The sequence below is a fragment of the Streptomyces marincola genome, from assembly GCF_020410765.1.
GTDB lineage: Bacteria > Actinomycetota > Actinomycetes > Streptomycetales > Streptomycetaceae > Streptomyces > Streptomyces marincola.
The window spans coordinates 5406216-5463447 of sequence record NZ_CP084541.1 but is presented as its reverse complement, the minus strand read 5'-3'; the positions used below and the strand labels follow the sequence as shown (position 1 = coordinate 5463447).

The following is a 57232-nucleotide window of genomic DNA, read 5'->3' as shown; positions in this document are numbered from 1 at the left end:
CGCGCGCGTGGCCAGCAGGGGCTGGCGCGGGCGCAGCTCCCTCGCCGGGCCCCAGTGGGGTTCGAGGCGGGTCCACAGCCGCGCGGTCGCGCCGGCGGGGCCGACGAGCGAGGAGCAGCGGCGGCCCTGGCGCAGGGCGCGTTCCGCGAACGCGTCGACGGCCGCGGCGTCGGCGCGGACGGGCACGAGGTTGGCCCCGGCGTAGCACAGCGAGGCCAGCCGCCCGCCGCGGTAGTAGCCCCACATGTCGCCGCCGAGGTACGGGTGTTCGAGACCGGATTCGAGTACGCGCGCGGTCACGAAGGCGTTGGCCACCGGGTCCTCGTTGAGTACGGCGAGGGCGTCGCCGAGCGCGGAGGGGCGCAGGACGCGAACGGTTGGCGTGGTGAGCACGGGCAGGCGGCCTTGTGATCGGGGGACGTGGCTCGGCGGACGTGGCGGTGGACCGCACCCTACCCCGGGCACGGCCCACGCGGCGCGGTGGACCGTACCCGGGCAGCGGGCATCGCCCGGATCAGGACACCGTGACCTCGGGGGCGCCGGAGTGGACGCCGTCCTTCTCCATCTGCTCGGCGATCTTCATGGCCTCGTCGATGAGCGTCTCGACGATCTTGGACTCGGGAACGGTGCGGACGACCTCGCCCTTGACGAAGATCTGTCCCTTGCCGTTGCCCGAGGCGACGCCGAGGTCGGCCTCGCGGGCCTCGCCGGGACCGTTGACGACGCAGCCCATGACGGCGACGCGCAGCGGCACGTCCATGCCGGTGAGGCCCTCGGTGACCTCTTCCGCGAGCTTGTAGACGTCGACCTGGGCCCGGCCGCAGGAGGGGCAGGAGACGATTTCGAGGCCGCGCTGCCGCAGTCCGAGGGATTCGAGGATCTGCGTGCCGACCTTGACCTCCTCGACGGGCGGGGCCGACAGCGAGACGCGGATCGTGTCCCCGATGCCCTCGCTGAGGAGGGCGCCGAAGGCGACGGCGGACTTGATGGTGCCCTGGAACGCGGGCCCCGCCTCGGTGACGCCGAGGTGCAGCGGGTAGTCGCAGCGGGCGGCGAGCTGCCGGTAGGCGTTCACCATGATCACCGGGTCGTTGTGCTTGACGGAGATCTTGATGTCGCGGAAGCCGTGCTCCTCGAACAGCGAGCACTCCCACAGCGCGGACTCCACCAGCGCCTCGGGGGTGGCCCGGCCGTACTTGGCCAGCAGGCGGGGGTCGAGCGAGCCCGCGTTGACGCCGATCCGGATCGGGGTCCCGGCCTCACCGGCGACCCTGGCGATCTCGGCGACCTTGTCGTCGAACTTCTTGATGTTCCCCGGGTTGACGCGCACGGCGGCGCAGCCGGCGTCGATCGCGGCGAAGACGTACTTGGGCTGGAAGTGGATGTCCGCGATGACCGGAATGCCGGACTTCCGCGCGATGACGGGCAGGGCGTCCGCGTCGTCCTGCGTCGGCACGGCGACCCGGACGATCTGGCAGCCGGAGGCGGTCAGCTCGGCGATCTGCTGAAGGGTGGCGCCGATGTCGGAGGTGCGCGTCGTCGTCATGGACTGCACGGAGACCGGGGCGTCACCGCCTACGGCAACGGAACCGACCTGGATCTTGCGGCTCACGCGGCGGTCGGCCAGCTTGGCCGGCACGGACGGGATTCCCAGCGAAATGGCTGTCATTGGATCAGTGCAACCCTACGGTGTGGACGGGCGGGCTCCAGGAGTCGAGCTTAGGGCACATCAGCCGGTGAGCCGGACCGGACTGACGATGTCGGCGGCCAGCACCAGCAGGGTGAAGCAGATGAACACGCCGGCCACGACGTAGGCGACGGGCATCAGCTGCGCCACGTCGAACGGGCCCGGGTCGGGCCGTTTCCTGAGGCGGGCGAGCCTGCGGCGCAGGGACTCCCACAGGGCCCCGGCGATGTGCCCGCCGTCGAGCGGGAGCAGGGGCAGCATGTTGAACAGGAACAGCGAAAGGTTGAAACCCGCGACCAGGAAGAGGGCCGTGGCGACCTGCTGGCTCGCCGGGATGTCGAGGGTGAAGATCTCCCCGCCGACGCGGGCCGCGCCGACCACGCCCATCGGGGAGTCCTGCTCGCGCTCCGCGTTGCCGAGGGCGGCGTTCCACAGCCCCGGCACCTCCGACGGGATGTCGATGAGAGCCTCGACGCCGGTGGTCATGATGTCGCCCATGCGGTCCACGGCCTGCGGGAAGTCCTGCTTGACGATGCCGCTGGCCGGGGAGAAGCCGAGGAAGCCGGCCGTGACGTACTCGCCCTCGACGTAGCCGCCGTCGCCGTCGGTCCTGGCGACCTGGTTCTGGATGAGGTCGGCCCTCAGGTCCAGCGTGGCGCCGTCGCGTTCGACGGTGATCGTGGCCTCGCCCGTGGTGTCGCGGATGCGCTGCTGGAGAGTGCTCCACTCCTCGATGGGCTCGCCCTCGAACGCGACGATGACGTCCCCGGGCAGCAGCCCGGCCTCGGCCGCGGGGGCGGGCCGGTCGGTGTCCCGGCAGTCCCTCGGCTCCTCGCTCTGCGAGATCACGCACTCGGAGACGGTGGCGACCGTGGTGGTCTGGGTGTTGATGCCGAAGCCCATGAGCACGCCGAGGAAGATCACCACGGCGAGGATGAGGTTTTGCGCGGGCCCGGCGAACATCACGATGACGCGCTGCCAGGGCTTGCGGGTGTAGAACAGTCGCTTCTCGTCGCCCGGCTGCAACTCCTCGAAGGCGGCGGCGCGCGCGTCCTCGATCATGCCCCGGAACGGCGAGGTGGAGCGTTTCCTGAGCTTGCCGTCGTCGCCGGGCGGGAACATCCCGATCATGCGGATGTAGCCGCCGAGCGGGATGGCCTTGATGCCGAACTCGGTCTCCTTGCGCTTTCTGGACCAGATGGTCGGCCCGAATCCCACCATGAACTGCGGCACCCGGACGCCGAACATGCGCGCGGTCGAGAAGTGGCCCAGTTCGTGCCAGGCGATGGAGAACAGCAGGCCGATGACGAAGACGAGTATCCCGAGGATGAACATCAGGGCCGTCATGGTGTCGCCTCCGTCGTCGTCCGGCGGGCCGTCCCCGCCAGCTCCCGGGCGCGGCTTCGCGCCCTCGCCTCCGCTTCGAGGACGTCCCCGAGGGTCAGGGAGGTTCCGGAACCGTCACCGCCCTGTTCGTCGACCACCTGCGCGACGGTGTCCACGATGCCGGTGAACGGCAGCGTGCCGGCGAGGAACGCCTCGACGCACTCCTCGTTGGCCGCGTTGAACACGGCGGGCGCGATACCCCCGAGGCTACCGACCTTCCTGGCGAGCGGCACCGAGGGAAAGGCATCGGTGTCCAGCGGGAAGAACTCCCACGTGTGCGCCCGGGTCCAGTCGCAGGGCGGCGCGGCGCCCGCCACGCGGTCCGGCCAGCCGATGCCGAGCGAGATCGGCATGCGCATGTCCGGCGGCCCGGTCTGCGCCAGGGTCGAACCGTCCGTGAACTCGACCATCGAATGCACGTACGACTGCGGGTGGACGACCACCTCGATCCGCCCGAACGGGATGCCGAACAGCAGGTGCGCCTCGATCACTTCGAGCCCCTTGTTGACCAGGGTCGCGGAGTTGATCGTGACCATCGGGCCCATGTCCCACGTGGGATGCGCGAGCGCCTCGCGCGGGGTGACCGAGGCCAGCTCGGCCCGGCCCCGCCCGCGGAACGGCCCGCCGCTCGCGGTGACGATCAGGCGGGCGATCTCGCGCGGGGTGCCGCCGAGCAGCGCCTGGTAGAGCGCGGAGTGCTCGGAGTCCACGGGAATGATCTGCCCCGGTTCGGCCAGGCCGGTGACCAGCGGGCCGCCGACGATCAGCGACTCCTTGTTGGCCAGGGCGAGCACCCGGCCCGCCGAGAGCGCCGCGAGGGTGGGGGCGAGTCCGATCGAGCCGGTGATGCCGTTGAGCACGGTGTGGCACTCGCTCGCGGCGAGCTGCGAGGCCGCGTCGGGCCCGGCCAGGATCTCGGGCAGCGGCTGACCGACGCCGTACTGCGCCCGCAGCGCCTCGCGCAGGGCGATGGCCCGGTCCTCCCTGGCGATGGCCACGGTCCGCACCTGGAGGCGGTGCGCCTGGCCGGCCAGCCGGTCGAGCCGTTCCCCGGCGGCGGACAGGCCCGTCACCCGGAAGAGGTGCGGATTGCGGAGCACGATGTCGATGGCCTGCGTGCCGATCGACCCGGTGGACCCGAGGACGACGATCTCCCGCGGCCCCTCGGGCGGCGGCTCGGCGGGGAAACGCGCGTGCGGATCGGCGAGACAGGCGGGACTCACGGTCATCTCCCCATTGTCGCCCGCCCCGACCCCGCCCCCCGACCGGCCCCGCCCCTGGGGAACACGGCCGGGCCGGGCCGCGTTCCGCACCGGAACACGCCGCCTGTGAGCGGGCGTACGCGGTGCGCTATCGTAGCCGCGCGGCGGATGCCTCCCGCCGCGCCAGCGGATGGCATGGGGGGACCATGACCGACGGCACCGGGCCCGAGCCCGGCGAGGCCGATCTCCAGGTGCGCCCGGAGGAACTGACCCGTATCGGCGAAGCGGCACGCGGCCTGGGCGGCGACCTGGTCGGCAAGGGCCTGGGCGCATCGGACAGCAGTTACACGGCCGCGAGCACGCTTCTCGGTTCCGGGCTGGACAGCGGGGCCGGTCTTCGGCACACGATGGCGCGGTTCTTCCGCAAGACCATGGACTTGAAGGAAGACTGCGACCGCATCGACGAACACCTCACCGGCACGGTCAGATCGCACTCCGCCCTGGAACACGACCTGCTGGGCCAGCTGCGGACCGCGCGAGCGCCCGCCCTGCCCGCCGCCGGGGGCAACCCGGCGATCGACGCCCTGCTGAGGGAGTGAGCGGACGGCATGCCGACGTTCGAGGAGCTGGCCGAACTGAGCCTGGAGACCCTGGACCGGGCGGTCGAGGACTGGCGGCAGGCGAAGACCGACTTCGACACCATGGCCGACGAGGCCAGAACGGCCTTGCGGGGCAAGGCCGAGTCCGCCGACTGGCGGGGCGTCAACGCCGGAGTGACCAAGCGGTTCATCACGACCGTCGCGGACCGCTTCGGCTTCGCCCACGAGCAGGCCGCCGGTATCCACCGGGTCCTCGAAGACCTCGGCAACGACCTGCGCGCGCACCGCACCCGGCTCCTTGAGGTCCGGCAGGAGGCGGAGAGCCAGGGCCTGTTCGTGACGCGGAACGGCAGGGTCCTGGTCAACGGCGAGAGCCCGGTCGGCGGCACGGTGGAACCCCTCGCGCAGCAGGAGCTGAACGAGACCAGGGCCGAGTTGCAGCCGTTCATCGACGAGTACGCGGCCCGCATCGAGCGCATCCTCGCCGAGGCTGCCGAAACCGACGCCCTGGCGGACCGGGCCCTGCGGGAACTGGCCGGGGCGGAGGACAGCGCCTTCCGGGCGACCGATTACGACACGCAGACGATCGAGGAAGTGCAGGGCCGGGCCGACGCCGAGCGCGTGCAGGAACTCATGGCCATGGAACCGGCCGTGCTCAGCGACGACGAACTGGCGGAACTGGACCGGACGCTGCGCGACCAGGCCGAGAACGAGCACTTCGGTGTCGCGCTGGCGACGGGACTCGGGCCCGAGGGCGCGTTGCGCTTCTGGACGGGACTCACCGCCCACCCGTACCCGCCGGGCGACCAGGAGCGCACCGACCTGCTCACCTCCCTCGGGAACGGCTTCGGCGCCGCCCTCGGTACGGCGACGCGCAGCGACGACCCGGCCATGAGGGCCTGGGAGGCGGACATGATCGCGCTGGGGCCCCAGCGGATCGACCTGGGCATGAGCAACGGCCCGTTGGGGTTCCAGGTGATGAGCGACCTGATGGCCGGCGGGACGTACGGCGAGGAATTCCTCACCGACTACGGCGGCGCGCTGATCTCCTACGAACGGGCTATGGACGCGCCCGGGTCGGCGTGGAACAACTCGTCGATCAACCACCTCCCGCCCGAGGTCTTCGCCCGGGACCCGATGATCGGCTACATGGACGCCCTCAGCCGGACGCCCGCCGCCGCGACCGACGTCTTCCTGCGTCGCGACACCATGGAGTACCTGCTCGACCGCCCCGTCGACCACCTGCCCGTCGAGGCCGGCGACGGGGGCGGCTACGCGTTCCGGCTTGCGATCGGCGACGCCCTGTTCGCCGCGACCACGGGCCTGGAACCCGGCACGGCCGCGACGTCGGCTCCCGAGCACAGCCGGGAGAGCCGCATCGTCCTGAACAACGCGGTCAACGTCCTGGCGGCGGTCGGTGGCGACGGATTCCCGGTGGAATACCGCGAACCGCTGGCCGGCATCCTGGTCAACCGGGGCGACCTCGTCATCGACTCCGTCGCCGGCCTGCACAGCGAGCGCCCCATCGACCGGAACGAACTCTTCGACGTGGTCACCCAGATCTCGGCGGACCCGGCCTCCTACGCGCTCCTCAACGAGGGCATGAACTTCGCCCTGGTCCAGGAACTGGGCAGCATGCCCGACAATCCGGACCTGCCGCTGCTCAGGGCAGGAGAGACCGTCGGCTTCCTTGAGGGGGCGTATCGGGAGGCCCTGCGGGCCGAAGCGGCGGGCGAGATCGCGGGGGCGAGTTCCCGGGTCGACTGGGCCACCTACACCCTCGGCACCGCAGCCGACTTCGTCCCCTTCGTCGGCGGGGCGATAAGCGGTGCCGTCGACATGGTCGCCCAGTCCTGGCTGGAAGGCGAGGCGGCTGCCCGTGAAGATGAGCAGACACGGCAGAAGCAGGACATCAGCGATAGTCGCGACAGGCACCTGGAAGCGCTCGCGAATCACTGGATCACGTTGAACGAAGACTGGGCCGGGCAGTCCGATAGCCACAACTCGTCCGCCGAGGTGTATGCCGAGTTGCGCACGGCCGCGAATCTGGGGCTCAGTACCGGAGAAGGAGACTCGAACAGCGGATGATCACCTATTACTCCTTCTTCCGGAACGGTTCACCGATACTTCTGGCACTCACCGCTCTTCTGACCGCATGCGGCACCGACGAGACCAACTACGCCGTGCCCGACGAAATCTGCGACACACCGATCGCCCCAGATACACTGCAAGCGCTTCTACCTTCAGGCGAGCAACTGGAAGCCGCTCCCTCCTCGGTGTCGATCGTCATGACATGCGAGGTCAAAGTCGACGCAAAGCTACACATCGACATCACGGGATTCGCTGTCCTGGGAGCGAGGGACCCGTCCGAACACGCGCGTTCGCTCCGGCTGGAAAATCCGGTCGAGGAGAATTGGGGCCCGGACATCCCCGCCGTGCTGGCAGACGACGGCGCAGTGGTCTCCCTCCCCTGTGGAGCCGGAGACGGAACCGACGCCATGCTGGCGGAGATACACGTCTACGGCGACCACATGCCGGAAGACGAACGACGGGGCCGGGTCACCGACTTCACCCGCAGCTACGTGACCGGACTGGCCGAACAACTGAACTGCGACGCCCGACCAGCCACCACGGGTTCGCCATAACGGCTACCGAACGCCGTCCAGCGTCCACAGTGCCTCGCGCGGGGACCGCCACAGAGGATGAGCCGACCAGTCCGTAAAACATGCCTCGCCTCACGAGGCATGTTCCGCGAACGACACGTCCGCAGACCTGGGACGCAACACCTGAGAGGGAGAGTCGAACAACGAATGACCGCCTACCGGCCCTTCTCCCGAAACGGGGCACCAATACTTCTGGGACTCGCCGCTCTTCTCACCGCATGCAGCGGCGACGAATACAACTACACCGCCCCCAATGAGATCTGCGACACACCCATCGACCCCCAAGCACTGCAAGCAGTCCTTCCTCCGGGCGACGAAGTGGAAGCCACATCTCTTCCGTTGTCGATTACCGTGGCTTGCGAAATCAAAGTCGATTCGAGGCTTCAGATCGACATCAGGGGATTGGCCCTTTCGGGAGCGAGGGACCCGTCCGAGCGCGCGGCCACGTTTCGGATGGAAAATTCAGTCGAGGAAAACTGGGGCCCGGACTTCCCCGCCGTACTCGCAGACGATGGCGCAGTGGTCTCCCTCCCCTGCGGGACCGGAGGCAGAACCGACGCCCTACTGACGGAAATACACCTCTACAGCGACCACATGCCGGAGGACGAACGACGGGACCGGGCCACCGACTTCACCCGCAGCTACGTGACCGGACTGGCCGAACAACTGAACTGCGACGCCCGACCAGCCACCACGGGTTCGCCATAACGGCTACCGAACGCCGTCCAGCGTCCACAGTGCCTCGCGCGGGGACCGCCACAGAGGATGAGCCGACCAGTCCGTAAAACATGCCTCGCCTCACGAGGCATGTTCCGCGAACGACACGTCCGCAGACCTGGGACGCAACATCTGAGAGGGAGAGCCGAACAACGAATGACCGCCTACCGACCCTTCTCCCGAAACGGGGCACCAATACTTCTGGGACTCGCCGCTCTTCTCACCGCATGCAGCGACGAGGAGACCAACTACGCCGTCCCCGACCGCATCTGCGACACATCCATCGCTCCCCAAACCCTACAAGCCCTACTACCTCCGGGAAACGAGTTCGAAGCTGCTCCCGTCTCGAAGTCGGCCACCGTGACCTGCGAAGTCAGGATCGACTCAACGCTCCACATCGACATTATTGGATACGCCGTCGTCGGTGCGCTCGATCCTTCCGAGCACGCCCGTGGACTCCGGCTGGAAGATCCGGTCGAGGAGATTTGGGGCCCGGACATCCCCGCCGTGCTGGCAGACGACGGCGCAGTGTTCTCCCTCCCCTGCGGAGCCGGAGACGGAACCGACGCCATGCTGGCGGAGATACACGTCTACGGCGACCACATGCCGGAGGACGAACGACGCGAGCGGGTCACCGACTTCACCCGCAGCTACGTGACCGGACTGGCCGAACAACTGGACTGCGACGCCCGACCGGCCGCCCCGGCCTCGCAATAGGGGCTGCCCAGTGCCATGCAGGCGCCCGCGACGCCTCGCGCGGGGACCACGGCCTGGAATGGGCAGACCAGTCGAAGGTCACGCCTCGTTTGACGAAGCGCACCCCGCGAATGATACGGCCCTGGCCCTTGGGCGCAGCACCGCAGAGGGAGACCCGAACAACGAATGACCACCCACCGATCCTTCTCCCGAAACAGTGCACTGATACTTCTGGCACTCAGCGCCTTTCTTACCGCATGCGCTGACGACAAACCCAACTACACCGCACCCGATCACATCTGTGACACGCCCATCGACCCCGCAGCGCTGCGCGCGCTTCTCCCCTCAGGTGAAAAACTGGAGGCCGCCCCAGTCCCGGGCGTGGCAACAACCTGCGAGGTCAGGGTCGACTCGAGATTCTACATCGACATCACGGGCTACGCCGTCGTCGGAGCACTGGACCCCGTCGAGCACGCGCGTACGCTCCAGCTGGAGAACACGATTGAGGAGAATTGGGGCCCGGGCATCCCCGCCGTGCTGGCAGACGACGGCGCAGTGTTCTCCCTCCCCTGCGGAGCCGGAGACGGAACCGACGCCGTGCTGGTGCAGATACATCTCTACGGCGACCACGTACCGGAGGACGAACGGCGCGAACGGATCACCGACTTCACCCGCAGCTACGTGACCGGACTAGCCGAACAGCTCGACTGCGACGCCCGACCGACCTCGCCGAGCCCCACAAGGTAGCCCCGCGCGCCGCACAGCACCCGCAGCATCACGCCCGGACCACCACACGTCGCGCCGTGCACTGACGGATTCCGATCGTCTCCAGATCATGAAGCGCTCCAACAGCCGCACTCCGGGAAAGGTCAACTGCCCCGAGGGCTCACTTGCTGGAACGTGCGCCGCCACCTATACGGCCGCGAATCTGGGGCAGAGCACCGAAGGGAGACCCGAACAACGGATGGCCGCCTACCGACCCACTTACCGGAAAGGGATACCGATACTCCTTGCATGCGCCGCCCTTCTCATCGCATGCGGTGGTGCGGAATACCGGTACACCGTTCCCGAGGAGATGTGCGGGGCTTCTGTACATGCTGAGGCGCTGCGCGGGCTGCTGCCGCCGGGTGACGTGATCGACGCGGCTCCGCGGGACATCCGCAGCGCGAAGACGTGCGACGTGACCGTCGACGACGAGGTGCAGATCAGTGTCACAGGCTACAGCTCCGATGAGACGGAAGACGCCCTGACATACGCACGGTCGAATGAATTTCCCGAGCCGGAGGAAGTCGAGCTGATCGATGGCGGCTCGGGCGCCGTGTGGGTGGACGGCGCGGTGGCCGCCTGGTCATGTCGCGATCCCTCGACGTATGACAGCTACACGCACGTGCTCGCGGTCATCCACGTGCCCGGCGACCATGCCGAAGGAGATGAACGGCGGGAGCGGGTCGCCGACTTTGCCCGGAGTTACGTGGCCGGGCTGGCCGCGAAGCTGGACTGCGACGTCTGACCGGCGCCCCGTGGGCGCGTGCGGCACCTGCCGTTCACCGGAGTTTCCTTCAAGGACACTTTCTCCTTCTTGTGCGACATGGCAGATTTCGGTCGCGTCAAGCGGTATGTGCGACTGAACAGCCGATGCACGAAGGGGAGTTCATGTCCCTCGACTTTCACTTCCGGTCACGCCGCGGCGTGCTGCTCGGGGCCGCAGCGGCGGGTGCCGGGATCGCGTTCGGGGCCGCGGGGCAGGCCACCGCGAGGCCCCGGGGCATACCCCCGGTGCTGGTCACCGAGCAGGCCGGCCGGCGACTGCTGCTGCTCGATCCGCGCGTGAGCGTGTGGGACCCGGCCGCCGAGCCGTCCGTCGTGCGGTGGGCGTTCTCCCCGCTGGGGGACGCCCGTTACCGCGACCTGGTGCCCGAGACCAGCTGGGTGTACCCGGATGAGGCCAAGGTGCGGCGGTACCGGGGCCGGACCTTCGTGCTGACCACGGCATCGTTCGGTTTCGCCGCCGTCGTCGAGTACCCGTCGGGCCGGCGGTACTGGGCCGGCGGCCTCGGCGCCGGCGACGACCTGTTCAACCCGCACTCCGCCGAGATCCTGCCGGACGGGAACGTCGCGGTCGCGTGCAGCACCGGTGCGCTGGTGCGGCTGTTCGCCGCGTCGCTGGGGCCGCACGCCGGGCGTTACGTGGACGCCGAGCTGAAGGGCGCGCACGGACTGCACTGGGACGACGCGCGTGAGGTGCTGTGGGCCGTGGGCGACGACGAGTTGGTCGCCTACGAGGTGGCGGGGCGGCGGGTGCGTCCCACGCTGCGGCAGCGGTTCGCGGTGCCGCTGCCCGTGGCCACCCCCGGGCGGACGGCCGGCGGGCACGACCTCTTCCCCGTGCTGGGCCGGCCGGGGCGGCTGTGGGTGACGACGAACGCCGCGGTCTTCCAGTACGACATCGCGCGTCGCGTCTTCGTGCGGGACTTCCCCGGCGCCGAGGAGATCTCGCGCAGTTCCGTGAAGGCCGTGGGGGACGATCCGCGCACGGGGCGGGTCCTTTCCAACGCGCCCGAGCCGGGGCTTGAGAAGACGTGGTGGACCACGACCGTGGACCTGCACCGGCCCACCGACAGCCGGAAGCTGGTCGACGGCGGTATCTACAAGGCGCGTTGGTGGCTCCCGCGCTAGAAGCCGCTCAGGGCGGGGGCCTTCGGGGCGGTGCGACCGGATGCCCCCGCGCGGCCCGGCGCGCACGCGCGCATCACGGGCGGGAGGAGCGGTAGCGGGCGGCCTTGGCCTGGTTGCCGCAGGTCTTCATGCTGCACCAGCGACGCCGACGGCCGCGGGAGGAGTCGATGAAGAACCAGCCGCACCGGTCGCAGGCGCGCACGCCCTGCGGGGGCGGGTCGAGCGCGAGCGCGACGCCGTTCAGCGCCACGACCGCGAGAGCCCCCCGCGGGCCGCGGGGTCTTGCGGACCCGTCGGCATGAACGGTCAGGTCGGTGACGGAACGCCGGGCGGTGTCGAGCAGGCCCGCGAAGGCATCGGCGGGGATCGTCCGCCCCTCCCTGTGCGCGTCGAAGACCGTCCACAGCAGCGCCCGTAGCGTGCGGGCCTCGGCCAGGGCGGCCTCGGTCGCACTGCCGCGGGGGCTTTCCGGCAGGAGGCCCGCCCGGGCGAGCCAGGCGGCGAATGTGTCGGGGCCGGTGAACAGGTCGGCGCCTGGTTCGGGCCAGCGGCGGTAGACGGTGTTGGCGAAATCGAGCGCCAGGTTCCCGGCGACGAAGTGGTCCTCGCCCCACGCGGTGGCGGTCGTCATGGCCGTCGGCGCCTCGTGGCGGGCCGGGCGCGCCTGCCCTCGCCCGCGTTCTCCGTCCATCGGTCGCTGCCCGTCGCCGGTGCGGCCGTCGGGGCCGGCCCGGTCATACGGCGGACCTCGCGCGTTCGCGTGCGTCGCGGGCGAAGGCGACGAGCAGGTCGGCGACCTCGGCGGCGTGGGTCTCCAGCAGGAAGTGCCCGCCGTCGAAGATGTGCGCCTGGAGCGTGGTCAGCGCCCGGTGGTACGCGAGGACTTCGGCGATGTCGAAGGCAGGGTCGTGGCGCCCCCACAGCACCATGCACGGCGGTTGCCACGTGGCGTGGTAGTCGGCGATCTCCCCGAAGCGGGCGACGTGGTTGCGGTAGTCCTGGAAGAACCGGAAGTACACCTCGGTGCGGCCCGGCCGCGCCAGGTGCTCCCAGTCCAGATGCCACGACTCCGGCGCATGCAGCTCCGCGACCTCCTCGGGCAGCCCTCCGAGGTAGGTGTCCCTGGTGCCCTCGAACGTCAGCCACTCCGGCAGCGCGGCCCTGTTCTCCTCGGTCGGATCGGCCCAGAAGCGCCGGGCCGAGTCCCACGCCCGGCCCAGGCCGGCGTCGTGCGCGTTGCCGTTCTGCACCACAAGACCCAGCACCCGCTCCGGGTGGCGGGTGGCCATGGAGTAGCCCACCGGCGTGCTGTAGTCCGTCACGAACAGCACGTACCTGCGCACACCGAGGTCGTCGAGCAGAGCCTCGATCACATGGGAGAGCCCTTGGTAGACGCACGCGTACTCCTCCGGCGGGTCATCGGAGAACCCGAACCCGGGAAGGTCCGGCGCGACCGCGTAGGCGTGCTCGCCCAGGACCGGGAGCACCTCGCGGAAGGAGTACGACGAGCTGGGGGCTCCGTGCAGCAGGACGACCGCGGTCGACGACGGCGTCCCCGCTTCGCGGTAGTGCACCCGCAGCCCCTCCACTCGGCGGTCGCGGTGCCTCGTCCTGGCTGAGTGCTTCACGGCGGACTCCTCCTCGCTCACTGCCGACGGCCTCGGCGGACCTCGATAGTAACCGCTCTAGACGCTTATAACAGTTATCAACGGAGGCTGGGAGTCCGTGCCGGCAGGACGGGGTGGTGGAGTCGACGCACGCGCGCCCGCCGGGGCCGTGACGAGCGCGGCCCCGGTCATCGGGCTCGGGGCATGACCGCCAGGACGGCACCTCGGGGCCGACCTGGCCTCACCCGATGCCGCGGCGCAGATCCGGGTGGGAGGAAGGGCCCTCGACCGGTGGCGCGATCCACGGGCCGGGCGTCGAGGGGTCGTGGATGCCCTCCTCAAGCCAGGCGTAGTCGCCCGCCAGGACGCCGCCCGCCAGCGCGGCGTCGGCGGCGTCCGCGTTGTGCCACAGGTTGTGGAAGAGGTCGTCGACGCGCAGCCGCGCCTGCCGGCAGAACGTGTCGGCCAGGTGGTACGCCTCCTTCCCGTGGTCCTCGTGGGAGCGGAGGCGTTCGGCGTGGACGCAGGCGGCCGACATCGCGAAGAGCTCAGCTCCGATGTCGACGACGCGCCCGAGGAAGATCTGCTTGCTCTCCAACCGCCCCTGCCACCGCGACATCCCCATGAAGGTGGCGCGGGCGAGGCGGCGCGAGGAGCGTTCGGCGAACCGCAGGTGGGCGGCCAGGTTGGGGTGCCTGGACACGTGGAAGTCGCCGTAGGCCAGCGGCAGATGGCCGCGCCCGGTGGCCAGGGTGGGCAGCCAGCGGGCGTAGAAGGCGCCGGCGGCCGTGGCGGATTTGCGTTTCTGGGTGAACGAGGAGTGGGGGTCGATGAGGCCGCCGGCGACCTTCAGGTGGGCGTCGACCGCCTCGCGGGCGATCAGCAGGCGCATCATCTCGGTCGAGCCCTCGAAGATCCTGTTGCCGCGCAGGTCGCGCAGCATCTGCTCGGCCGGGACCCCGCGCTCGCCGCGCGCCGCGAGCGACGCCGCCGTTTCGTAGCCGCGCCCGCCGCGGATCTGGACGAGTTCGTCGGCGACGCGCCACGTCATCTCGCTGCCGAACAGCTTGGCGAGCGCCGCCTCGATGCGGATGTCGTGGCGGCCCTCGTCCGCGAGTTCGCCGGACAGTTCGACGATGGCTTCGAGCGCGAAGACCGTGGCGGCGATGAACGACAGCTTGGCGCCGACCGCCTCGTGCCTGCCGACCGGCCGGCCCCACTGCTCGCGTTCCGCCGACCACTCGCGGGCCGTCTTCAGGCACCACTTGCCGGCGCCGAGGCACAGCGCGGGCAGGGCGAGCCGGCCGGTGTTCAGCGTGGTCAGGGCGATCTTGAGGCCGGCCCCCTCGTCGCCGACGCGGTGGGCGACGGGCACGCGCACCCGGTGCAGGCGGGTGACGCCGTTCTCGATGCCGCGCAGCCCCATGAAGGCGTTGCGCCGCTCCACCGTGACGCCAGGCGCGCCCGCCTCGACGACGAACGCGGTGATGCCGCGGCCGGGGACGGCCGCGAGCACGAGGAGGAGTTCGGCGACGACGCCGTTGGTGGTCCACAGTTTCACGCCGTCGAGCACGTAGTGGTCGCCCTCGCGCACCGCGGTCGTGGCGACGCGGGCCGGGTCGGAGCCGACGTCCGGCTCGGTCAGCAGGAACGCGGAGATCGCGCCGCGCGCGCAGCGCGGCAGGAAGGTCCTGCGCTGCTCCTCGGTGCCGAACAGCTTCAGCGGCTGCGGGACCCCGATGGACTGGTGGGCGGACAGCAGCGCGCCGACGGCGGGGCTCGCGGTGCCGGCCAGCGCCAGGGCGCGGTGGTAGTGCACGTGGTCGAGGCCGAGGCCGCCGTACTCCTCGGGGATGTTCATGCCGAACGCGCCGAGTTCCCGCAGGCCGGTGACCACCGCGTCGGGGATGCGCGCCTCGCGCTCGATCGCGGCGCCGTCGATCCGTTCGCAGAACGCGCGGAGCCGGCCGAGAAAGCGTTCGCCGCGGTGGGTGGGCGGCCCGGCCGGCTCGGGTCGCGGGTGAATGAGATCGACGCGCAGCCGGCCGAGGAAAAGTTCCTTGGCGAAGCTCGGCTTGCGCCATTCCTGTTGCCGGGCGGCCTCGGCGACCCGGCGGGCTTCCCTTTCGGAGACGGTCATGTTCACACACCTCGTCCCGATGAGCACTACTGGTGCGTACGTACCCGTTTCCGACCGTCTGAAAGCGTCTGCGCGCCCGGAGTTGAAGCGCTTCGACACATGTATGGACACGCGCCGTCATGAGGTCTAAGGTCAACGCGATTACATAGACAGCCGCTGTCGAAGCGCTTCACTACATTCCTCTTGGGAGAGCAGATGGTCACTCTCGCCGAGGTCGCCCGGCATGCCGGGGTCTCCGCCAGTACGGTGAGTTACGTCCTCAGCGGCAAACGGACCATCTCCATGAGGACCAGGGAACGCGTCGAGAAATCCATCAGGGAACTCGGCTACCACCCCAACGCGGGCGCCCGGGCGCTCGCGAGCAGCAAGTCGAACATCATCGCCCTCATGATGCCGCTGCGTATCGACACCTATGTGCCGGTCATGGTGGAGATCGCCATCGCCGTGGCCACCACGGCCCGCGAACGCGGCCTCGACGTCCTGCTGCTGACGGGCCAGGAAGGGCCGGAGGCGATGCGGCGGGTGGTCGGCAGCGGCCTGGCCGACGCGATGATCCTGATGGACGTCGAGCTTGAGGACGCCAGGCTGCCCCTGGTCCGCGAGGCCGGGCGGCCCGCAGCGCTCATCGGCCTGCCCGCCGACCCCAGCGGCCTGACTTGCGTGGACCTGGACTTCGCCGCGACCGGCCGGCTGTGCGCCGAGCACCTGGCCGGGCTCGGGCACCGGGACATCGCGGTGGTCGGCGAGGCCGCGGCCGTGTACGAACGGCGCACCGGGTTCGCCGAACGCACGCTCCAGGGCGTGCGCGAACGCGCCGCCGAGCTGGGCGTGCGCGTGCTGCACCGGCCGTGCGACGGCAGCTACGAGTCGACGGCGGGCACGCTGGCCCGCATCTTCGACGAACGGCCCGCCACCACCGCGATGATCGTGCAGAACGAGGCGGCCATCGGCCCGCTGCTCAGCCTGCTGCGGCAGCAGGGGCGCGCCGTTCCCGAGGACATCTCGGTGGTCGCGGTGTGCCCCGAGCCGGTGGCCACCCAGCAGTCGGTCGCGCTGACCTCGGTGGCCATCCCCGCCCACGAGATGGGGCGGCGCGCGGTCGAGCTGGTGATGGACGGGGCCGGAGCGGTGAGCGAGTTGCTTCCCCCGCAGTTGACCGTCCGGGCGAGCACGGGACCCGCCCCCACCCCGACAGGAGCGCCGTGAACGACTCCTCCGCCGTTTCCCTCGCCCAGTCCTCCCCCACCGTCGGGACGTTCTCCGACAGCGCCGGCGCGCTGGAGTGGAGCGGCCGGCAGGAGGCGCTGCGGGTCGAGCCCTGGGGCCGGGACGGCCTGCGGGTGCGCGCCCGCCTCGGCGGGCCCGTGCTCGAAGGGCTGCCGGGCGCCCTGGCCGAGAACCCCGAGATCCCCGAGAACCCCGAGAACCCCGAGAACGCGGAGCCGGCCGTGGTCGAGATCTCCGCCCGGGTGGCGACGCTGACCTGCGGCGCGATCACCGCCGAGGTGAGCGCGGAGGGGCAGGTCAGGTTCCTGCGCACCGAGGACGGCGGCGAGTTGCTGGCCGAGGAGCGCGCGCACTTCTGGTGGCCGGGCCCGCGGCTCTACACGCCCACGGGCAACGGCCACCACCGGCTCGAACAGCGGTTCGCCGCGTATCCGGGGGAACGGCTCTACGGTCTCGGGCAGCACCAGCACGGGCTGCTGGACCAGAAGGGCGCCGTCATCGACCTCGTGCAGCGCAACGCCGAGGTGACGATACCCGTGCTGACGTCGAGCCGCGGCTACACGCTGCTGTGGAACAACCCGGCCATCGGCCGCGTGGAGCTGGCGCACAACGGCACCCGGTGGGTGGCGGACAGCGCGCGGCAGATCGACTACTGGATCACGGCGGGCCCGCCGGCGCAGGCGCAGCGCCGGTACACGGCGGTCACGGGCCGTGCGCCGATGCTGCCGGAATGGGCGGCCGGGTTCTGGCAGTGCAAGCTGCGCTACCGCACGCAGGAGGAACTGCTGGGCGTGGCCCGCGAGTACAAGCGGCGCGGGCTGCCGCTCTCGGCGATCGTGTGCGACTTCTTCCACTGGACGCACCTGGGCGAGTGGAAGTTCGACCCGGCCGAGTGGCCCGACCCGGCGGCCATGGTGCGGGAGTTGTCCGAACTCGGCGTCCAGCTGGTGGTCTCGGTGTGGCCCTCGGTGTCGCCGCTGAGCGAGAACCACGCGCCGATGGAGCAGCGCGGCCTGTTCATCGGCACGGAGTACGGGCCGATGGCGCACGCGGACTGGCCGGACAAGGAGGTCGCCGAGCCGGTGCAGGTGGCGTTCTACGACGCGACCAACCCGGCGGCGCGGGACTTCGTGTGGTCCCGGGTGCGGGAGAACTACGTGGAGCCGTACGGCATCACGGCGTTCTGGCTGGACGCGTGCGAGCCGGAGCTGAAGCCCGGTTTCGCGGCGAACCTGCGGTACCACGCCGGTCCCGGGCTTGAGGTGGGGAACCTGTACCCGCGTGAGAACGCCAGGGCGTTCGACGAGGGCCTGCGGGCGGCCGGGGTGGCGGCGGACGGCGTGATCACGCTGAACCGGTCGGCGTGGGCGGGCAGTCAGCGGCACGGGGCGGCGCTGTGGTCCGGTGACATCGGCACCGACTTCGCCACGCTGCGGCGGCAGATCGCGGCGGGGCTGAACACGGCGCTGTCCGGGATTCCGTGGTGGAACACCGACATCGGGGGCTTCCACGGCGGCGACCCGGACGACCCGGAGTACCGGGAGGTGCTGGTGCGCTGGTTCCAGTTCGGCGCGCTGTCGCCGCTGATGCGCCTGCACGGCTTCCGCGAGCCGGGGATGCCGCTCGGGCCCGGGATGACCGGCGGCCCCAACGAGGTGTGGTCCTTCGGCGCCGAGGCCGGCCGGGTGCTTGAGTGGTACCTGGGGCTGCGGGAGCGGTTGCGCCCTTATGTGCTGGCGCAGATGCGGACCGCGCACGAGGAGGGGCTGCCGCCGATGCGTCCGCTGTTCCTTGAGTTCCCCGGCGACGCGGAGGCGTGGGACGTCGCGGACTCCTACCTGTTCGGGCCCGATCTGCTGGTGGCGCCGGTGCTTGAGGCGGGGGCGCGCGAGCGCGCGGTGTACCTGCCCGCGGGGGCGCGGTGGACCGACGCGTGGACGGGCACCGAGTACGCGGGGGGCGCGCGGGTGGTGGTGCCGGCGCCGCTTGACCGCATTCCGCTGTTCCTGCGCGACGGCGCGCGACTGCCGGTCACCGGCTGAACGACTCCGCCGGCCACCCGCCCCGTGCAGGGCGGCGGGTGGGCGGCGGACCACGCGCCACCGCGCGCGCCGACGCCCGCGAGCCGTGCGGCTCGCGGGCGTCGGCGTCTTTGCGGTCAGCTCTCGCTGACGCGGAAGTCGTGGGTGACGAATTCCAGACCGCCGGCCGACGAGGTGATCTCGTAGCCGAACTGCACGTCGCCGATGACCGTGTCCTGGCTCATCCAGCCCCGCTCCGTGATCCAGTCGAGCACGGGCAGGATGTCGACCTCGCCCCGCGTGGAGTCGCCGTGGCGCAGGAACGAGTAGACGTTGTTGGCGCCGTTGCTGCCGCGGTAGACGTCCCAGGTGTGGCCGCCCACGGTGGCCTCGCCGACGGACGTGCCGAGCGGGCCGACCGGGCCCGTCCAGTTCATCCACAGCATGATCTCGTGGTCGTAGTTCTCGTCCCACACGTCGAACGTGGTGTTGTGCGCGCCGCCGCTGGGGACGGTGACGTCGTAGGTCGCGCTGAGCGAGCCGATGTCGCCGATGGGTTCGTCGACGATCCACTTGGCGTTCGGGTAGGACTTGATGCCGCCGGTGTTCGGGTGGTCGGCGGTCACGGACCACTGGGATCCGGAGTCGGCGGCGATGCACTGGCTGCCGGCGCCCGAGCCCCAGATGTTGTTGTAGACGATGTAGCCGTCGCCGGGCTCCCAGTTGCCCCACTGGTCGCAGGACTCCCAGGTGGCGGCGGCGTTCGCGGTGCCGGCGGTGAGTCCGACGCCGGTGACCGCGGCGGTGGTCAGGGCGGCGGAGGCGAGGACGCGTCGTCGGATGTGTCGTCGCATGGACGACTCCCTTCGGTGTGGGGGGTGAGAACGGCCGCGCCGTGGCGTTCCAGGGCGATGGCGTCCCGGTGGGCGCGGCCGGTGAGCAGGTCGGTGTGGGGGGTGTGCAGGGGGACGGTGACCCGCTCGGGTCCGTGGTTGAGGAGGAAGAGGTGTCCGCCGCGCCGCACGGCCTCCACGCCCGCGGGTGCCTCGGGCAGGACCGGTGCGAGGCCGGCCTCGTCCGCGGCGCGGGCCAGCAGCGCGGCGAGCGCGGGGCGTTCCGGCAGCGTGGAGACGTACCAGGCGCGGCCGCGGCCGTGGGCGTGCCGGGTGAGCGCGGGCCGGCCGGCCAGCTCGCCCTCGGCGTAGGCGGCGACGACCTCGGCGCCCGCGGGTTCGAGGTCCTCGCTCCAGATGCTGCCCGTGGTGCCGTCGGTGAGGGCGACGGTCCCACCGGGCGGCAGCGGCCACCACTCGTGCAGCGTCGCGAGGCCGAGCACCTCGCGCAGCCGGGCGTCGATGCCGCCCTCGCGGATGCGGTCGTCGGTGTCGGCGACGCCGGTGAAGAAGCCGCACACGAGGGTGCCGCCGCCGCGGACGTAGGCGGCCAGGCCGTCGAGCGCGGCGTCGCTGAGGAGGTAGAGCTGCGGGACGACCACCATGCGGTAGCCGGTGAGCTCGGTCTCCGGGTGGGCGAAGTCGGTGGTCAGGTTCTGCTGCCACAGGGCCTGGTGCCAGGCGGCGAGCAGCTGCGGGTAGCGCATCTCGGCGGAGGGGCGCCCCGGCTGCTCGGCGGCCCACCACGCGGACCAGTCGTGCAGGATCGCGATGTCCGCGGTGACGTGGCTGCCGAGGACGGGGGTGAGGTCGCGCAGCTGGGCGCCGAGCTCGCGGATGTGCCCGAACGTGCGGGAGCCCTCGCCGGCGTGCGGCAGCATCGCCGAGTGGAACTTCTCGCTGCCCTGCCGGGAGGCCCGCCACTGGAAGAAGCAGACGGCGTCCGCGCCGCGCGCGACGGCCTGGAGCGACCACAGGCGCATCACGCCCGCGGGCTTGGGACCGTTGACCGGGCGGAAGTTGACGGCGGACGCGGCCTGCTCCATGAGCATCCAGGGGCCGCCGGCCTGGGACCTGGTGAGGTCCTGGACGAGCGCGCCGTGCGCGGGTCCCGCCGGGTCGTCGGGGGCGGCGGCCGGGTCCGGGTAGACGTCGACGGAGACGACGTCCTCCTCGGCGGCCCAGCGCCAGCCGTCCTGCCCGGCGAACAGCGGCATGAAGTTGGTCGTGACGGGGATGCCCGGGCTGTGCGCCGCGACGATGTCGCGTTCCGCGGTGAAGCATTCGAGCAGCGCGTCGCTGGTGAAGCGGCGGAAGTCCAGTGCCTGGGAGGGGTTGATGAGGTACTGGGCGCGGCGCGGCGGCAGCACCTCCTCCCAGGAGTCGTAGCGCTGGCTCCAGAACGCCGTGCCCCACGCGGCGTTCAGGGCGTCGAGGTCGCCGTACCGGTCGCGCAGCCAGGCGCGGAAGTGGCGGGCGCTCACGTCGCAGTAGCAGGTGGTGCCGTACTCGTTGTTGATGTGCCACATGCGCAGGCCCGGGTGGCCGCCGTAGCGGCGGGCGAGGTCGTCGGCGATGGCGGCGGCGTGCTCGCGGTAGACCGGTGAGGAGGCGCAGAACTGGTTGCGCGCTCCGTACCAGACCACCGTGCCGTTCTCGTCCCGCGGCAGAGTCTCGGGGTGGCGGGCCCCGAGCCAGGGCGGCGGGGAGGCGGTGGGCGTGGCCAGGCACACGCCGATGCCGTTCTCGTGGAGCAGGTCGAGCACGCGGTCGAGCCAGCCGAAGTCGCGCGCCCCCGGTCTCGGCTCCAGCGTGGCCCACGAGAACACACCGACGGTGGCGAGGTTGACACCGGCCTCCCGCATCAGCCGGACGTCGTCCTGCCACACCTCGGGTGGCCACTGCTCGGGGTTGTAGTCGCCCCCGAACAGCAGCTTCCCCCGGGTGGCGTCGTGCAGCGCGGCCATGGTCGTCTCCTCCTGTCGTTCGCCGTCAGCCCTTCACGGCTCCGATCAGCATGCCCTTCTTGAAGTGGCGTTGGACGAACGGAGAGAGAATGGCCACAGGCAGCAGCGCGAGAATCATGACCGCGGTCTGCACCGAGATGCTGGAGATCTGGCCGGTGCCGATGATCTGGGCCATGCCGGCGGGCCGCTCGTTGGCCAGGACGATCTGCTGGAGCACGTTCTGGAGCGGCAGCTTCTCCTGGTCGTTGATGTAGATGAAGCCGGCGAACCAGTTGCCCCAGTAGGCCACGGCGTAGAAGAGGGCGATGACGGCGAGGACGGCCCGGGAGAGCGGCAGCACCATCTGCCACAGGATGCGGAACTCGCCGGCCCCGTCGATGCGGGCGCTGTCGATGATCTCCTGGCCGACGTTCATGAAGAACGCCCGCAGCACCAGGATGTTGAAGACGTTCACGGCCATGGGGAGGATCAGCGCGGCGTAGGTGTTCATCAGCCCCAGGCTCTGGATGAGCAGGTAGGTGGGGATGATGCCGGCGCCGCCGAAGAACATGGTGGCGAGCAGCGTGAACAGCAGGCCGCGGTGCCACAGCGAGCCGATGCGCGAGAGGCCGTAGGCGGCCAGCACGGAGACGGCCATGCTGAACGTGGTGCCGACCACCGTGACGCCGATGGAGACCATCATGGCGCGGGAGACCTCGCCGCCGCTGAGGAGTTCGCGGTAGGCGTCGAAGCTGATGCCGTCGGGCCAGACCACGAGCCCGCCGGCCCGGCTGACGGTCTCCGCGTCGGAGAGGCTGGTGATCAGGACGATCCAGATGGGGAAGAGGATGGCGAGCAGGGCGATGCCGAGGATGGCGCCCTTGGCGGTCAGCCCGACGCGGGTCGGCTGCTCCTCCCAGGCGGGCCGCTGCCGTTTGCCCTTCTCCTCCTTGTCCTCGACCAGGACGCTGGTGTCGGTGATGGCGCTCATCGCCGCGAGTACACCCCCTGCTCGCCCATCGCGTGGGCGACTCGGTTGGCTGCCAGGACCAGGGCGAGGCTGAAGACGCCCTTGACGATGCCGATGGCCGCCGCGTAGCTGAAGTCCCCGTTCGCGATCCCGCGGTTCCAGACGTAGGTGTCGAGCACTTCCGAGGCGCCCGGTCCGACCGCGGTGCGCTGGATGAGGAACTGCTCGCTGCCGACGGTCAGCATGTTCCCGACCTGGAGCACGAGCAGCAGGGCGATGACCGGGCGCAGCGCGGGCAGCGTCACGTGCCACATGCGCCGCCAGCGTCCCGCGCCGTCGACGGCTGCCGACTCGTACAGCTCGGTGTTGACCATGGAGAGGGCGGCGAGGAAGACGATGATGCCCCAGCCGGCGTCCTTCCAGATGACCTGGGCGGTGATCAGCCACTTGAAGAAGCCGGGGTCGGTCATCAGGTCGAAGCTGTCGGTCAGGCCCCAGTCACGGGCCAGCTGGGCGACGAGCCCGGCGCCGCCGAACATCTGCTGGAAGACGGTGATGACCAGCACCCAGGAGAAGAAGTGCGGCAGGTAGAGCACGGCCTGGGCCCACGCGCGGACCTTGCTGTGCAGGATGCTGTTGATCAGCAGGGCCAGGGCGATGGGCACGGGGAAGAACAGCAGCAGCTGGAGCGAGGAGAACATCAGCGTGTTCTGCACCGCGTTCCAGAAGTCCCTGTCGTCCAGCATGCGCTGGAAGTTCTCCATGCCGGTCCAGGCGCTGTTCGCCATGGCGTCGAAGAACCCGTCGCCCGCGTAGGGGCTGTAGAACTGGAACGCGATGACGTTGCCCGCGATGGGGATGTAGGCGAACACCACGAGCAGCAGCACCGCGGGCAGCGTCATCAGGACCAGCACCCAGTCGCGGCGCACCCGGTGCCGCAGCCCGATGCCGCCGGCGAGGCGGTGATCGCCCCCGCGCCGCCGCCGCGGCGCCTTGCGCGCCGCCGCGGGCTTCTGGGGTGGGCCGCCGCTCTCCCTGGGCAGGGGCGGGCGGGGGACCGTGCTCTGTGACACGAGCTTCTCCTTGCTTGCGGCGGCCGGGCCGACGCGACGCGGGGCGACGCGCCGGTCGGTCAGGCGCTCTCCTCGTCGAGCAGACCCTGGTAGAAGTCGCGCAGTTCGTCGCCGCCGTTGCGGCGCCACTCGGCCACGGCGTTCTGCATGTCGCGGATCGACTGCCGGCCGCGGACGACGTCGTCCTCAAGGGCCTCGAAGCCGTCGTTGAGGTTGGTCAGGCGGGCCGGCTCCTGCACCTGCCGGCCGAAGAACAGGGGTTCCCTGGTGTACGGCATGTGCCGCTTCATCCAGCCGGTCCAGTCCTCGACGACGCGGGGCGCGTCGGGCCCCGCGACGACGTGGCCCGCGGTGGCGATGAACGGGTACGTCTCCGGGACGACCTCCTCCTCGCCCTGCGGGGTGCGCACCGGCAGGCCGTCCTCCACGGTGTAGTGGACGCCCTCGACGCCGAACGCGCGCAGCCGCTGCTCGCGGGTGCCGTAGGGGGCGGCGGTGAAGTTGGCGATCTCCAGGGCCTCGCGGATGCGGTCCTCGGGGAGGTTCTTGTTGACGAACGTCCACAGCCCGGCGCCGTTGGCGAGGTAGAGGACCGGGTCGTTGCCGCCCGCGCCGAAGTAGTCGAACGCGTTCATGTGGAAGTCGGGGTTGGCGGTCCGCTGCTCGATGGTGGTGTTCAGCCAGGCGCCGTCGCCCGTGTTGAACATCAGGGACTCGCCCGCGGTGAAGCGCTGCGTGGAGTCGCCCGAGGCGGCGACGGCGTCCGGGTGGACGGCCCCCGCGTCGTACAGCTTGCGGGTCCACTCCAGGGCTTCGAGGTAGGCGTCGGTCTCGTACCGGTTGACCAGCGAGCCGTCGCGCTCCATCCAGTAGCGCGGCTTGTCGGGCAGCACGCCGAAGATGATGAACGCCGACCACTTCATGTCCTCGCAGGCCCACACGCGCGAGGAGGCGGAGGTGATGTCGGTGCAGAAGGCGATGAACTCGTCCGGGTCGGTGGGCACCTGCCAGCCGTTGGCGTCGAAGATGTCCTGCCGGTAGTAGGGGATCACACCGCCGATGGGTGCGCCCGGCATCGGCAGGCCGCGCAGGGCCCCGGAGAAGATGGACGCCTCCCAGGCCGCGGTGGGGATCGCGGCCAGGTTCGGGTAGTCGAGGACGGCGTCGCCGGAGAGGTAGGGGCCGAGGTCGGCGAAGCGGCTGGCGATGGCCTGGGGTATCTGCCCGGTCAGCTCCCAGCCGGGTATGCACACCAGGTCGGGGATGTCAGTGCCGGCGAGCACGGCGCCGAGCTTGTCGCCGTAGGTGTTGCCGTCCTGCGTCTGCCAGTTCATGCGGACGCCGATGCCCTCGTCCATGGCGGTCCAGAACGCGTTGCCGGCGGAGGGCGGGGTGCCCCACAGCGGGGTCATCGCGCTGAACTCGCCGCCGTTGCCGCGCGGTTCCGGCACCGAGACGCCCAGGTCGGCCTCGGGGATCCAGGAGGTGTAGCCGGGGCTCGAACCGTTCTCGGCCGGGATGTCGGGCGGGAAGGCCGTCTCGGACTCCTGGAACGTCGGCAGGATGTCGCGGACTTGGGCGTCGGAGGCCGCGCCCTCCTGGCCACCGCCACCGCCGCCACCGCCGTCGCCGCCGCACGCCGTGAGCAGGGGAACGCCGCCCGCGGTCGCCGCCGCCGCGAATGCCGAGGACGCCAGGAATTTTCTGCGGCTGGGAGCGGAGCGTGAGTTCGCCATAGGGCAACACCCTTCGAGACATTGCGACTTCGTGCGATCGGGGCAGTGATTCCGGTCGAAGCGCTTCGATGTTGCGCTGAGGTTAAGACCCGCCAGCGGGCGGCACAAGCCCTGCTTCACAGAAACTTCAACGGTGTTTCGATACGGGTTCGACCTGAAGAAGCAAGGCGATAGGGAGTCGATACCGGGCGGTGTCTTGACAGGGGCGGGACCGGAAACCCAGCATCGAAGCGCTTCGAACATGGACTTCGCGGATCGCTCCACGGGTGAGCCGCCACCATCCCGAGGGGACCGTACGTGACCGCCGAACCCCTGCCCTTCCGCGATCCGCTGGCCTCCGTCGAGGACCGCGTCGCCGACCTGCTCGGCCGCCTCACCCTCGCCGAACGCATCGCGCTGCTGCACCAGTTCGCCCCCGCCGTCGACCGCCTCGGCGTCCCCGCCTTCCGCACCGGGCAGGAGGCGCTGCACGGAGTCGCCTGGATGGGGAGGGCCACGGTCTTCCCCCAGGCGGTGGGCCTTGGCGCCACCTGGAACGACGACCTGGTGCGCCGGGTCGGCGAGGCCGCGGGCCGCGAGGTGCGCGCGATGCGCGCCAAGGACCCCAAGGTCGGGCTCAACGTCTGGTCGCCCACCGTCAACCTGCTGCGCCACCCGCTGTGGGGCCGCAACGAGGAGGGCTACGCCGAGGACCCGCACCTCACCGCCTCCCTCGGCGCGGCGTACTGCCGCGGCCTGCGCGGCGACCACCCCGTGTACTGGCGCACCGCCCCCGTGCTCAAGCACTGGCTGGCGCACAACCACGAGCACGAACGGGACACCGCGAGCACCAGCCTGCGCGCCCGGGTGCTCCACGAGTACGAACTGCCCGCGTTCCGCGGCCCGGTGCGCTCGGGCGCGGTGGCCGGGGTCATGCCCGCGTACAACCTGGTCAACGGGCGGCCCAACCACCTCTCCCCCCTGCTGTCCGAACACCTGCGCACGTGGACCGACCTGCCGCTCGTGGTGTGCTCGGACGCCGGGGCGCCGAGCAACGTGGCCGGTTCGCAGGGCTACCTGCCCGGCCACCCCGAGGGGCTGGCCGCCGCGCTGCGGGCCGGCGTGGACAGCTTCACCGACCACGGCGAGGACTCGGCGCCCACGGTGGAACGGCTCACCGAGGCGCTGGAGCGCGGGCTGATCACCGAGGCCGACATCGACACCGCGGTCGGCAGGCTGCTCGGCATGCGCTTCCGGCTCGGCCAGTTCGACCCCGGCCTCGACCCGTTCGAGGCGGACGCCGCGTTCGACACCCCCGAGCACCAGGAGCTGGCGCGCACCGCGGCCGAGGAGGCGGTGGTCCTGCTGAAGAACGACGGGCTGCTGCCGCTGCGCCCCGGCGTCCGGGTGGCCGTCGTCGGGCCGCTGGCCGACGAGGTGAAACTCGACTGGTACAGCGGCGCGCTGCTGCGCAGGACCACCCCGTTCGCCGGGCTGCGCGACCACCCGTCCGTCGCCTCGGCCGTCCACGTCGACGGCTCCGACCTGGTGCGGCTGCGGACGGCGGACGGCTTCGTGCGGGTGCCCGAGGCCCCGGGCGGCACCGGCGGCGCGGAGGCGGGCGACTCCGTCGCCGCGCTCGACCCGGCCCTGCTGCGCGGACGCACCGACCTGCCGCCGCTGCGGGTGGCGGCCGGCGGCGCGGAGGCGGAGGCCACGGTGTTCTCGCTGCTCGACTGGGGCGGCGGGGTGTGCACGCTGCGCGCGCCGGACGGCCGTTACGTGTCCGTCGCCGACGACGGGTACCTGCGGGCGTCGGCGGAGCAGCCAGGCGGCTGGGTCGTCCAGGAGACCTTCACGTTCGAGCCGCACGGCGCCGGGCACCTGCTGCGGCACCTGGGCACCGGGCGCCACGTGCGCGCGACCGAGGACGGTCTGAAGGCCGCGGGCGAGGGCGGGGCGGGCGACGTCTTCCAGCTGGAGACCGCCGAGCGCGGCGAGGAGGCGGTGGCCGCCGCGGCGGCCGGCGCCGACGTGGTGGTCGTCGTCGCGGGCAACGACCCGCACATCAACGGGCGCGAGACCGAGGACCGCACCACCCTGGCCCTGCCGCCGCAGCAGGACCGGCTGTGGCGGGCCGCGCACGCGGCCAACCCCCGCACCGTCCTGGTGCTCACCTCCGCCTACCCGTACGCCGTCGGGGACGCGGACGCCGCGCTGCCCGCGCTGCTGTGGACCGCGCACGGCGGCCAGGCCGCGGGCACCGCCCTGGCCCGGGTGCTGTGCGGCGACGTCTCGCCCGCGGGCCGGCTGCCCCAGACCTGGTACACCGGCGACGACGAGCTGCCCGCGCTGCTCGACTACGACCTGATCGCCGCCCGCGCCACCTACCTCTACTACGACGGGACGCCGCTGTACCCGTTCGGCCACGGCCTGTCGTACACGTCCTTCGACTACACCGCGCTCGCCGTGCGGGCCGACCCGGAGGCCGGCGTCCTCGACGTCGAGGTGACCGTCGCCAACACCGGCGGCCGGGCGGGCGACGAGGTGGTGCAGGTGTACGCGCGCGCCGAGAGCCCGGGCGTGCCGCGCCCGCACCGCGCGCTGATCGCGCACCGCCGCGTGCACCTCGCCGCGGGCGAGGCGCGGCGGCTGGCGTTCGCCGTTCCCCTGGACGACGCGCTCGGCCACTGGGACGTCGCGCACTCCCGCTGGACGGTGGAGCCGGGCACGTACACGGTGTCCGTCGGCGCGTCGAGCCGCGACCTGCGCGGCAGCGCGGCGGTGCACGTCGGCGGCGCCGCCGCCGGGCCGCGCCCGGTGCGGCGGGCCGGGCTGGCCGCCGCGGACTTCGACGACAGCCGCGGCGCCGAACTCACCGACACCACGAGGGAAACGGGCGACGCGGTCGCGGCCGGACCCGACGAGCCGGGTGAACTGCTGTTCCGCTCCTGCGACTTCGGCGACTCAACGGGGTCGGTGCGGCTGCGCGCCGCGCGCGAGGAGCTGGGCACGGCCACGGTGGCCGTCGAGGTGCTCGGCACCGGCAGCAGCGCGGAGCTGCGGGTGCCGTCCACCGGCGACCGCTACGCGTGGACCACGGTCACGGCGGCCCTGCCCGGCGCGCCGGGCGGCGTGCACGACCTGCGGCTGACGCTGCGCGGTCCGGTCCGCGTGGACCGGCTCGACTTCTCCTGAACGCCGCCGGGTGCGGGCCGCGAGCGGCCCGCACCCGCCCGGACCTGGGCCCGGCCCGCCCGCGACTAGACTGTCCGGCGCCATGAAGACCTACGGCCTGCTCCTTCTCCCCTCGCACAACCGGGTCTACGCCAAGACCGCCCCCGCCCTGGCCCGCGCCGAGCTGCTCGTCCTCGACGCCGCCGTGCTCGGCGGGCGGCTCGCGGACGTGACCACGACCGTCATCGGCGGCGTTCCCTACCTCACCTTCCGCACCGAAGGGCTGTCGGCGCGGGAGACGGACCTGCTCGCCAACCTCTCGTCGCTGTACGCCCTCTTCGAGATCGAGGACGCGGACGCGCCGGGCCGGGAGCCCCTGCTGCGGCCGGTCGCGCTGTCCCGGCTGGACAGGTTCGCCAGCGACCTGCTCACCATCCAGAAGTACCCGGGCAAGACCAACGAGGACTTCACCAAACTGCTGCTGAACGTCACGGCCCTGTCCTGCGCCACGCCCGAGCGGCTGCTCAGCGGCGAACTGCGGGTGCTCGACCCGCTGTGCGGGCGCGGGACCACGCTCAACCAGGCGGTGATGTACGGGCTCGACGCCGCGGGCGTGGAGCGCGACGCCAAGAGCTTCGACGCCTACGGCACGTTCCTGCGGCAGTGGCTGAAGAACAGCAGGCTCAAGCACCGGGCGGAGACCACCACCGTCCGCCGGGACCGCAGGGCGCTGGGCCGCAGGCTGCACGTGGAGCTGGGCGAGACCAAGGAGCTGTACAAGCGGGGCCGCGCCATCGACGTCACGATGATCAACGCCGACACCACGGCCGCGGGCGACTTCTTCAGGCCCGCCACGTTCGACCTGGTCGTGACCGACGCCCCCTACGGGGTGCAGCACGGCGCCGCCGCGCGCGCCGAACGCACCCGCAGCCCGCTGCCGCTGCTGCGGGACGCGCTGCCGGTGTGGGCGCGGCTGCTGCGGCCCGGCGGCGCGGTCGGCATCGCGTGGAACACGCTGGTGGCCCGCAGGGAGGAGCTGGCCGGCCTGCTCGCTGAGCTCGGCTTCGAGGTCATGGACGAGGAGCCGTACCGCGGCTTCCTGCACCGCGTGGACCAGGCGATCGTGCGCGACCTGGTCGTCGCGCGCCTCCCGGCACCGCGCTGAGGCCGCGCGGGGCCGGGCGGCCAGGCCCCGCGCGGCGCCCTCACAGGTCGAGGCCGGTGAGCACCATGACGCGCTCGTAGGTGTAGTCCTCCATGGCGAACCGCACGCCCTCACGGCCCACGCCCGAGTCCTTCACCCCGCCGTAGGGCATCTGGTCCGCGCGGTAGGAGGGGACGTCCCCGACCACGACGCCGCCGACCTCAAGCGCGCGGTGCGCGCGGAACGCGGCCTGGATGTCGTGCGTGAACAGCCCGGCCTGGAGCCCGAACGCGGAGTCGTTGGCCGCCGCGAACGCCTCCTGCTCGCCCTCGACCCTGCTGACCGAGAGCACCGGGCCGAACACCTCCTCGCACGAGACCTTGGCGTCCCGCGGCACGCCGGTGAGGACGGTCGGCCGCAGGCTCGCCCCGTCCCTGGTGCCGCCGGTGAGCACCCGGGCCCCGGCGTCCCTGGCCTCGTTCACCCAGGTCTCCACGCGCCGGGCGGCGTTCTCGTCGATCAGGGGCCCGACCTCGGTGGCGTCGTCGGACGGGTCGCCGGTGACGAGCCCTTCGACGGCCGCCACCAGGCGCGGCACGAGCCGGTCGTGCACGGCGGCGTCGGCGATGACCCGCTGCACCGAGATGCAGGACTGCCCCGCCTGGTAGTTGGAGAACGTCGCGATGCGCCGCGCCGCCCAGTCGAGGTCGGCGTCGGAGGCGTAGTCCGCGAGCACGACGGCCGCGCCGTTGCCGCCGAGTTCGAGGGTGACGCGCTTGCGGGGCACCGAGTCGCGGATCGACCAGCCGACGGGGACCGAGCCGGTGAAGGAGATGACGGGCAGCCGCGGGTCCTTCACGAGCGCGGGCATCTCGTCGTTGGGCACCGGGAGCACGCTGAACGCCCCGGCCGGCAGGTCCGTTTCGGCGAGCAGGTCGCCGAGCAGCAGCGCGGACAGCGGTGTGGCGGGGGCGGGCTTGAGGATGATCGGCACCCCGGCCGCGAGGGCGGGGGCGACCTTGTGGGCGCACAGGTTCAGCGGGAAGTTGAACGGCGCGATGCCGAGCACGGGCCCGTAGGGGAAGCGGCGGGTGAGCGCGAGGCGGCCGGTGCCGCCCGCGTCGGCGTCGAGCCGCTGGGCCGTGCCGCCGTTGAAGCGGCGCGCCTCGTCGGCCGCCCACCGGAACACCGAGACGCACCGGCTCACCTCCACGCGCGCCCACATGATGGGCTTGCCGTTCTCCGCGGTGATCAGCCGGGCGATCTCCTCGGCGCGCTCCCCCAGCCGCCGCACGACATGGTCGAGCGCCGCGGCGCGCGCGTGGGCGGGCGTGGCCGCGAACGCGTGGGCCGCGTCCGCCGCGGCGGCCACCGCCTCCTCGGTCTGCGCCCGGCTCGGCACGCCGACGGCGCCGACGGTCGCGCCGTCCCACGGCGAGGTGACCTCCAGGGTGCCTTCGCCTGCCGCCGCGCGGCCGGCGAGCCAGAACGGACGCGGGGTTGTCGCTGTGGTCATCGCGGGTGCCACCCTTCCGGAACGCTTCCGACGCTGTCGTCTCGCGTTCCCACCGTAGGCGCTGCCCCTCGGGTCGCCTCTTGTCCGGCGCGGCGCAATGCGTCCCGCGGGTGTGCCGTTCCGGCGGGTGGCGCAGCCACGGAAGGCCATCTTGACGGGAGCATGCCATATTCGCCAGCATGAACGGCTGTCCCACGGTCGAACCGGCACACCCTCACCCAGGAGACGTGATGCGCATGACCCGACACCGCAGGCGGGCCGCCGCGGCGGCCGTCCTCACCCTGGCGCTCGCCTGGTCGTCCGCCCAGGCCACCGCCGCTCCCCCGGAGCCCGAGGCGGCGTCCGCGACGGCGATCGTGACCTACGAGGTGGCCGGCGTGGCCACCGCGGCCGACCGCACGGCGCTGGCCCGCACCGGCACCGCGATCGACGAGGTCCGCGAGGACTCCGTCCTCATCAGCGCGGACGCGGCGCACGCGGCCGAACTGACCGGGCTCGGCTGGGAGCTGACCCCGCTGACCGCCCCGCGCGAACGCGGCGCGCCGCGGGCCGCCGCCCCCGGCGACTACCGGACGCACGCCGAGGTGCTCGCCGCCGTCGCCCAGGCAGAACGGCAGTACCCCGGCCTGGTCGCCGCCGAGGTGATCGGGCGGTCCCACCAGGGCCGGGACATCGTCGCCGTCAAGGTCAGCGACAACGCGGCGGCCGACGAGAACGAGCCCGAGGTGCTCCTCACCCACAACCAGCACGCCCGCGAGCACCTGACCGTGGAGATGGCCCTCTACACCCTGGAGGAACTCACCTCCGGGTACGGCACCGACCCCGAGATCACCTCGCTCCTCAACGAGCGCGAGGTGTGGATCCTGCCGTCGGTGAACCCCGACGGCAAGGTCTACGACCAGGAGTCAGGGGCGTTCCGCATGTGGCGCAAGAACCGGCAGCCGAACGCGGGTTCGTCCGCGATCGGCACCGACCTGAACCGCAACTGGGACTACCGCTGGGGCTGCTGCGGCGGCTCCTCCGGCTCCCCCGGCAGCGACACCTACCGCGGCCCGTCCCCCGAGTCGGGCACCGAGACCGGCGTGGTCGCGGACTTCGTGCGCGGCCGCGTCGTCGGCGGCGAGCAGCAGATCACCGCGCACATCGACTTCCACACCTACGGCGAACTCGTGCTGTGGCCCTACGGGTACACCTACGCCGACACCGCGGCCGGCCTCACCCGGGACGACGCCGACACGTTCGAGGCACTCGGCACCGCCCTCGCCGACACCAACGGCTACACGCCGCAGCAGTCCAGCGACCTCTACATCACCGACGGCTCGGTCAACGACTGGATGTGGGCTGACCAGGGCATCTTCTCGTTCACCTTCGAGATGTACCCCCGGTCGAGCTCGGGCGGCGGCTTCTACCCGCCCGGCAACGTGATCGACCGCGAGACCAGCAGGAACAGGGCCGCGGTCCTCACGCTCCTCGACTACGCGGACTGCCCCTACCGCATCACCGGCAACGAGGCGGAGTACTGCTGAACCGCCCGACCCGCACCCGTGCCCCGCGTGAGCCGCGGGGCACCCGGGCGGCCCGGGCGTCAGGAGGAGCCGAGCGGCGAGCGTTCCGTGGCCTTCAGCGCGAGCCACAGCTCCATCCGGACGTCCGGGTCGTCGAGCGAGCGGTCCAGGATCTCCTCCACCCGCCGCATCCGGTACCGCAGCGTGTGGCGGTGCACGCCGAGGTCGGCCGCCGCCGCGTCCCACTGGCCGTGCCGCGCCAGCCACGCGCGCAGCGAGGCCACCAGGTTCCCCCGGCCGCGCTCGTCGTGGGCGCGCAGGGCCCGCAGCATGCCGTCGGCGAACGCCCGCACCGCGTCGTCGGCGAGCAGCGGCAGCACCGACCCGTTCGCCACGTCGTCGTGCTCGACCAGCGGCCGGCCGCGCCGGCGCGCCACGAGCAGCGCCTCGCGCGCATGCTGGTAGGCGGTGTCGGCCGTGGCAGGCCCGGTCGGCGCGGACAGCCCCACGGCGAGACCCGCGCGCGGCTCCTGCCCGGCCGCGTACTCCACGCACGCGGTCAGGGCCGCGCCCCCGTCCGCCGCGAGCACGACCAGGTCGTCGCCGTCGGCCGCGGCGAGCACCGACTCGCCGGCGCGGGCGGCGGCCGACTCGACCACGGCGCCCAGTTCCTCAAGGGCCTGCGGCTGCGCGCCGGCCCCGGCGACCAGCACCCGCAGCGGCGCGTCGAGGAGCGTTCCGTACAACTGGCCCGCGACCGCGCGCGCGTGATCGGGCTCGCCGCTGATCAGCATGCGCAGCACCGCGCTCGACAGCCGGGCCTCGGCCGCCAGGTAGGCGCGGGAGCGTTCGGTGAGCAGCGTGAGCACGGCGACCGCCGACTGGAGCGCGTACCGTTCCGCCGCGCCGAGCGGCTCGGCCGTGCCGATGGCGAGCACCGCGCGGGGCACCTGCCCGGTGCCGACGGTCTGGAGCTCGACCCGGTCGGCCGGCGCGCTGGGGCACACGGTGCTCGCGGGCGCCGGGCGGGCGCCGAGCCTGCGCACCTCGGTGGTGAGCCGCGCGGCGCGGCGCGCGGCCCAGCCGGGCGCGACGGCGGTCGGCGTCCCCGAGAGGTCGTACAGCGCGGCCCAGCCGCCGACCTGGCAGGCGAGCCGTTCCAGCAGCGCCTGCCTGCCGCCGTCGGACAGCGCGGCCCTGGTCAGCTCGCGCTGCGCGGCGAACCCTGCCGTGACACTCCGGTAGGCCTCGGCGGCGATCGCGGCCGAGACCGCCTTGCCGATCGCGATGAACGGTGTGGAGCGCGGCACTTCGAGCAGCGGGAGCCCGGTCTCCCGGACGGCCGCGAGCAGGGCGGGCGGCACGCGCGGATGGTTCACGCCCACCCCGAAGCCGAGGCCCACGACACCCGCGCCGCACAGCCGCGTCACGTAACGGCGCATCAGCTCCCGGTCGTCGACCGGCAGTTTGAGACCCGTGGTGAGCAGGAGTTCACCGCCGTCGAGCCAGGGGGTCGGGTCGGTCAGCTCGCTGGCGTGGGCCCACCGGACCTCGGCGTCCAGCCGGTCCTCGCCCGCGAGCACGCCGAGCTTGAGTCCGGTGTGCTGGGTCAGGGAGGCAAGCGTCGGATGCATGGATCACCTTGGAGTGGCCGACTCGACACGTGACTTCACGGTACAGCGGCGCCCCCGGGGACCTGGGCGGTGCCCGTGGCATGTGCGGCCGGTATCGGCCGCGGCGCTCCCGTACCGCATCAGCCGAGGTGCACCAGTACCGGCGGCCCCGGCTCCCCGGCGACCGTGGTGAGGGAGAGCACCGCGTGCCGCGGCGGGACGCGGTGGGCGAGTTCCGATGCCGACCAGCGCTCCCGCTCCACCCGGCGCACCGTCACGGACTCGGTGGTGGCGTCGCGCCCGGTGAACAGCTTCCGCACCCCGCGCACCATGCGCCGCACCGAGCCGCCGCTGCGGTCCTGGGTGCGGGTGACGTCCTGGTCCTCCGTCCACTCGGTGCCCCAGGCGCGCGCGAAGTGCTCGGCGTCCCACGTGGTGATCCCGGAGAACGCCATCCGGCAGCCGACGGCGCCCAGCAGCCCGGCCCGCAGCCCCGCGGGGACGTCGTCGAGCGTGCGCAGGGCGAGCACGGCCCCGGCGTTCGCCTGCCGCAGGTGGGTCAGGCCGCGCACGGTGCCCTGCGTGATGGCCGCCGTCGCGTCGTCCAGGACCAGGCAGGCGAACAGCGAACGGTCGGGCCGCGCGGTGACGGCCGCGGCGAACTGCGCGAGCAGCAGCCGCGTGATGATGCGCCCTGCTTCGGCGTGGCCGGTTCCCGGCAGGTCGATCCGCACCCGCAGCGGGTGCACCAGCGCGCCGAGCGAGAACGGGCGGGTGGTGCCCTCCCGGTCGCCGAGCGAGAACCCGGCCCGGTCGAGCAGCGCGAGCCGGTCGGCCAGGTGCGGCCCGAGATCGTCGGGCCGCTCGGACTGCCGTGCGCGGGCGTCGAGTTCGCGCTGCTGCTCCGGCGCGCCCGCCAGCGCGAGGTCCTCGCGCAGCGTGGCGAGCAGGGCGGGCGCGCCGTCCAGCATGGCCCGCAGCTCGGGCACGCCGGGCAGCCGGCCGTAGGCGGCGTGGTAGGGGCCGATGAGCTGGACGAGGACGGCCGCCGCCTCCCTCGGGTCCACGCGCGTCCCGCCGACCAGCGCCTCGGCGACCAGCCCCGACGCCTCGTCGGTGTCGGTCGCGCCGCCGTACAGGTCGAGCCGGTGCGTTCCGGCCGGGTCGCCGACGCGCACGACGATGTCGAAGGCGCGGTCGGGGCCGAGGGCGGCGCTCGCCGTGCCCACGGCGACGACGGCGGCCTGCCCGGTGAGGGCGTGCAGGCACATCGCCTCGGTGACCGGGCGCACGACGCGGCCGGTCTTGCCCGAGCCCGGCGGCCCGACGGCGAGCAGGGACGTGCCGAGCACCGCGGGGTCCAGCGCCACGTGCTCGCCGCGGTACGCGTAGGGGTTGCGGTCCTCGTCGACGGCCAGGCCGATGCGGACCTGGCGGGTCAGCAGGTCGTGCCGGGCCGCGCGGACCGGCAGGTCGCGGTCCCCCGACGGGTGGACGAACGCCGCCGCGCCGTGCGCGCGCGCCTCGTCCCGGAACGCGGGCAGCGCGGTCGGCCTGGCCCGCACCGCGCTCCAGGCGTGGAGGATGCGCGCGTAGTCCAGGTCGCCCATCCGGCCGGTGCGCGCGTCGGCGGCCAGCCGTTCCGCGGCGTCGTGGGCCCCGGCGTCGCGCAGTTCGGTGAAGTCGCTCAGCCGCGCGAGCTGGGCGCGTTCCTCCGCCGTGGCCGCGCCGCCGCGCCGCGCGAGGGCCGGGCGGTAGCGGCGCCAGACGGCGCGCCAGTCGCCGAGCGCGGCGAACACGGCGACCAGCAGCGCCGTCCACAGCACGTAGTAGAGGTTGTACGCGGCGATGTAGGCGCCCGTGTCGCCCTCGCGCCACCAGGAGTCGGGCACCAGGGCGTAGAGCGGTTCGAGCCAGAATTCCCACACGCCGCGGAAGCACAGCCGCCAGACCCCCCAGCCGGCGACGAGGGCGGCCGCGGCCCGCAGCGCGGTGCGGCGGGGCAGCGGCTCGACGTTGGTCCTGCCGCACACCAGGCGCAGGAACGCGGGCCGCCAACGGCGCCACAGCGCGGGCGCGTTGCCGACGCGGCCGAAGGCGTACACCAGCAGGCAGGCCAGCAGCAGCTCGTACGCGTAGATGACGCTGATGCCCGCGGTGCCCGTGCCCCAGGAGTCGAGGCCGAGCCAGTCGAGCGGCCAGGTCACGGCGTTGATGTAGCCGTTGGTGTACAGGGACCAGACCAGCCACCCGGTCAGCGCCGCGAGCAGCGCCGTGCCGTGCAGCTCGCGGTCGCCGAGGCGGTCGGGGTCGTGCGGCGGCTTCGGCTCGTGGCCGTGCCGCCAGACGCCGGGCCCGGCCGGGGGCCGCGGCGTGTGCAGCCAGCGGATCAGCGGCGGCCCCTCGGCCTGCGGCGGCTGCCGGGGCACCGGCGGCACGCCCCCGGCCGGCGGCACGACCCGGGCGCCGGTCTCCCGCGCGTCGCGCGCGCCCTTGCTGTTCATTCGCTGCCAAGCCCCCTGATCAGGCGATCGGCCGACCGTGCGTCGGCCTTCAAATCTAGTGCAGCACGGATCGCCGAATATGCGCCGGGCCAACCTGTGCGGACCCGTTCCCCTGGGACATGGGGTGCGCTACGTTGCGGCTCCACCGCTGGATCAATGAGGATTTCCGGACGGACACTCGTCATGACACGCGCCATTTCCCTGCGGGACGTCTCCAAGGTCTACTCGCGCGACGTCGTCGCCGTCGACCGGATGTCCCTCGACATCGCCCCGGGGGAGTTCGTCGTGCTGCTCGGCCCGTCCGGCTGCGGCAAGTCCACGGTACTGCGCATGATCGCGGGCCTCGAACCGATCACGTCGGGCGAGCTGTTCCTCGACGGCGAGGAGGCGAGCCACCTGCCGCCCGGCGCGCGGCGGCTCGCCATGGTGTTCCAGCACTACGCGCTGTACCCGAACATGACGAGCCGTCAGAACATCGGCTTCCCGCTGCGCATCGAGTCCCCGCACGAGGACGGCGGTGCGCGGATCACGGACGCGGCGCGGCTGCTCGGCATCGAGGAGCTGCTGGACCGCTACCCGGGTCAGCTCTCCGGCGGTGAACAGCAGCGCGTCGCGATGGGACGCGCGATCGTCCGCCGGCCGTCGGCGTTCCTGCTCGACGAGCCGCTCTCCAACCTCGACGCCAAGCTGCGCAACCGGCTGCGCGCCGAAATCGCCACCCTTACCAGGCACTTGGGGGTGACGACGGTGTACGTGACCCACGACCAGGCGGAGGCGATGTCGCTCGGCGACCGGGTGGTGGTGATGCGGGACGGCGTCATCCAGCAGATCGGCTCGGCGCGCGAGGTGTACCGGCTGCCGGAGAACGTGTTCGTGGCGGCGTTCGTCGGCACGCCGCGGATCAACCTGCTGCGCGCCACCGTGCACGCGCCGCTCGACTCGCGGATGAGCATCGACTTCGGCACGCAGCGCATGCAGTTGCCGCACCCGCTCAGCCCCGACCACCAGATGCTGCGCGTGCAGATGGGCCGCGAGATCACCGTGGGGCTGCGCTCGGAGGCCGCGCGGATCGCGCCCCCCGAGGAGATGCGGCCCACCGAGGCGCTGCTGAACGGCGTGGTGCAGCACGTGGAGTACCAGGGGCACGAGTCCCTGGTGCACGTGACCACCGGCGCGCGGCCCGCCGACGTGGACGGCCTTGAGGCGCCGCGGCCCGCGTCGGGGCCGCGCACCAGGCGCGCCGCCAGGGCCGGGCGGGCCGAGGGACCCAGCCGGCTGCGCCGCATGCTGGCCCGGCAGGACCGGGGCGAAGGCCCGGCAGGGCCGGTGCCCGCCCCGGAGCAGCCGCCGCCGCCCACGGCCTCGGGCCGGGCCGGCGGCGCCCTCGTGGTGCGGGCCGGGACGGAGGTGCAGCCGCGGATCGGGGAGCGCGTTCCGCTGCTCCTCGACCTGGACCAGCTGTACGTGTTCGACAGCGAGGGCCACCGGATCTGCCCGGCACCGGCCCGGCGGTTCCGGCTCGACTCCTGACCGGGGCGCGGCCGGCCGGGAGCGCGGGTCAGGGCCAGGGGCCGAGCGGCGGCAGCGGGCCCGAGTCTGCGGCCGGCGCGGTGGGCGGGGTCCTGCCCGCGTACCAGGCGGTCAGATCGGTCAGCCGGCCGCGCACGGTCAACGGGCGGCCCGTGCCGTGGGTGACGCGTTCCCCGCCGTCCGTCGCGGCGAGCGTCAGCCGGGTGCCCGCCGGCGCGCGCGGGGCGAGGAAGTCCAGCGTGTGGCGGCAGAACTCCCGCGACCAGTCGGCGGGTCCTGGGCCGAGCAGCGCGTCCGCCGTGTGGATCTCCGCCTCCCGCCACCAGGCCGCGCGCGCGGCCCGCAGGTCGGCGTCGCGGTAGCGGACCGGCCGCGCCCAGTCCCCGGGACCCGGCGCGCGCCAGGCCGCGTCGGCCCGGTCGAGCGCGTCCGCCAGCGCCCGCCGCAGCGCGTCGGCACCGCGCCGCGCGCCCGCCTCGATGGCGGCGTCCCTGGCCGGACGCCCCCCGTCGTACATGTCCACCGTCTCGCCGCGCAGGGCGCGTTCCGCCTGCCGGGCCAGGGCGTGCGCGACGCCCTCGATGTGCGACAGCAGGTGGCCGCGGCTCCAGCCGGGCAGCGCGCTCGGGGCGCGCACCGCCTCGTCGGTGAGGCCGGGCAGCAGCGCGCGCAGCCGCCCGGGGGCCGCGAGCACCGCGGCGCGCAGCTCCTCGTCCCTGGACTCCGCGGGCTCCGCGCCGCTCACGGCCACAGCAGCTCCCGGCGCCAGGCACCGCCCGCGGCGCGGCGGTAGCGCAGGCGGGTGTGGTTGCGCTCGCGGTCGCCCTGCCAGAACTCGGCCTCCTCGGCCCGCACCGTGTAGAGCGTCCACTCGGGCGGCACCAGGTCGGGGTGCTCCTCGACGCGGGCGCGGGACCTGGCGATGGCCTCGTCCCGGGTCGCGAGGTCGGCCAGCACGGTGCTCTGCCGGCCGAGCAGCGCCTCGGCCCGCGCGCCGGGCGAACGGGCCAGGAAGTCGGCGGCGCTCGGCCCAGGGCCCGCGGGCTCGACGGGGCCGCGCACCCGGACCTGGCGGGCCAGGGGCTGCCAGTAGAACGTCAGGGCCGCGTACGGGCGTTGATCGAGGTCGCGCCCCTTGAGGCCGACGCGGTGGGCCGCGAACTGCCAGCCGCCCCCGGGTCCCGGCTCGGCGTTCTTGAGGATCAGCACCCGCGCGGAGGGGCTGCCCGCCGCGTCGGCGGTGGACACGGTCATCGCGTGCGGCTCGCGCACCCCGGCCGCCACGGCTCCGAGCAGCCACTCGGTGAACAGCTCCACCGGGTCGTCCGGCGCCGCGGCGGGATCGAAGTCCGGCAGGTCCCCGGCGAAGACTTCGAGGCCGCGCAGCAGGTCGCGCAGGTCACCCATGGTCGCCCCTCTCCGGGCCACAGGCCCAGGCTAATGGTTAATCGGCAGGCTAGCATTAGCCCCGTTAGGATGGGCGGCATGCCCGACCTCACGCCGGGGCCGGCCGCCCCCGGTCACCGCCTCGCGCTCGCGCTCGCCGGCACCGTCCGGCACGACGGACACGGCGGCGTCGCCGACGACCTGCTCGCGCCCGAGGGGCTGACCGCCTGGGTCCGCGCCCACGCCGGCGCCCTGCGCGCGGACCTCGACACCGCCGCGTTCACCGCCGACCCCCGCGCCCTTGAGACGGTGCGCGGCCTGCGCGCGGCCGTGCGCTCCCTGTTCGCGCACGCGGTGCGCCCGGGGCCGCCGAGCCCGGCCGACGCCCACCGGCTGCTGCCCGCGGCCGACGCGGTCGCCCGGTTGAACGCGGCGGCGGCCCGGGTCCCGGTCGCCCCCGCCCTGCACTGGCCGCCCCACGCGGCGCAACCCGCGTCGCACACGGTCGCCACCGGCGGCCGGGACGACGCGGAACGGCTCGCCGCCGCGCTCGCCCGGGACACCATCGCGTTCCTGGCAGGGCCGGAGCGCGTTCTGCTCCGCGCCTGCCAGGGGCCGCGCTGCGTGCGCTACTTCGTCAAGGACCACCCGCGCCAGGAGTGGTGCAAGCCGTCCTGCGGCAACCGGGCCCGCGTCGCCCGCCACCACAGCCGCCGGCGCGCGGCCGGAGCCCCCTGACCGCCCGGCCGCCCCGGACCCGCCCGGGGCAGTGCGCCGCCGCGGCCAACAGCGGCTCGCGAACACTCCGCCGCGGCGCATGACCGCGCGCCGGGCCCGGCCCTAGCCTGCGAGGGAGTGAGGCAATCCAGCCCCTTCGCGACGAGGAGTGCACGCATGAGCGCCTTGACCGAACTGTCCGGCGGCCCCTCCCTCCCCCAGCGGCGCCGGCTCGTCACCGAGGTGCCGGGGCCGAGGTCCCGGGAGCTGATGGCGCGCAAGCAGGCCGCGGTGGCCGCCGGTGTCGGCACGGTGATGCCCGTCTTCGCCGCCAGGGCCGGCGGCGGAGTCGTCGAGGACGTCGACGGCAACAGCTTCATCGACTTCGGTTCCGGCATCGCCGTGACCGGGGTCGGCAACAGCGCGGAGGCCGTGGTCCGCCGGGCCTCGGCCCAGCTGGCCCGTTTCACCCACACGTGCGCGATGGTCACCCCCTACGAGGGCTACGTCGAGGTCTGCGAGGAGCTCGCGCGGCTCACCCCGGGCGACCACACGAAGAAGTCCCTGCTGCTCAACTCGGGTGCCGAGGCGGTGGAGAACGCCGTCAAGATCGCGCGCTACCACACCAAGCGGCAGGCGGTCGTCGTCTTCGACCACGGGTACCACGGCCGCACCAACCTCACCATGGCCCTGACCTCCAAGAACATGCCGTACAAGCACGGCTTCGGGCCGTTCGCCCCGGAGATCTACCGGATGCCGCTCGCCTACCCCTACCGCTGGCCCACCGGCCCGGAGCGCTGCGCCGAGGAGGCGGCGGCGGCCGTCATCGACCAGATCGGCAAGCAGGTCGGGGCGGACAACACCGCGGCCATCCTCATCGAACCCATCCTCGGCGAGGGCGGGTTCATCGTGCCGGCCCGCGGCTTCCTGCCGCGCGTCGCGGAGTTCGCGGCCGAGCACGGCATCGTGCTCATCGCGGACGAGATCCAGTCGGGCTTCTGCCGCACCGGCCAGTGGTTCGCCTCGGAGGACGAGGGCATCGTGCCCGACCTCATCACCACCGCGAAGGGGATCGCGGGCGGGCTGCCGCTCGCCGCCGTCACCGGGCGGGCCGAGATCATGGACGCCGCGCACGTCGGAGGGCTCGGCGGCACCTACGGCGGCAACCCGGTGGCGTGCGCGGCGGCCCTGGGCGCCATCGAGACGATGCGCGAACTCGACCTGCCCGCCCGCGCCCGCGGGATCGAGGAGATCATGCGGCCCCGGCTCGCCGCGATGGCCGAGAAGCACCCGGTCATCGGCGACGTGCGCGGGCGCGGCGCGATGCTCGCCGTCGAACTCGTCAGGCCCGGCACCAAGGACCCCGACCCCGAGAGCACCGCGGCCCTGGCCGCCGCCTGCCACCGCGAGGGCCTGCTCGTGCTCACGACCGGCACCTACGGCAACGTCCTGCGCTTCCTGCCGCCCCTGGTCATCGGCGAGGAGCTGCTGAACGAGGGCCTCGACATCCTGGAGGCCGCCCTGGCCCGCCTGTGAGGTCCCGCGGGCCGCGCACCGGTGGCAGGCACTCTGTCACCGGGCGCGGGCTCCGCCGCAGGCCCCGGATCGTCCCCGCCGTGCCGGGGCGGGGCGTTCTCGGCAGCGCGCTCCCATTTCACCCGGCTCATGAGGTCATCCGCCCCTTCAGCTCCTCCCGCCGCTCCTCACTGGTGTCTCACCCCTGCCGTCGGTCGGGGACAGCGCCCTGGCCTCGTGGGCGAAGGCCAGCGCCTTCTCGGCGTCGAGCGCCGGGAGGTCGCCGTCCTTCTCCCGTCGGTCGAGGTCCTGCCGGGTCATGGCCACATAGCGGGTGATCGCGTCGAGTTGGCGAGCCGCGTCCGCGATGGACAGGGTGTCCACCGGCCCGGTTCGACATATCCGTCGAACTGTGCGGGGTCCATGCGCGCCACCGTGGCACAGCGCGCGTTGGAGCGGCGACACCCGCCCCCGCCCCGGCGCGGTATCCGGGACCCCGAGGGTGGCCGGGGCCCCCCGGGGCACGCCGGGGGCAGGTGCGGTGAGCGGGATGGAGAAGGTGCGGGGATGTGATGCGGATTGGGCACCGGGCGGGTCCCGGGCGCGCTGACCTGCCTTACCGTCGTTGGCGGAAGCGAGAGCAGCCAGTCTCCCGCACTCCTTTTCGGACCGGTTCCGCCCGCCCCACACCCCCCGGGGCGTGCGGCCGTCCCGGTTCCCGGGCGGCACTGCCCCGGAGCCCACTCCCCCCTCCGGCTCCGGGGCAGCCGCCCTCAGTCCTCCCGCAGCCGCCCCACGACCGCCGCGGCCTCGTGCATCGCGAGTTCCAGTACGGCCGGGTCCGTGAGCACTCCGGAACCGTCGGGCGGGAGCAGCCAGCGCACACCCCCCGCCGTCCGTCCCGGATGCGGCACGACGATCCAGCTGCCGTGTCCCGCCGCGCGCACGCCGGTGCCCAGCCAGCGGCCCGCGGTGCCCGGCGGCACGAAGAAGCCGATCCGGCTGTCGAGATGGGCGGCGAGCACGGGCCCCGGCCGGTCGAGGACCCGGACGAGCACGTCGAACGTGGGGTGGCCGAGCGTGCCCGGCAGGATCAGCACGTCCCATATGCGGCCCGCGGGCAACAGGGCCACCCCCAAGGGGTGCCGTTCCCACTCCCACCGGCAGGCGGCCGGCTCCGGGGCCGCCGAGGACAGCCAGGCCATGGCCGTCCTCGTCCGGTCAACTGCGTTCATCGTGCGTCCCTCCTGCTCCCCGGTCGGCGTTCGGGGCCGGCCGGTCATCAGGGAGACCCCGCGCCGCGCGGATCATTACGTCACTTCGCCGGGGTTTCTGCGTGTTGCGCGTCACATCCGGTCGTGCGCGGTCTCGGGCAGGGCGCACGGCCGGTCAGTGCGCCGTTAATTGCCCCCACCCGCCGGTGTGCGGTGCCTACGATGGGGGAAACCGACTGCCGCAGGGGGCCATGTTGACCGACCTCACCGCCTTCATCGCCGCACTTCCCAAGGCCGAGCTGCACGTCCACCACGTCGGCTCGGCCTCACCGCGCATCGTCGCGGAGCTGGCGTCGCGGCACCCCGACACCGCGGTGCCCAAGGACCCCGAAGCGCTGGCCGAGTTCTTCACCTTCCGGGACTTCGCCCACTTCATCGAGCTGTACATCTCGGTCGTGGACCTGATCCGGGAGCCCGAGGACATCCGGCTGCTCACCTACGAGATCGCCCGGGACCTCGCGCGGCAGCAGGTGCGGTACGCGGAGCTGACGGTCACCCCGCACACCTCCGTCAAGCGCGGCATCCCCGACGTGGCGTTCATGGAGGCCATCGAGGACGCCCGCACCGCGGCCGAACGCGACTTCGGCGTCGTGCTCCGCTGGTGCTTCGACATCCCGAGCGAGCTGGGGCTGCCGGCCGCCGAGGAGACCGCCAGGATGGCGTGCGAGCTGCGCCCCGACGGCCTGGTGTCGTTCGGCCTCGGCGGGCCGGAGACCGGCTGGCCGCGCGGGCAGTTCAAGCCGTACTTCGACCGCGCCATCGCCGAGGGCCTGCACAGCGTCCCGCATGCGGGCGAGACCACGGGCCCCCAAACGATCTGGGACGCGCTGACCGAGCTGCGCGCCGAGCGCATCGGGCACGGCACCAGCGCCGTCGAGGACCCCCGGCTGCTGGCCCACCTCGCCGAGCACCGGATCCCGCTCGAAGTGTGCCCGACCTCCAACGTCGCCACCAAGGCCGTGCCCTCCCTGGCCGAGCACCCGCTGCCCGCCATGGTCGAGGCCGGAGTGCTGGTCACGATCAACAGCGACGACCCGCCGATGTTCGGCACCGACCTGAACAACGAGTACGCCGTCGCCGCGCGGCTGCTCGGCCTCGACGCGGCGGGCGTCGCGGCCCTCGCGAGGAACGCGGTCGAGGTCTCGTTCCTCGATACGCCCGGCAAGGCGCGGCTGACCGCCGAGATCGACGCCCACCTGGCGGCGTGGCCCGGGTGACCGCGGTCGCCCACCGCGGCGACCCCTACCTGGCGAGGGAGAACACCCTGGCCTCCTTCGCGTCCGCGATCGCCGCCGGGGCCGACGCCGTCGAGCTCGACGTGCGCCTCACCGCCGACGGCGTGCCCGTCGTGCTGCACGACCCGACGCTCGAACGGCTGTGGGGGCGGCGCGCGGCCGTGGGCGACCTGACGGCGGGCCGGCTGGCCGAGCTGACCGGCGGCGGCGTGCCGACGCTGGCCGCGGCGCTCGCCGCCACCGCCCCGGTGCGCACGCTGATCGACCTGCCGGAACGGGCCCCCGCCACCGCGCTCGCGGCCGTCGCCGCCGCCCGCGCCGCGGGGGCGGGCAGCCGCGTGTACTACTGCGGCGACCCGGGCGCGCTGCGCGCGGTCCGGGCCGCGGACCCGGCGGCCGAGATCGCGCTGACCTGGAAGCGGACCGGGCGCCCCCGCCCCTCGCTGCTCGCGGAACTGCGCCCGCGGTGGCTCAACTACCGGTTCGGCCTCGTCACCCGCGAGGTCGTCGAACGGGCGGCGGCCGAGGGCTACGAGGTGGCGGCCTGGACGGTGGACAGCCGCCGCACCATGCGCCGCCTCGTGGCCCTCGGCGTCACCGCCATCACCACCAACCGCATCGCCGTGCTGCGCGCCGTCCTCGGCCCGGCGCCGGGCGGCTGACCGGGCCGGGGGCCGCGCGGCGGGGCGTCACATCGCGGTCATCACGTGCTTCACCCGCGTGTAGTCCTCAAGGCCGTACGCGGACAGGTCCTTGCCGTAGCCCGACTTCTTGAACCCGCCGTGCGGCATCTCGCCGACCAGCGCGAGGTGCGTGTTCAGCCACACGCAGCCGAAGTCCAGGGCCTTCGACATCCGCATCGCCCTGGCGTGGTCGCGGGTCCAGACCGAGGACGCGAGCCCGTACTCCACGCCGTTGGCGTGGGCGACGGCCTCGGCCTCGTCGGTGAACTTCTGCACGGTGACGACCGGGCCGAAGACCTCCCGCTGCACGATCTCGTCGTCCTGCCGGCAGCCCGTGACGAGGGTCGGCGCGTAGAAGAAGCCCTCGTCGCCGACCCGGTGGCCGCCGGTGACGACGGTGGCGTGCGCGGGCAGGCGTTCGATGAAGCCGGACACCTTCTCCAGGTGGGCGGCGCTGTTCAGCGGGCCGTAGGAGCAGTCGGGGGCGGTCGGGTCGCCGGTGCGGACCTCGCGGACGGCCTCGGTCAGCGCCTCGACGAACGCGTCGTGCACCGACTCGTGCACGAGCACCCGGGTGGCCGCGGTGCAGTCCTGGCCGGCGTTGAAGAACCCCGCGTCGCGGATGCCCTCGGCCGCCGCCGCGAGGTCCGCGTCCTCGAACACCACGCAGGGCGCCTTGCCGCCCAGTTCCAGGTGCACGCGCTTGAGGTCCGTGGAGGCGCTCGCCGCCACCTCCGTGCCCGCCCGCACGGACCCGGTGAGGGACACCATCGCGGGCGTGGGGTGCTCGACCATCAGCCGCCCGGTGTCCCGGTCCCCGCACACGACGTTGAAGACGCCGGGCGGCAGGATCTCGCCCATCAGGCCCGCGATCAGCGCGGTCGAGGCGGGCGTGGTGTCGGAGGGCTTGAGCACCACGGTGTTGCCCGCGGCGAGCGCCGGGGCGAACTTCCACACCGCCATCATGAACGGGTAGTTCCACGGCGTGACCTGCGCGCAGACCCCGATCGGCTCGCGCCGCACGAACGAGGTGAGGCCGGCCATGTACTCGCCCGCCGCCTTGCCCTCCAGCATGCGGGCCGCGCCGGCGAAGAAGCGGAGCTGTTCGAGCACGGGCCCCAGCTCCTCCTCCCGCGTCATCTCCAACGGCTTGCCCGTGTCGCGGCACTCCGCCGCCAGCAGCTCGTCGGCGTGCGCCTCGAACGCGTCCGCGATCTTCAGCAGCGCCAGCTGCCGCTCGGCGGGCGTGGCGTCCCGCCAGGCGGGGAACGCCGCCGCGGCGGCGGCCATGGCCGCGTCCACGTCGGCGGGCCCGGAGAGCGGCGCGGTGGTGTAGGGCCGGCCGGTGACCGGGTCGACCACCTCCATCGTCCGCCCGTCCTCGGCGTCGCGGTACTTCCCGTCGATGTAGTTGCGCACGCGGCGCGGCTCGGTCGTCACGGCACCCTCCAGCCTTCCCGGTCCGGATCTCCTGCGGGCCTCACTGGCTACGCAGCCTATGCCCGGGCCCCGGTCGGGCAACACCGCCGCGAGCCACAGATTCCCCGCGCAAGCCCCCGTCGGCCAGGAAGAAATGACCTCTTCCCGCTTCCGTATGGGAGGTTTTGCGGTGAGCGGCGGGCGGTGTGCACCGTTCGGAGGATTCTTCGGACTACCCGCCGAGTCGGCGGGCGGCACCCGTCCGCGCCGTGTCACGGTGCCGAGTGGCTGTGATTCGTTTCCCCCGGCTCCCCCGGCCGCCCGTTCACCCGGCCCCGGGAGTCCTCACGCTACGAGCGGAGGTGCCGCAGACCATGGCCCCACCCGACAACGACGTGCTGTGGGCGCGCGACGTGCACTACGCCCACCACGGCTCGCCCGCCCTCCTCGGCGTCTCGCTCGGCGTCCGGCAGGGCGAGATCCTCGCCGTCACAGGACCGCGCGGCTCGGGCAAGTCCACGCTCCTCGGCTGCCTCTCCGGCCAGTTGGTGCCAGGGCGCGGGGAGGTCTGGTTCAACAGCATGCCCGTCCACACCCTCACCCCCACCTCGCGCGAACGGCTGCGCCGCGACCGGTTCGGCTGGGTCGGCGACACCCCGCAGCTCGTCGCGGAGCTGACGGCCTGGGAGAACGCGGCGCTGCCGCTGCTGCTCGCCGGCTGCGGGCACCGCAAGGCCAGGCGCACCGCGCTCGAATGGCTGGAACGCCTCGACATCGGCGACTGCGCCCGCAAACGGCCCACCGCCCTGCTCCAGGCGCAGCGGCAGCGGATCGCCATCGCCCGCGCCCTGGTCCACCAGCCGGACGTGCTGTTCGCCGACGAACCGACCGCACCGCTGCACCGCGCCGACCGGGCCCAGGTGCTGCGCACGCTGACCACCGCGGGGCGTTCGCACAGCATCACCGTGGTCATCGCCACGCACGACACCCAGGTGTCCACCTTGGCCGACCGCACCGTCGCGCTCGTCGACGGCCGCGAGTCCGGCGCGACGAACCCGGCCGCATGCTCACTCTCCGCCTAGCCCGCGGCGCCGCCCCGCCGGCCCTGTGCCGGCGGCTGCTGCTGGCCGCCGCCGCTGCCGGTGTCGGCTTCCTGCTGCTCGCCGCCCTCGCCTACGCCACCGCGCACCCGGGCGGGCGGGCGCCGGCGCTGCGGCTCGCCTGGTGCGCGGTGCCGCTGGCCGCGACCGCCCAGCTGGCCGCCGCGGTGGCCAGGGCCGATCCGGCGGCGCGCCCGCGTTCCGGCCTGGACATGGCGGGCCTCGGGCCCGCGCGGCTGCCCGCGCTCGCCGCGGCCTCCACCGCGGTCGCGGGCCTGGCCGGCAGCGTGTGCGCGCTGCTGGTCTTCCTGCACCTGCGCGGCACCGGAACGGGGCTCCCGCTGGACGGGGCCGCGGCCGAGGCTTTCGCGGCCGACCGGCCGCTGCCCCTCGGCGCGGTCCTCACCCTGCTGGCCGTCGCGCCCGCGGGCGCCGCCGCCGCCGGCGGCCTGGCGCTGCGGCGCGCCGGCGGCGGGGGCGCGCGGGCCGCGGCGGAGCCGGCGGGTTCCGCGCCGCCCGCGCTGCCGCCTGCCGGGCTGCCCTGGGGCGTCGCGCTGACCGGGGCGGGGATCGCGCTGTGCGGCTACGCGGCCGACGGCACCCTCGGGGACGACCCCGAGGGCTGGCTGCCGCTCGCGGGCGTGCTCGGCGGCACCGAACCCGGTGTGGTGGGCGGCTGGTTCATGATCGCGGCCGGCATCGTGCTGGCCGCTCCCGGTCTCGTGTGGGTGTGCGGCCGTCTGCTGTGCGGCGGCAGGCCCGGCATGCTGCGGCTGCTGGCCGGGCGGACCCTCCAAGGCGAGTCGCGGCGCATCGGCGGCCCGCTGGGCGCGCTGTGCGCCGCGACCGCCGCGCTGCTCGCGGCCCTCGAACTGGACGGGCTGCGGGAGTTCGGCCCGCTGGGGGCGCTGGGCGCCGGCGTGGTCCTGGTGTGCGCGCTCGGCACGGTCGCCACCGTGGCCGGCGCCGCGCGTGCCGACCGCAGGTCGGCCACCGCGACGCTGGCCCGCCTCGGCGCGCCGCGCGGCCTGCTGCGCGGCGCGGCGTGGCTGCGCGCTGCGGCGCTGTTCGGCGCGCTGGTGCCGCTGACCTGGCTGGCCGCGCTGCTGTTCGCGCTGCCGGGGGGCCGGTGAGCCGGCCGCGGCACGGCGGCCCGGCGCCGGGCGGAAGGGCCGCGGCGCCGGGCCGTCCCGGCGGGGCGTGGCCTCAGCGCCGGGGGCCGAAGGCCGGGAACTCCGCCTCCGCGATGGTGCCGCGCTGGACCCGCACGACCTCCGCGGGCACCCGCTCGACGCCGCGCGGCGGGGCGACACGCGCCAGGTAGAGCCCGGGCTCGACGTGCGCGAAGCCGAACCACCCCGAGCCGTCGGCCCGGCGCGTGTGCCGTTCGCCGCCTGGGGTCAGCGGGGTGAGCGTGACCTCGGCGCCGTCCAGCGGCGTGCCGTCCCGCAGGGCCAGTTCCCCGGTGATGTGGCCGTCCTCCGGCCGCGCCTTCCACGGCATGCCGGGCACCGCGGCCTCCTCGGCGAACGGTGCGTCGGGCCCGCTGGTCAACGCCTCGGCGAGCCGCTCCTGTTCGGCCGGGCGGCCCGCTTCCGGCACGTCCATGCTGGGGTTGGCGTAGGAGTAGCCGCTCCACCCGGCCGCCGTGTTGCCCGCCTCGGTGGGCGCGAGCGAGAGGCGGGCCTGGGCGAGGCTGTCGGAGACGGAGTTCAGGTACAGGGCCGGGCCGTTGACCGCCTGCCGCTCCCCCTGCGCGTCGGCCAGGTACTCCGTCCATTCGGCGAACATCCTGGCCTGGTCCTGGTTCCAGTCGCGCTTGTAGTTCATGGCGACGACCGTGTCCATGATTCCCTCGTCGAGCCAGCCCGACCAGTCCTGGAGCACCTCGCGGTAGGTGCGGGTGGTCTCCCAGCCGCCGGTGGTCTGCGGCCCGAAGCCGTAGGTGATGGCGTCCATGGACAGCCTGGCCCCCGGGTCGACCTCCCACATGCCGAGGTAGACGCGGCGCACCAGGTTGGTGACCTGGTCGCGCCGCCAGTCGCTCCACTGCGGGTCCGCCGGGTCCGGGGTGTCCGTGCGGCCGGTCGCCTGCCGGAACCGTTCCAGCGACACCTCGTTGTAGCCCCAGTCGCTGTGCGTCGTCGTGGAACTGCCGTCGGGATAGCGGATGTAGTCCAGGTTGATGCCGTCCACGTCGTACTCGCGGACGATGCTCTGGACGGCGGAGACGATGTACTCGACGGCGTCGGGGTGGCCCGGGTCGATGTAGGCGTTGGCGCCCACGAGTTCGGTGCCGTCCGCCTTCCGGTTCAGCCACCGGTCGGCGCCGGTCGCGCCGGGGCCGTGCCGGTTGAAGACGTGGTCGGCTGAACGCGGCGGGGTCGCGCTGTTCCACATGGTGTTGACGTTGACCCAGGCGTGCACTTCGAGACCGGCGGCGTGGGCCTGCTCGATGACCTCGTCCAGCGGGTCGTACGGCGCCGGGTCGATCGCCGCGTCGGTCCTGGGGTACAGGGCGCGGTTGCAGAAGCAGTCGTAGCGGCGGGCGGTCTGCACGATCAGCGCGTTGGCGTTGACGGCGAGCGCGTCGTCGATGAGCGTGCCGACCTGGTCCGGCGTGTATATGCCCTCGTTGAAGGCGTCGACCCAGTAACTGCGCCACTGCTCGGGCGGGTTGTCCTCGGCCTGCGCCGGCGCGGCGACGGCCGTGCCGGTCAGCAGTCCGGCGCAGGCGAGCAGGGTGGGCAGGAGCCGTCTCATGCGGTTCCCTCCGGGGGATGCGGATGGCGGGGTGGCTGCGGCGACAATTTACTTCGCCCCGGCCCCCGCGCCTAGACGGAAACTTTCACCTTCTCACGCGCTGTTCGCGGCGCGGTCCGGTCCCGCGGCCTGACGGTCAGTCCGCTGCCGCCGCCCCGACGCCGCCGTTCCCGTCCCCGTTGTCGTCGCCCGGCGGCAGCGCCACCACCTCGGCGGCGTCGAAGCCGACGCCCACCGCCTCGCCCTCGGCCGGCGCCGCCGCCGGCCGGCACGCGGCTTCGAGCACGGGGCCGCGTTCGGGCTCCAGGTGCAGCAGCACATGGTCGCCGCGGAAGGTCCTGGCCCTGACCACGGCCGGCAGCGCCCCGCCGAGCCGCACGCCCGGCGGCCGGATCAGCACCCGGCAGGGGCCGGGCGGCGTGCCGTCGGGCACGGGCACCGCGCCCCAGGGGGTGTCCGCGTGCCCGTCCGCGCCGACGCGCGCCCCGGCGATGTTGCGGAAGCCGAGGAAGCGCGCGACGAACGCGTCGGCGGGGCGCTGCCATACCTCCAGGGGGCTGCCCGCCTGGGCGACGCGGCCCTCGCGCATCACCAGCACCCGGTCGGCCAGGGCGAACGCCTCCCCCTGGTCGTGGGTCACGGCCAGCACGGTGGTGCCAAGGCGGCGGAACAGCTGCCGCAGCTCGACCGCCAGCCGTTCCCGCAGGTCGCGGTCGAGCTGGCCGAGCGGCTCGTCCAGCATCAGCAGCCGGGGCCGCGGCGCCAGGGCGCGGGCCAGCGCGACGCGCTGCTGCTCGCCGCCGGAGAGGCCGGAGACGGGCCGCCGCTGCGCGCCCGGCAGGCCCACCAGTTCGAGGAGTTCGGCCACGCGGCGCTCCGTCTCCGCCGCGGGCACCCGGTGCATCCGCGGCCCGAACGCGATGTTGCCGCCCACGTCCCGCTGCGGGAACAGCTGGTGGTCCTGGAACATCAGCCCCACGCCCCTGCGATGCGGCGGGACGCCCGCCTGGTCGCGGCCGTCCAGCCGGACCGTTCCGCCGTCGGGCGCGGTCAGGCCCGCCACCACGCGCAGCAGCGTGGACTTGCCGCTGCCGCTCGGGCCGAGCACGCACACCGTCTCGTGGGCCGCCATCCGCAGGTCCACGGCGTGCAGCGCGGTGCGCCGGCCGTAGGAGACGCAGACGCCGGAGAGTTCGAGCAGGGACATCAGGCCACCAGTTCGGTCGAGCGGGCCGGGCGAAGGCGCTCCAGCAGCAGCAGGGTCAGCAGGCAGGTCAGCATGAGCACGGTGCTCAGCGCCATCGCCTGCCCGTAGTTCAGCTCGCCCGCCCGGCCGAGCAGCCGGGCCACGGCGACCGGCAGCGTGGGCCGGTCGGCGCGGGCGATGAACACGGTGGCGCCGAACTCGCCGAGCGACACGGCGAACGCGAACCCCGCCGCGACGAGCAGGGCCCGCCGCACCAGCGGCAGGTCCACCTCGCGCCACGCGCGCAGCGGCGAGGCGCCGAGCACCGCGGCGGCCTCCCGCAGCCGCTCGTCCACCGCGCGCAGCACCGGCAGCATGACCCTGACCACGAACGGCACCCCCACCAGGGCCTGCGCCAGCGGCACGAGGATCCACGAGGACCGCAGGTCGAGCGGCGGCTCGTCGAGCGCGATGAGGAAGCCGAAGCCGACGGTGACCGCCGAGGTGCCCAGCGGCAGCATCAGCAGCGCGTCGAAGCCGCGCGTGAACCGCCCGGCGCGCCGGGTCAGCGCGGCGGCGGCGAGCCCGCCGACCGCGAGCGCGATCAGCGTGGCCACGGCGGCGTAGGACAGGGAGTTGCCGATCGCGTCGAGCGGGGGCACCGCGAACGTGCCGCCGTCCTCGGCGGCCAGGGCGCGGTAGTGCGTCAGCCCGTAGCCGTCGGGTCCCGACAGGGAGCGCTCCACGAGGACGGCCAGCGGCAGCACCAGCAGCAGCGCGATGACCGCGAGCGTGCCGCCGAGCAGCGCGCGGTCGGCCGCGCCGCGCGGGCGGCGTGCGGTGCGCGCCGGGTCGACGAGCGCGAGGGCGCTCTCCCTGCGCCGGACGATCCAGGAGTGCGCGGCCAGCAGCAGGCCGACGGCGGCGAACTGCACCAGCGTCAGCACCGCGGCCGTCGGCAGGTCGAGGAGTTGGGCGGTCTGCCGGTAGATCTCCACTTCGAGGGTCGCCTGCCGCGGGCTGCCCAGGATCTGCACGACGCCGAACGACGTGAACGTGAACAGGTACACCATCAGCCCGGCCGCGGCCACCGAGGGCGCGAGCGCCGGCAGCGTCACGCGCCGGAACGCGGCGAACCGGCTCGCGCCCAGGACCCGGGCGGCCTCCTCCTGCCGCGGGTCGAGCTGGGCCCACAGCCCCCCGACGGTGCGCACGACGACGGCGTAGTTGAAGAACGCGTGCGCCAGCAGGATCGCCCACACGCTGCTGTCCAGACGCATCCCCCACAGGTCGTCGAGCAGCCCGCCCCGGCCCACCAGGCCGAGGAACGCCGCCCCGATCACGACGGTGGGCAGCACGAACGGCACGGTGACGAACGCGTGCAGCAGCCGCCTGCCGGGGAAGTCAAGACGCGCGAAGACGTAGGCGCCCGGCAGCGCGAGCGCCAGCGTCAGCACCGTGGAGGCGGCGGCCTGCCACAGGGTGAACCACAGCACCTGCGCCACGCCCGGGTCCGCCAGCACCTCGGCCACCCGGCCCGGCTGCCACACCCCGTCGGGCCGCAGCCCGCGGTCGGTGATGGCCGCGACCGGGTAGGCGAAGAACAGCGCGAAGAAGGCCAGCGGACCCGCGAGCAGCGCGGCGCGGTGCGCCGCGTGCCTCATCCGAGTACCACGGAGGTCCACGTGTCGACCCAGTCGTCCCGGTGGGCGGCGATGAGTTCGGGGCCGACCGTCCACGGCTCCTCGACGACCTCGCCGTAACGGGTGAACTCCTCGGGCAGCTCGGCGTCCTCGCGCACGGGGTTGACGAACATCTGGAGCGGCATGTCCTCCTGGAACTCCCTGCTGATCAGGAAGTCGAGCAGGGCCCGGCCGCCCTCCTCGTTCGCCGCGCCGTCCAGCAGCCCGGCGAACTCGATCTGCCGGAAGCACGTGTCGGTCAGCACGCCGGTCGGCGCCTGCTCGGGGCGTTCCTCGCCGCCGTAGACGACTCCGACGGGCGGCGAGGAGGCGTAGGAGACGACGAGCGGGCGGTCGCCGTCGCCCGCGCCGGAGAACCGTTCGTTGTACGCCTGCTCCCAGCCGTCGACGACCTCGACGCCGTTGTCCGCCAGCCGCTGCCAGTAGTCCTGCCAGCCGTCCGCCCCGTACGCGGCGACGGTGCCGAGCAGGAAGCCGAGCCCCGGCGATGAGGTGGCGGCGTTCTGCACGACCAGCAGGTCCCGGTAGGCGGGGTCGGCCAGGTCGTCGAACGTCGCGGGCGGCTCAAGGTCCCGTTCCTCGAACCAGGCCCGGTCGTAGTTGACGCATATGTCACCGGTGTCCACCGGCGTGACCCGGTACTCGCCCGCGTCCAGCTGGAAGCGCTCGGGCACGGCCGCGAGCCCCTCGGCCTCGTGCGGCGTGAACACGTCCTCGTCCAGGGCGCGGGTGAGCAGGGTGTTGTCGATGCCGAACAGCACGTCGCCCTGCGGGTTGCCCCGGGAGAGCACGGCCTGGTTGACCATGACGCCGGCGTCGCCGCCGCGCAGGACGCGCACCGTGTAGCCGGTCTCCTCGGTGAACCGGTCGAGCACCGCGTCCGAGACCGTGAACGAGTCGTGCGTGACCAGGGTCACCTCGTCGCCGCCCGAGCCCTCGTCGGTGCCGCCGCAGGCGACCGCGAGCAGGCCGAGTACCGGGACGACTGTCAGGCTGCGTCTCATCGTGCCGCTTTCGTGAGGCGTGGACAGGACACGCGGGCAGCACGAGAGCGATCCGAACTTCCTACCCAGCATGATCTGGGCGAGGTTCGAGGGTCTGCGGCCGGTGCCGCACTCTCAGCGCTGCGAGCGCTCCCCTGTCGGAATGTGTGAAGACCTGGTGATCGGTCCCCCGGCCACGATAGCAGCGCGCGCTACCGCTCCGCCGCCGCGAGCTGGCCGCAGGCCCCCTCGATCTCCTGGCCCCGGGTGTCGCGGACGGTCACCGGCACGCCGTGGCGTTCGAGGCCGGCCACGAACGCGCGCTCGTCCTCGGGCCGCGACGCGGTCCACTTCGAGCCGGGCGTCGGGTTGAGCGGGATGAGGTTGACGTGGGCGCCGTGGCCGCGCAGCAGGCGGCCGAGCAGGTCGGCGCGCCACGCCTGGTCGTTGATGTCCCGGATCAGCGCGTACTCGATCGAGATGCGGCGGCCCGAACGCTCGGCGTACGCCCACGCCGCGTCGAGCACCTCCGCGACCTTCCAGCGGGTGTTGACCGGCACCAGGGTGTCGCGCAGCTCGTCGTCCGGCGCGTGCAGGGACACCGCGAGCCGGCAGGTGAACCCCTCCTCGGCGAACCGGCGCATCGCCGGCACGAGCCCGACGGTGGAGACGGTGATGCCGCGCTGCGACAGCCCGACGCCGTCAGGACCAGGGTCGGTGAGCCGGCGGATGGCGCCGGTGACGCGGCGGTAGTTCGCCAGCGGCTCGCCCATGCCCATGAAGACGATGTTGGACAGCCGCGCCGGGCCCCCCGGCACCTCGCCGTCGCGCAGCGCGCGCATGCCGTCGACGATCTGGTGCACGATCTCCGCCGTCGACAGGTTGCGGTCGAGCCCGGCCTGGCCGGTCGCGCAGAACGGGCAGTTCATCCCGCAGCCGGCCTGCGAGGACACGCACATCGTGACCCGGTCCGGGTACCGCATGAGCACCGACTCCACCAGCGTGCCGTCGTGCAGGCGCCACAGCGTCTTGCGGGTGGCGCCGTCGTCGCAGGCGAGGTGCCGCACGACGGTCATCAGCCGGGGCAGCAGCGCGCCCGCGAGGCGTTCCCTGGCCGCCGCGGGCACGTCCGTCCAGTCGGCCGGGTCATCGGTCAGGCGGGTGAAGTAGTGGCGCGACAGCTGTCGCGCTCGGAACGGCTTCTCGCCGAGCGCGGCGACCGCGTCGCGGCGTTCCGCCGGGTCGAGGTCGGCGAGGTGCCGCGGCGGCTTCGCGGCCCCGCGGGGCGCGACGAACGTCAGCTCTCCAGGTGCAGGCATGGTCCTGCCAGTGTCGCAGACGCGGCGGGGCACCCGTTACCGGCGGCGGGCCCGCCGCGGGGAACAGCGGCTACGACGCGCCGACGAAGGCGAGGAACAGCAGCCACACCACGGGGGCCGTCGGGAGCAGCGAGTCGAGGCGGTCCATGATGCCGCCGTGGCCGGGCAGCAGCCGGCCCATGTCCTTGATGCCGAGGTCGCGTTTGATCATGGACTCGCCCAGGTCGCCGAGGGTGGCGCTGAGCGCGACCCCGAGCCCGAGGACGAGGCCCTGCCACCACGTGCCGCCGTCGATCAGGAAGTGCATGCACGGCGCGCCCGCCGCCATGGCGAACACCACGGCCCCGGCAAGCCCTTCCCTGGTCTTCCCCGGGCTGATGCGCGGCGCCAGCTTGCGGCGGCCGAGGCGCCAGCCCACCGCGTAGGCACCGGTGTCGCTGACGACGGTGAGCAGCAGGAACGTGAACACCCGCCAGGAGCCGTCGTCCGCGGCCAGCATGAGCGCCACGAACGTCGCGAGGAACGGCACGTAGAACGCCACGAACACGCCGGCCGTGACGTCCCGCAGGTAGTTCTCCGGCGGCCGGACCATCCGCCACAGCAGCACCGCGAGCGCCGTCAGGGCGACGGCCACCCACGCGCCCTCGGCCCCGCCCAGATACCCGGCCAGGACCATGGCGGCGCCACCCACCGCGAGCGGCGGCAGGGGCACCCGGATGTTCTTGCTCTCGGCCAGGCGCGTGGCCAGCTCGTGCATCCCGACGACGACGGCCACCGCTATCACGCCGAGGAAGAGCGGCTTGTACACGAACAGCGCGACCAGGACCACGGCCCCGAGGCCGAGCCCGACCCCCACGGCCGCGCGCAGGTTGCGCCCCGCGCGCTTCCTCGGGCGCCGGCCCGAGCGGTCTTGACGCTGCTCCGGCTCACCGCCGGACGGGTCGGGCACGATCGACATAGGGGGAGTTTGCGTCGCCTGTCGAGTTTCGCGCACGGGACCCGCCGGAACAGGGTGCGTCCGCTCGGCCCGCCCGACCAATCCGGCGGCCGGGGGCGGCCCCCAGGATGATTCGTTCACGGATGACAGCGTCCTTCTCGGAGTCAGACTTCGAGCAGCTCGGCTTCCTTGTGCTTGAGCAGCTCGTCCACCTGCGCGACGTACCTGGCGGTGGTGTCGTCGAGCTCCTTCTCGCCCCGGCGGCCCTCGTCCTCACCGACCTCGCCGTCCTTGACGGCCTTGTCCATGATCTCCTTGGCCTTGCGCCGCACCCCGCGGATCGAGATCTTGGCGTCCTCGCCCTTGGTCCTGGCGACCTTGATGAACTCCCGGCGCCGCTCCTCGGTCAGCTCGGGAAAGACCACGCGGATGATGTGGCCGTCGTTCGTCGGGTTGACGCCGAGGTCGGAGTCCCGGATGGCCTGCTCGATGTTGCGCAGCGCGGTCTTGTCGAAGGGGGTCACCACGGCCATGCGGGCCTCGGGGACCGAGAACGACGCCAGCTGGTTGATCGGCGTCATGGTGCCGTAGTACTCGGCCACGATCTTGTTGAACATCGCCGGGTGGGCACGGCCGGTGCGGATCGCGGCCAGATCGTCCTTGGCGACTCCGACCGCCTTTTCCATCTTCTCCTCGGCTTCGAGGAGGGCTTCTTCGATCACCACGTGCTCCTGGTTCGATGTGTGTGACGTGAATGACGTTGCGTGCGGCGGGCCGCGTGCCGCTTCAGGTCCGCCGCCCCTGG

Annotated in this window: 47 protein-coding genes and 1 pseudogene (2 of these 48 only partly in view); 20 read left to right on the top strand and 28 right to left on the bottom strand. The window is 73.1% G+C overall.

The genetic code is table 11. The features are described from left to right. From LC193_RS24155 to dxr, 4 genes are all read right to left on the bottom strand, one after another. Positions 1–393, bottom strand: the 5' portion of a protein-coding gene (locus LC193_RS24155; RefSeq protein ID WP_226077414.1) for a GNAT family N-acetyltransferase. The gene continues 456 nt to the left of window position 1, outside the view; only the first 393 of its 849 coding nucleotides appear in the window; its start codon is at positions 391–393; the stop codon falls past the left edge of the window. 121 nt (positions 394–514) lie between these two features. Continuing rightward, complete coding sequence (ispG, locus tag LC193_RS24150; RefSeq protein WP_086157709.1) at positions 515–1669, bottom strand: flavodoxin-dependent (E)-4-hydroxy-3-methylbut-2-enyl-diphosphate synthase; 1155 nt, start codon at positions 1667–1669, stop codon at positions 515–517. 60 nt (positions 1670–1729) lie between these two features. Then, on the bottom strand, positions 1730–3034 hold the full coding sequence (locus tag LC193_RS24145; protein WP_226077412.1) for a M50 family metallopeptidase: 1305 nt from the start codon (positions 3032–3034) through the stop codon (positions 1730–1732). Next, positions 3031–4302 (bottom strand): 1-deoxy-D-xylulose-5-phosphate reductoisomerase, encoded by a 1272-nt coding sequence (dxr, locus tag LC193_RS24140; RefSeq protein WP_226077410.1) that lies wholly within the window; start codon positions 4300–4302, stop codon positions 3031–3033. The genes LC193_RS24145 and dxr overlap by 4 nt, the downstream gene beginning before the upstream one ends. 179 nt (positions 4303–4481) lie before the next feature. On the opposite strand from dxr, the gene LC193_RS24135 reads away from it, so the two are divergent. The 8 genes from LC193_RS24135 to LC193_RS24100 all read left to right on the top strand — a co-directional run bounded on the left by LC193_RS24135 (position 4482) and on the right by LC193_RS24100 (position 11626). Continuing rightward, complete coding sequence (locus LC193_RS24135; RefSeq protein WP_226077408.1) at positions 4482–4874, top strand: hypothetical protein; 393 nt, start codon at positions 4482–4484, stop codon at positions 4872–4874. A gap of 9 nt (positions 4875–4883) precedes the next feature. Beyond that, positions 4884–6962 carry a hypothetical protein gene (locus LC193_RS24130; RefSeq protein WP_226077406.1) on the top strand — a complete coding sequence of 693 codons (2079 nt, stop codon included), beginning with the start codon at positions 4884–4886 and terminating at the stop codon, positions 6960–6962. Beyond that, positions 6959–7519, top strand: a complete 561-nt coding sequence (locus LC193_RS24125) for a hypothetical protein (RefSeq protein ID WP_226077404.1) — start codon at positions 6959–6961, stop codon at positions 7517–7519. Before LC193_RS24130 ends, LC193_RS24125 begins: the two co-directional genes overlap by 4 nt. Positions 7520–7684: 165 nt before the next feature. After that, positions 7685–8245 carry a hypothetical protein gene (locus LC193_RS24120; protein WP_226077402.1) on the top strand — a complete coding sequence of 187 codons (561 nt, stop codon included), beginning with the start codon at positions 7685–7687 and terminating at the stop codon, positions 8243–8245. Positions 8246–8410: 165 nt separating this feature from the next. Then, complete coding sequence (locus LC193_RS24115) at positions 8411–8971, top strand: hypothetical protein (protein WP_226077400.1); 561 nt, start codon at positions 8411–8413, stop codon at positions 8969–8971. Between the two features lie 165 nt (positions 8972–9136). After that, positions 9137–9697, top strand: coding sequence for a hypothetical protein (locus LC193_RS24110; RefSeq protein WP_226077398.1), 561 nt, complete (start codon positions 9137–9139; stop codon positions 9695–9697). A gap of 88 nt (positions 9698–9785) precedes the next feature. Next, a complete protein-coding gene (locus LC193_RS24105) occupies positions 9786–10460 on the top strand; it encodes a hypothetical protein (protein WP_226077396.1) in 675 nt (224 codons plus the stop codon). 143 nt (positions 10461–10603) lie between these two features. Beyond that, positions 10604–11626, top strand: coding sequence for a DUF6528 family protein (locus tag LC193_RS24100; RefSeq protein WP_226077394.1), 1023 nt, complete (start codon positions 10604–10606; stop codon positions 11624–11626). A gap of 73 nt (positions 11627–11699) precedes the next feature. Here LC193_RS24100 and LC193_RS24095 read toward each other — a convergent pair whose 3' ends face one another. The 3 genes from LC193_RS24095 to LC193_RS24085 all read right to left on the bottom strand — a co-directional run bounded on the left by LC193_RS24095 (position 11700) and on the right by LC193_RS24085 (position 15373). Continuing rightward, complete coding sequence (locus tag LC193_RS24095) at positions 11700–12257, bottom strand: CGNR zinc finger domain-containing protein (RefSeq protein ID WP_226077393.1); 558 nt, start codon at positions 12255–12257, stop codon at positions 11700–11702. 103 nt (positions 12258–12360) lie between these two features. Then, positions 12361–13254, bottom strand: coding sequence for an alpha/beta fold hydrolase (locus LC193_RS24090; RefSeq protein ID WP_226077392.1), 894 nt, complete (start codon positions 13252–13254; stop codon positions 12361–12363). 220 nt (positions 13255–13474) lie between these two features. Then, positions 13475–15373: an acyl-CoA dehydrogenase family protein gene (locus LC193_RS24085; protein WP_226077391.1), complete on the bottom strand. Its 1899-nt coding sequence runs from the start codon at positions 15371–15373 to the stop codon at positions 13475–13477. A 195-nt stretch (positions 15374–15568) separates the two neighbouring features. Between LC193_RS24085 and LC193_RS24080 the strand changes: the two genes are divergently transcribed. Together LC193_RS24080 and LC193_RS24075 are read left to right on the top strand one after the other, a co-directional pair. After that, entirely contained in the window at positions 15569–16579 is a 1011-nt protein-coding gene (locus tag LC193_RS24080; protein ID WP_226077390.1) for a LacI family DNA-binding transcriptional regulator, read from the top strand. Then, entirely contained in the window at positions 16576–18642 is a 2067-nt protein-coding gene (locus LC193_RS24075) for a glycoside hydrolase family 31 protein (RefSeq protein ID WP_226077389.1), read from the top strand. The genes LC193_RS24080 and LC193_RS24075 overlap by 4 nt, the downstream gene beginning before the upstream one ends. Positions 18643–18758: 116 nt before the next feature. Here the strand turns inward: LC193_RS24075 and LC193_RS24070 are convergent, their stop codons facing one another. Genes LC193_RS24070 through LC193_RS24050 form a run of 5 tightly spaced genes read right to left on the bottom strand, consistent with a single transcriptional unit; the run spans position 18759 to position 25239 of the window. Next, complete coding sequence (locus LC193_RS24070; RefSeq protein ID WP_226077388.1) at positions 18759–19475, bottom strand: GH12 family glycosyl hydrolase domain-containing protein; 717 nt, start codon at positions 19473–19475, stop codon at positions 18759–18761. Next, entirely contained in the window at positions 19430–21481 is a 2052-nt protein-coding gene (locus LC193_RS24065) for a beta-galactosidase (RefSeq protein ID WP_226077387.1), read from the bottom strand. The genes LC193_RS24070 and LC193_RS24065 overlap by 46 nt, the downstream gene beginning before the upstream one ends. Positions 21482–21506: 25 nt before the next feature. Continuing rightward, positions 21507–22451 carry a carbohydrate ABC transporter permease gene (locus LC193_RS24060; RefSeq protein ID WP_226077384.1) on the bottom strand — a complete coding sequence of 315 codons (945 nt, stop codon included), beginning with the start codon at positions 22449–22451 and terminating at the stop codon, positions 21507–21509. Beyond that, entirely contained in the window at positions 22448–23503 is a 1056-nt protein-coding gene (locus LC193_RS24055) for an ABC transporter permease (protein ID WP_226077382.1), read from the bottom strand. The genes LC193_RS24060 and LC193_RS24055 overlap by 4 nt, the downstream gene beginning before the upstream one ends. A 59-nt stretch (positions 23504–23562) precedes the next feature. Further along, positions 23563–25239 carry an extracellular solute-binding protein gene (locus LC193_RS24050; protein ID WP_226077380.1) on the bottom strand — a complete coding sequence of 559 codons (1677 nt, stop codon included), beginning with the start codon at positions 25237–25239 and terminating at the stop codon, positions 23563–23565. 297 nt (positions 25240–25536) lie between these two features. Here LC193_RS24050 and LC193_RS24045 point away from each other — a divergent pair, with 297 nt between their 5' ends. Next, positions 25537–28416 (top strand): glycoside hydrolase family 3 C-terminal domain-containing protein, encoded by a 2880-nt coding sequence (locus LC193_RS24045; protein ID WP_226077379.1) that lies wholly within the window; start codon positions 25537–25539, stop codon positions 28414–28416. Positions 28417–28498: 82 nt separating this feature from the next. Further along, positions 28499–29560 (top strand): TRM11 family SAM-dependent methyltransferase, encoded by a 1062-nt coding sequence (locus LC193_RS24040; RefSeq protein WP_226077378.1) that lies wholly within the window; start codon positions 28499–28501, stop codon positions 29558–29560. A 40-nt stretch (positions 29561–29600) separates the two neighbouring features. Here LC193_RS24040 and LC193_RS24035 read toward each other — a convergent pair whose 3' ends face one another. Then, entirely contained in the window at positions 29601–31055 is a 1455-nt protein-coding gene (locus LC193_RS24035; RefSeq protein WP_226077377.1) for an aldehyde dehydrogenase family protein, read from the bottom strand. Positions 31056–31285: 230 nt separating this feature from the next. Between LC193_RS24035 and LC193_RS24030 the strand changes: the two genes are divergently transcribed. After that, complete coding sequence (locus LC193_RS24030) at positions 31286–32581, top strand: M14 family metallopeptidase (RefSeq protein ID WP_226077376.1); 1296 nt, start codon at positions 31286–31288, stop codon at positions 32579–32581. Between the two features lie 59 nt (positions 32582–32640). Here LC193_RS24030 and LC193_RS24025 read toward each other — a convergent pair whose 3' ends face one another. Then, complete coding sequence (locus tag LC193_RS24025) at positions 32641–34194, bottom strand: PucR family transcriptional regulator (RefSeq protein WP_226077375.1); 1554 nt, start codon at positions 34192–34194, stop codon at positions 32641–32643. A 119-nt stretch (positions 34195–34313) separates the two neighbouring features. Next, positions 34314–36677 (bottom strand): type IV secretory system conjugative DNA transfer family protein, encoded by a 2364-nt coding sequence (locus LC193_RS24020; protein WP_226077374.1) that lies wholly within the window; start codon positions 36675–36677, stop codon positions 34314–34316. Positions 36678–36860: 183 nt separating this feature from the next. Between LC193_RS24020 and LC193_RS24015 the strand changes: the two genes are divergently transcribed. Further along, positions 36861–38207, top strand: coding sequence for an ABC transporter ATP-binding protein (locus LC193_RS24015; protein WP_226077373.1), 1347 nt, complete (start codon positions 36861–36863; stop codon positions 38205–38207). Between the two features lie 28 nt (positions 38208–38235). On the opposite strand, the gene LC193_RS24010 is transcribed toward LC193_RS24015, so the two are convergent. Together LC193_RS24010 and LC193_RS24005 are read right to left on the bottom strand one after the other, a co-directional pair. Further along, positions 38236–38952 (bottom strand): maleylpyruvate isomerase family mycothiol-dependent enzyme, encoded by a 717-nt coding sequence (locus LC193_RS24010; RefSeq protein ID WP_226077371.1) that lies wholly within the window; start codon positions 38950–38952, stop codon positions 38236–38238. Next, positions 38949–39614 (bottom strand): pyridoxine/pyridoxamine 5'-phosphate oxidase, encoded by a 666-nt coding sequence (locus tag LC193_RS24005; RefSeq protein WP_226077369.1) that lies wholly within the window; start codon positions 39612–39614, stop codon positions 38949–38951. The genes LC193_RS24010 and LC193_RS24005 overlap by 4 nt, the downstream gene beginning before the upstream one ends. A gap of 78 nt (positions 39615–39692) precedes the next feature. Here LC193_RS24005 and LC193_RS24000 point away from each other — a divergent pair, with 78 nt between their 5' ends. Together LC193_RS24000 and gabT are read left to right on the top strand one after the other, a co-directional pair. Then, on the top strand, positions 39693–40331 hold the full coding sequence (locus LC193_RS24000) for a CGNR zinc finger domain-containing protein (protein WP_226077368.1): 639 nt from the start codon (positions 39693–39695) through the stop codon (positions 40329–40331). Positions 40332–40487: 156 nt separating this feature from the next. Continuing rightward, the gene (gene gabT, locus LC193_RS23995) at positions 40488–41846 is read left to right on the top strand and encodes a 4-aminobutyrate--2-oxoglutarate transaminase (protein WP_226077366.1); all 1359 of its coding nucleotides are present in this window, start codon (positions 40488–40490) and stop codon (positions 41844–41846) included. Between the two features lie 147 nt (positions 41847–41993). On the opposite strand, the gene LC193_RS23990 is transcribed toward gabT, so the two are convergent. Together LC193_RS23990 and LC193_RS23985 are read right to left on the bottom strand one after the other, a co-directional pair. Further along, a complete protein-coding gene (locus LC193_RS23990) occupies positions 41994–42209 on the bottom strand; it encodes a hypothetical protein (protein ID WP_226077364.1) in 216 nt (71 codons plus the stop codon). Between the two features lie 389 nt (positions 42210–42598). Then, a complete protein-coding gene (locus tag LC193_RS23985; RefSeq protein WP_226077362.1) occupies positions 42599–43060 on the bottom strand; it encodes a hypothetical protein in 462 nt (153 codons plus the stop codon). Between the two features lie 233 nt (positions 43061–43293). Here LC193_RS23985 and LC193_RS23980 point away from each other — a divergent pair, with 233 nt between their 5' ends. Continuing rightward, entirely contained in the window at positions 43294–44316 is a 1023-nt protein-coding gene (locus LC193_RS23980; protein WP_226078864.1) for an adenosine deaminase, read from the top strand. Next, positions 44304–44996: a glycerophosphodiester phosphodiesterase gene (locus LC193_RS23975; protein WP_226077361.1), complete on the top strand. Its 693-nt coding sequence runs from the start codon at positions 44304–44306 to the stop codon at positions 44994–44996. Before LC193_RS23980 ends, LC193_RS23975 begins: the two co-directional genes overlap by 13 nt. A 27-nt stretch (positions 44997–45023) precedes the next feature. Here the strand turns inward: LC193_RS23975 and LC193_RS23970 are convergent, their stop codons facing one another. Next, positions 45024–46457 carry a gamma-aminobutyraldehyde dehydrogenase gene (locus tag LC193_RS23970; RefSeq protein WP_226077359.1) on the bottom strand — a complete coding sequence of 478 codons (1434 nt, stop codon included), beginning with the start codon at positions 46455–46457 and terminating at the stop codon, positions 45024–45026. Positions 46458–46891: 434 nt separating this feature from the next. Here LC193_RS23970 and LC193_RS23965 point away from each other — a divergent pair. Together LC193_RS23965 and LC193_RS23960 are read left to right on the top strand one after the other, a co-directional pair. Beyond that, a pseudogene (locus LC193_RS23965) lies at positions 46892–47518 on the top strand (ABC transporter ATP-binding protein); the annotation flags it as partial. After that, complete coding sequence (locus LC193_RS23960) at positions 47500–48669, top strand: hypothetical protein (protein ID WP_226077357.1); 1170 nt, start codon at positions 47500–47502, stop codon at positions 48667–48669. The pseudogene LC193_RS23965 and the gene LC193_RS23960, both read left to right, overlap by 19 nt. Before the next feature lie 73 nt (positions 48670–48742). On the opposite strand, the gene LC193_RS23955 is transcribed toward LC193_RS23960, so the two are convergent. The 8 genes from LC193_RS23955 to pyrH form a co-directional block, all read right to left on the bottom strand. Further along, positions 48743–50299, bottom strand: coding sequence for a family 10 glycosylhydrolase (locus tag LC193_RS23955; protein WP_226077355.1), 1557 nt, complete (start codon positions 50297–50299; stop codon positions 48743–48745). Positions 50300–50435: 136 nt separating this feature from the next. After that, a complete protein-coding gene (locus LC193_RS23950) occupies positions 50436–51506 on the bottom strand; it encodes an ABC transporter ATP-binding protein (RefSeq protein ID WP_226077353.1) in 1071 nt (356 codons plus the stop codon). Beyond that, positions 51506–53149: an ABC transporter permease gene (locus tag LC193_RS23945; RefSeq protein WP_226077351.1), complete on the bottom strand. Its 1644-nt coding sequence runs from the start codon at positions 53147–53149 to the stop codon at positions 51506–51508. The genes LC193_RS23950 and LC193_RS23945 overlap by 1 nt, the downstream gene beginning before the upstream one ends. Beyond that, on the bottom strand, positions 53146–54192 hold the full coding sequence (locus LC193_RS23940) for a thiamine ABC transporter substrate-binding protein (RefSeq protein WP_226077349.1): 1047 nt from the start codon (positions 54190–54192) through the stop codon (positions 53146–53148). The genes LC193_RS23945 and LC193_RS23940 overlap by 4 nt, the downstream gene beginning before the upstream one ends. Before the next feature lie 191 nt (positions 54193–54383). Continuing rightward, positions 54384–55490, bottom strand: coding sequence for a 23S rRNA (adenine(2503)-C(2))-methyltransferase RlmN (rlmN, locus tag LC193_RS23935; RefSeq protein ID WP_226077347.1), 1107 nt, complete (start codon positions 55488–55490; stop codon positions 54384–54386). Positions 55491–55560: 70 nt separating this feature from the next. Beyond that, positions 55561–56568 carry a phosphatidate cytidylyltransferase gene (locus LC193_RS23930; protein WP_226077345.1) on the bottom strand — a complete coding sequence of 336 codons (1008 nt, stop codon included), beginning with the start codon at positions 56566–56568 and terminating at the stop codon, positions 55561–55563. Positions 56569–56591: 23 nt separating this feature from the next. Then, positions 56592–57149 (bottom strand): ribosome recycling factor, encoded by a 558-nt coding sequence (gene frr / locus LC193_RS23925; RefSeq protein WP_226077343.1) that lies wholly within the window; start codon positions 57147–57149, stop codon positions 56592–56594. Positions 57150–57213: 64 nt separating this feature from the next. After that, positions 57214–57232: the final stretch of a UMP kinase gene (gene pyrH, locus LC193_RS23920; RefSeq protein ID WP_226077341.1), read on the bottom strand. 719 nt of this gene lie beyond the right edge of the window; the window shows 19 of its 738 coding nt (coding positions 720–738); its start codon lies beyond the right edge, outside the window; it ends in the stop codon at positions 57214–57216.

Coding starts and splice junctions, on each gene's coding strand:
- LC193_RS24030 (WP_226077376.1), top strand. CDS start 31,286: ATGCGCATGACCCGACACCGCAGGCGGGCCGCCGCGGCGGCCGTCCTC.
- LC193_RS24125 (WP_226077404.1), top strand. CDS start 6,959: ATGATCACCTATTACTCCTTCTTCCGGAACGGTTCACCGATACTTCTG.
- LC193_RS24115 (WP_226077400.1), top strand. CDS start 8,411: ATGACCGCCTACCGACCCTTCTCCCGAAACGGGGCACCAATACTTCTG.
- ispG (WP_086157709.1), bottom strand. CDS start 1,669: ATGACAGCCATTTCGCTGGGAATCCCGTCCGTGCCGGCCAAGCTGGCC.
- LC193_RS24025 (WP_226077375.1), bottom strand. CDS start 34,194: ATGCATCCGACGCTTGCCTCCCTGACCCAGCACACCGGACTCAAGCTC.
- LC193_RS24015 (WP_226077373.1), top strand. CDS start 36,861: ATGACACGCGCCATTTCCCTGCGGGACGTCTCCAAGGTCTACTCGCGC.
- LC193_RS24130 (WP_226077406.1), top strand. CDS start 4,884: ATGCCGACGTTCGAGGAGCTGGCCGAACTGAGCCTGGAGACCCTGGAC.
- LC193_RS23950 (WP_226077353.1), bottom strand. CDS start 51,506: ATGTCCCTGCTCGAACTCTCCGGCGTCTGCGTCTCCTACGGCCGGCGC.
- gabT (WP_226077366.1), top strand. CDS start 40,488: ATGAGCGCCTTGACCGAACTGTCCGGCGGCCCCTCCCTCCCCCAGCGG.
- LC193_RS24105 (WP_226077396.1), top strand. CDS start 9,786: ATGAAGCGCTCCAACAGCCGCACTCCGGGAAAGGTCAACTGCCCCGAG.
- LC193_RS24085 (WP_226077391.1), bottom strand. CDS start 15,373: ATGACCGTCTCCGAAAGGGAAGCCCGCCGGGTCGCCGAGGCCGCCCGG.
- LC193_RS24000 (WP_226077368.1), top strand. CDS start 39,693: ATGCCCGACCTCACGCCGGGGCCGGCCGCCCCCGGTCACCGCCTCGCG.
- LC193_RS24005 (WP_226077369.1), bottom strand. CDS start 39,614: ATGGGTGACCTGCGCGACCTGCTGCGCGGCCTCGAAGTCTTCGCCGGG.
- LC193_RS24035 (WP_226077377.1), bottom strand. CDS start 31,055: ATGACCACAGCGACAACCCCGCGTCCGTTCTGGCTCGCCGGCCGCGCG.
- LC193_RS24080 (WP_226077390.1), top strand. CDS start 15,569: ATGGTCACTCTCGCCGAGGTCGCCCGGCATGCCGGGGTCTCCGCCAGT.
- LC193_RS24050 (WP_226077380.1), bottom strand. CDS start 25,239: ATGGCGAACTCACGCTCCGCTCCCAGCCGCAGAAAATTCCTGGCGTCC.
- rlmN (WP_226077347.1), bottom strand. CDS start 55,490: ATGCCTGCACCTGGAGAGCTGACGTTCGTCGCGCCCCGCGGGGCCGCG.
- LC193_RS24020 (WP_226077374.1), bottom strand. CDS start 36,677: ATGAACAGCAAGGGCGCGCGCGACGCGCGGGAGACCGGCGCCCGGGTC.
- LC193_RS24060 (WP_226077384.1), bottom strand. CDS start 22,451: ATGAGCGCCATCACCGACACCAGCGTCCTGGTCGAGGACAAGGAGGAG.
- LC193_RS24110 (WP_226077398.1), top strand. CDS start 9,137: ATGACCACCCACCGATCCTTCTCCCGAAACAGTGCACTGATACTTCTG.
- LC193_RS23940 (WP_226077349.1), bottom strand. CDS start 54,192: ATGAGACGCAGCCTGACAGTCGTCCCGGTACTCGGCCTGCTCGCGGTC.
- LC193_RS23955 (WP_226077355.1), bottom strand. CDS start 50,299: ATGAGACGGCTCCTGCCCACCCTGCTCGCCTGCGCCGGACTGCTGACC.
- LC193_RS24040 (WP_226077378.1), top strand. CDS start 28,499: ATGAAGACCTACGGCCTGCTCCTTCTCCCCTCGCACAACCGGGTCTAC.
- LC193_RS24065 (WP_226077387.1), bottom strand. CDS start 21,481: ATGGCCGCGCTGCACGACGCCACCCGGGGGAAGCTGCTGTTCGGGGGC.
- LC193_RS23985 (WP_226077362.1), bottom strand. CDS start 43,060: ATGAACGCAGTTGACCGGACGAGGACGGCCATGGCCTGGCTGTCCTCG.
- LC193_RS24120 (WP_226077402.1), top strand. CDS start 7,685: ATGACCGCCTACCGGCCCTTCTCCCGAAACGGGGCACCAATACTTCTG.
- LC193_RS24135 (WP_226077408.1), top strand. CDS start 4,482: ATGACCGACGGCACCGGGCCCGAGCCCGGCGAGGCCGATCTCCAGGTG.
- LC193_RS24070 (WP_226077388.1), bottom strand. CDS start 19,475: ATGCGACGACACATCCGACGACGCGTCCTCGCCTCCGCCGCCCTGACC.
- LC193_RS24145 (WP_226077412.1), bottom strand. CDS start 3,034: ATGACGGCCCTGATGTTCATCCTCGGGATACTCGTCTTCGTCATCGGC.
- LC193_RS24100 (WP_226077394.1), top strand. CDS start 10,604: ATGTCCCTCGACTTTCACTTCCGGTCACGCCGCGGCGTGCTGCTCGGG.
- dxr (WP_226077410.1), bottom strand. CDS start 4,302: ATGACCGTGAGTCCCGCCTGTCTCGCCGATCCGCACGCGCGTTTCCCC.
- LC193_RS23960 (WP_226077357.1), top strand. CDS start 47,500: ATGCTCACTCTCCGCCTAGCCCGCGGCGCCGCCCCGCCGGCCCTGTGC.
- LC193_RS24095 (WP_226077393.1), bottom strand. CDS start 12,257: ATGACGACCGCCACCGCGTGGGGCGAGGACCACTTCGTCGCCGGGAAC.
- LC193_RS23945 (WP_226077351.1), bottom strand. CDS start 53,149: ATGAGGCACGCGGCGCACCGCGCCGCGCTGCTCGCGGGTCCGCTGGCC.